Source organism: Streptomyces sp. NBC_01454 (genome assembly GCF_036227565.1).
Classification (GTDB): Bacteria; Actinomycetota; Actinomycetes; order Streptomycetales; family Streptomycetaceae; genus Streptomyces.
The window spans coordinates 2216717-2274387 of sequence record NZ_CP109460.1 but is presented as its reverse complement, the minus strand read 5'-3'; the positions used below and the strand labels follow the sequence as shown (position 1 = coordinate 2274387).

Here is a 57671-nt window from a genome sequence, read left to right as displayed (position 1 = left end):
CCGGGCACCGGCGAGGTCTTCGTCCAGCGCGTCGGAGACGGCGTCGTCGTGGATGCTGCGCAGCATCGAGGCGAAGATGTCGCCGTCCGCCTTGGTCCGCTGGAACCAGGCGTAGGTGCGGGCGTCCGGGGTGGCGTCGTAACCGGCGTCGATGAGCTGCGCGAAGAGCTCGTCCGGGCCGTACAGCCCGCCCCGGTAGGGGTCGAACGGCAGGTCCGGTACGGGCGGGAACACCAGCGCGCCCCCGGCACGTATCTTGGCGTCGGCAGCCGCCTCCATGGCGCAGCCGAGGAACACGGAGTCCGAGGTGTCCGTGCTGAGCAGCGCGAACGTACGGTCCGTCAGATCGACCGACTGGACGCGGTGTCCGGCGAGGCTGCCCGAGGCGAGGACCCGGTCGAACTCCTCCAGGGACTCGATCTCGCGGTCGCTGGGGTCGCGCTGGTCGTCGTGGGCGGGGGAACGGCGGGCGGCGGAGGCCGGTGAATTCGACTGCACGTGCGTCATCGTAGGACCGCGGTGACGGCCGCAGAGGGCCGAGGGGGCGGTCCGAGGGCCGCAGCACGCGTACGCCGTCGCCGCCCGACCGCGAACCTGCTCCGTTCCCGGCCGCCCCGAGCCGTCCCCGGCCCCGGTGGCCGGGTCCCTCAGTGCACCAGGGGAAGTGTGGCCATCTCCGCGACCGTCCACGTCAGGGGCGCCAGGACGACCACCAGAGCCAGGCCGCGCAGGGCCGCGGCGCGGTGGAGGACGGAGGCGGAGGCACCCAGCCGGCGGAGGGCGGCCGTGGTGTGGGCGCGGGCCGTGCGGGATTCCAGTGCGGCGGTGAGCGCGCTGGCGGTCACACAGGCGAGGACCACCGCCGCGCCGACCGCGGTGAGCGGCCCGAACGGGCGGGTGGGCGAGGCCTCGTAGACCTTCACGGCGGCGTACGCGGCGGAGGCGACCGCGCACAGGACACCCAGCGGGCGGCCCAGGCGGTGCGACTCCTCCTGGAGCACCCGCCCGGACAGCAGACGCAGCGCGCCCGGCCGCCCGGCGCACAGGAGCCGGCCGCACAGATGCACCAGCCCGGGACCGGCCAGCACCAGGCCGAAGGCGGACAGCGCCCAGCCGGCCAGTACGGCGGGCGGGCTGCCGATCAGCCGGCCGGGCAGCGGCAGCAGCCCGCCGGCGGCGTGCCGGCCGGGTCCGGCGTAGGCCTCGACCGCCAGGCCGGCCGCGGCCAGCGCGATGCCCCAGGGGAGACCGGAGGGCGGCGCGGTCCGCAGGCGGGCCGCGGGCTCGCGGGAGCCGTTCTCGTTACGGGGCCGCAGGGCGACGGCGGTGGCGGCCGCGGCGGTCAGCGGCACCGTCGCCAGCAGCAGCAGGGCGCCGCCGAGCGGCACCGGGTGGCCGGCGCCGAGCAGGTCGGAGTCGATGCCGAGCGAGGCGCCGCCGCCCGGGCCGCCCAGGTCGCCGCGGAGCCGCAGGAAGGCCAGCAGCGCGAGGAGCACACCGAGCAGACAGGTCAGCGCGGTGGAGGCGGTGGCGAGCAGGGTGAGGCGCAGCGGCCCCAGACCGGCCGCGGCCATCCCGCGCTGCAGACGGGCGGCGGGATCCGTCCGGGCGGTGGACACCGCGAACTGGGCGGTGGCCGCCAGCGGCGCCGCGCACCACAGCAGGCGCACCAGTGACTCCTCGGCCGCGGACGGGTGGCCGGCGGCGTGGCCGACCGTGGACAGCAGCAGGAACCCGGTGCCGGCCGCGGCGGCGGCGACGGACAGCCGGCGCAGCAGGACCAGGGGGTGCGAGCCGCGGGCTAGACGGAGAGCGAGCACGCTGCCCTGCTTTCCTCATCGGAGGAGCCGCTGGTGTCCGGGGCGGCGCTCGACCGGCGGCCGTCGAGCAGCGCCACCGTCCGGTCGGCGAGCGTGGCGACGTCCGGGTCGTGGGTCGCCAGGACCACGGTGATGTGGTGCGAGCGGGCCGCGGTGGTCAGGGTGCGCAGCACCTGGGTGCCGTCGGTGCGGTGCAGCGGGGCGGTCGGCTCGTCGGCGAACAGCACCTGGGGGGTGGTCGCGAGGGCGCGGGCGATGGCGACGCGCTGGCGCTGGGACTGGTCGAGCTTGGCGGGGCGGCGCCCGGCGCACATGCCGACGTCGAGGCGGTCGAGCCATTCGAGGGCGGTGTGCTTGGCGGAGCGGGTGCCGGTGCCGCGGAGCAGAAGGGGGAGGGCGGCGTTCTCCCAGGCGGTGAGCTCGTGCACGAGGTGCGGTTCGGTGTCGATCCAGCCGAACCGGTCCAGGCGCAGACGCTCACGGCTGGGGGAGGACAGGGTGTGTACGGGGGAGCTGTTGAACCAGACCTCGCCCTCGGTCGGGACGAGCTGGCCGGAGAGACATTTCAGGAGGGTGGTCTTGCCACTGCCGCGCGGGCCGGTGACGGCGAGGATCTCGCCTTCGCGGACGCCGACGGAGACTCCGGCGAGGGCGGAGGTGCCGCCGTGCGTGTGGTGCAGGCCGCGGGCCCAGAGAACGTCGTTGTCAGGCGGGGCCACCATCTGCGCACCTCTTGTTGTAGGCGTCGAGTCGTTCCCCCGACCGGGTGAACGACCATGGAGGGTATCGGTCCCTAGCACGGTAAGTACTGGTGACCCCCGGTATTCGTCGCTTGGCAGCACAACGGCCCAGATTCACTCGTATGGCTTGAAGTGAGTGAATCCGGGCCCTTGTGGGGTGTTCAGTTGTCCGCGCGCGCGGCGCGCGGTGCCGCGGAGGTCAGAGCTTGGTCCAGGCCTCGGTGAGGACCGTGCGCAGGATCTGCTCGATCTCGTCGAACACCGACTGGTCGGCGATCAGCGGCGGGGCGAGCTGGATGACCGGGTCGCCACGGTCGTCGGCGCGGCAGTAGAGGCCGTTGTCGTACAGCGCCTTGGAGAGGAAGCCGTACAGGACGCGCTCGGTCTCCTCGTCGTTGAAGGACTCCTTGGTGGCCTTGTCCTTGACGAGTTCGATGCCGTAGAAGAAGCCGTTGCCGCGGACGTCGCCGACGATCGGCAGGTCGTGCAGCTTCTCCAGGGTGTTCAGGAAGTTGGCCTCGTTGTCGAGGACGTGCTGGTTGAGACCCTCACGCGCGAAGATGTCGAGGTTGGCGACGCCGACGGCCGCGGAGACCGGGTGGCCGCCGAAGGTGTAGCCGTGCAGGAAGGTGTTGTCGCCCTTGTAGAACGGCTCGGCCAGGCGGTCGGAGATGATGCAGGCGCCGATCGGGGAGTAGCCCGAGGTCATGCCCTTGGCGCAGGTGATCATGTCCGGGACGTAGCCGAACTTGTCACAGGCGAACGTGGTGCCCAGGCGGCCGAAGGCGCAGATGACCTCGTCGGAGACGAGCAGCACGTCGTACTGGTCGCAGATCTCGCGGACCCGCTGGAAGTAGCCGGGCGGCGGCGGGAAGCAGCCGCCGGCGTTCTGCACCGGCTCCAGGAAGACCGCGGCGATGGTCTCGGGGCCCTCGAAGAGGATCTGCTGCTCGATCTGGTCGGCGGCCCAGCGGCCGAAAGCCTCGGGGTCGTCGCCGTGGATCGGGGCGCGGTAGATGTTGGTGTTGGGGACCTTGTGCGCGCCGGGGACCAGCGGCTCGAAGGGAGCCTTCAGGCCGGGCAGACCGGTGATCGACAGGGCGCCCTGCGGGGTGCCGTGGTAGGCGACCGCGCGGGATATGACCTTGTGCTTCATCGGCTTGCCGACGAGCTTGAAGTACTGCTTGGCCAGCTTCCAGGCGGTCTCGACCGCCTCACCGCCGCCCGTGGTGAAGAAGACTTTGTTGAGGTCGCCGGGGGCCTCGAGGGCGAGGCGCTCGGCGAGCTCCACGGCCTTGGGGTGGGCGTAGGACCACACGGGGAAGAAGGCCAGCTCCTGCGCCTGCTTGTAGGCGGTCTCGGCGAGCTCGACCCGGCCGTGGCCGGCGTTGACCACGAAGAGGCCGGCGAGGCCGTCGATGTAGCGCTTGCCCTTGTCGTCGTAGATGTTGGTGCCCTCGCCGCGCACGATCGTGGGCACGGGGGCGTTCTCGTACGACGACATGCGGGTGAAGTGCATCCACAGGTGGTCGTAGGCCGTCTTGGAGAGGTCGCCGCTCATTGCTATCTCGTTCCCCAGGTGTAGGTCTGCTTCCGGAGCTTGAGGTACACGAAGCTCTCGGTGGTCCGGACGCCGGGAAGCGTGCGGATCCGCTTGTTGATCATTTCCAGCAGGTGGTCGTCGTCCTCGCAGACGATCTCGATGAGGAGATCGAAGGAGCCCGCGGTCATGACGACGTATTCGACCTCTTCCATGGCCGTCAGTGCGTCCGCCACGGGGTCGAGGTCACCCTCGACGTTGATGCCGACCATTGCCTGCCGGCGGAAACCGACCGTGAGGGGGTCGGTCACCGCGACGATCTGCATCACGCCTTGGTCGAGCAGCTTCTGCACGCGCTGGCGTACCGCCGCCTCGGACAGGCCCACGGCCTTGCCGATCGCGGCGTACGGACGGCGCCCGTCCTCCTGGAGCTGCTCGATGATCGCCAGGGAGACGGAGTCGATCGACGGAGGGCCGGTTCTGTCAGGACTGTTACGAGTAGGCGCCACGACCTCACTGTGCACGAGCCTCGTCTGTCTTGCAACCCTGAACCGATGAAATTAGTCGTTTCGCGATCGAAATTGCACTGATTCCGTTGTTCCTGAGTGGCGGGTGTGTCGAAAACGTGGGTTCCATGGCTAGGCTGGAGCCACATCACCGGATATCTGACTGAAGGGGGCGCACAGTGACCACCGCACTGCGTCGTCTGCGCAACTACATCGACGGGGAGTTCCGGGACGCCGCCGACGGGCGGACCACGGAGGTGGTCAACCCCGCGACGGGCGAGGCGTACGCCACCGCCCCGCTCTCGGGCGCCGCCGACGTGGACGCGGCGATGGCCGCCGCCGAGGCCGCCTTCCCCGCGTGGCGCGATCTGATTCCCGCCGAGCGCCAGAAGGTCCTGCTCAAGATCGCCGACCGCTTCGAGGAGCGCGCCGAGGAGCTGATCGCCGCCGAGTCCGAGAACTGCGGCAAGCCGATCGCGCTCGTCCGCTCCGAGGAAATCCCGCCGATGGTGGACCAGATCCGCTTCTTCGCGGGTGCCGCCCGGATGCTGGAAGGCCGCGCGTCCGGCGAGTACATGGCGGGCTTCACCTCCATCATCCGCCGCGAGCCGGTCGGCGTCTGCGCCCAGGTGGCGCCGTGGAACTACCCGATGATGATGGCCGTGTGGAAGTTCGCCCCGGCGCTGGCCGCGGGCAACACCGTCGTCATCAAGCCGTCCGACACCACCCCCGCCTCGACGGTGCTGATCGCCGACATCATCGGCGGCGTGCTGGACGAACTCGGCCACTCCCGCGGCGTGTTCAACGTCCTGTGCGGTGACCGCGAGACCGGCCGGCTGATGGTCGAGCACAAGGTCCCGGCGATGGCCTCGATCACCGGCTCGGTGCGCGCCGGTATGCAGGTCGCCGAGTCCGCCTCCAAGGACCTCAAGCGCGTCCACCTGGAGCTGGGCGGCAAGGCGCCGGTCGTCGTCTTCGAGGACACCGACATCGCCAAGGCCGTCGAGGACATCTCCGTCGCCGGTTACTTCAACGCCGGCCAGGACTGTACGGCCGCGACCCGGGTGCTGGTCCACGAGTCCATCCACGACGAGTTCGTCGCCGCGCTGGCCAAGGCCGCCTCGGAGACCAAGACCGGCGCGGTCGACGACGAGGACGTGCTCTACGGCCCGCTGAACAACGCCAACCAGCTGCAGCAGGTCAAGGGCTTCATCGCGCGGCTGCCCGCGCACGCGAAGATCGAGGCGGGCGGCGAACAGGTCGGCGACAAGGGCTACTTCTTCGCCCCGACCGTCGTCTCGGGCCTCAAGCAGGACGACGAGATCGTCCAGCAGGAGGTCTTCGGCCCGGTCATCACCGTCCAGTCCTTCTCCGACGAGAAGCAGGCGGTCCAGTGGGCCAACGGCGTCGAGTACGCGCTGGCGTCCTCGGTGTGGACCAAGGACCACGCCCGCGCCATGCGGATGTCCAAGACCCTCGACTTCGGCTGCGTGTGGATCAACACCCACATCCCGCTGGTCGCCGAGATGCCGCACGGCGGATTCAAGAAGTCCGGTTACGGCAAGGACCTTTCGTCCTACGGCTTCGACGACTACACCCGCATCAAGCACGTGATGACCTCGCTGGACGGCTGAACCGCCGGGCGGATCCGGGGGGTTCGCGCCGTCGGACGGCCCGGAACGCTCGACACACCGTCGCGGGCGGAGGCCCGGCAGTGGACGCTCTGTCCCTTGCCGCCTCCGCCCGCGACGCGTGAGAGTGCTCGCCATGGCTGATCTTTCGCGGCGTGCGCTGCTCCGGGGTGTGGGCGGAATCGGGATGACCGGGGCGCTGGCCGCCGTGACCGGATGCGGGGTGCCGCCCGCGTACGTCGAGGCGGCGGACCGCACCGGCCCGGACCGTTCGGCGCGGGATCGCCGGCTGGTCTTCGCGAACTGGCCGCTGTACATCGACGTCGACGACCACGACAAGCAGCGCCGGCCCACCCTGGACACGTTCCGGCGGCGCACCGGGATCTCCGTGACGTACACCGAGGAGATCAACGACAACGACGAGTTCTTCGGCAAGATCGGCCCGGCGCTGATGAACCACCAGAGCACCGGCCGCGACCTGATCGTCATGAGCGACTGGATGTGCGCCCGCCTCGTCCGGCTGGGATGGGTGCAGGAGATGGACCGCGCCGCTCAGCCGCAGGTGGCCGAGCACCTCGATCCGCTGCTGCGCACCCCGCACTTCGACCCCGGCCGCCGGCACTCCGTGCCCTGGCAGTCCGGGATCACCGGCATCGCCTACAACCGCCGCAAGCTCGGCCGGGAGATCAGGCACACCTCGGATCTGTGGAAGGACGATCTGCGCGGCCGGGTCACGCTGCTGTCCGGGCTCGATGAATCGTTCGCGATGCTGATGCAGGGCGACGGTGTGGACATCACCCGCTGGACGGCCGGTGACTTCCACCGGATGACCGACCGGGTGCGCGGCCTGGTGCGCCGCGGCCACATCCGGCGGTTCACCGGCAACGACTACATCAAGGACCTCGCCTCCGGCGATGTGCTCGCCGCCCAGGCGTACTCGGGCGATGTGATCCAGCTGCGGGCCGACAACCCGGACATCGAGTTCGTGGTGCCGCAGGAGGGCGCCGAACTCTGGGCGGAGAGCATGCTGATCCCCAACCTCGCGGCACACAAGCGCTCCGCCGAGCGGCTGATCGACTACTACTACGAGCCGGCGGTGGCCGCGGAGCTGGCCGCCTGGGTCAACTACGTCTGCCCCGTGCCGGCCGCGCGCGAGGTCCTCGCGTCCTCCAAGGACAAGGAACGCGCCGCCCTCGCCGAGGATCCGCTGATCTTCCCCGACGACGCGATGCGCAAGCGGCTGGCCATCGCCCGCGACATCACCTCCACCGAGCGGACCCGGTTCGCCAAGGAGTGGAACGGGATCGTGGGCTTGTAGGGGGCCTCGTGGCAGGGGACACCGGGGCCCCGCCCGGGGCGTCCCGCCGGCCTCGGGTGCGCCCGCGGGACGCGGCGGCCGGGCGGGACGTCGCCGGCCTGGCTCAGGCGTGCCAGGACGTCGTGTACGCGTCGATCTCGGCCGACAGGCGGGCCTTGGCGGTGGTGTCCATGAAGGAGGCCTCGACGGCGTTCTTGGCCAGGCCCGCGACGCCGGTGGCGTCCAGCCCCAGCAGCCGGGCGGCGACGCCGTATTCGGTGTTGAGGTCCGTGCCGAACATCGGGGGGTCGTCGCTGTTGATGGTGACCGGCACGCCCGCGTCGACCATCTCCTTGAGCGGGTGCTCGTCCAGGGTGCGCACCGCGCGGGTGGCGATGTTGGAGGTGGGGCAGACCTCCAGCGGGATGCGGTGCTCGGCGAGATGGGCCAGCAGCGCGGGGTCCTGGGGGGCGCTGGTGCCGTGGCCGATGCGCTCGGCGCGCAGCTCGCGCAGCGCGTCCCAGATCGTGCCGGGGCCGGTGGTCTCGCCGGCGTGCGGCACGGAGTGCAGTCCGACCGCCAGGGCACGGTCGAAGTACGGCTTGAACTGCGGGCGCGACACCCCGATCTCCGGGCCGCCGAGGCCGAACGAGACCAGGCCCTCGGGCTGCAGGTCACAGGCGATCCGGGTGGTCTCCTCGGCGGCCGCCAGGCCCGCCTCGCCGGGGATGTCGAAGCACCAGCGCAGCACCACGCCCAGCTCCGACTCGGCCGTCTTGCGGGCGTCCTCGATCGCCTCGACGAACGCGGCGTCGGGGATGCCGCGGCTGGTCGAGCTGAAGGGCGTGACGGTCAGCTCGGCGTAGCGGATCTGCTGCCGGGCCATGTCCCGGGCGACCTCGTACGTCAGCAGCCGGACGTCCTCGGCATCGCGGATCAGGTCCACGACGGAGAGATAGACCTCGATGAAGTGCGCGAAGTCGCGGAAGGTGAAGTAGTCGGCCAGGGCGTCCGGGTCGGTGGGGACGGCGGAGTCGGGGTGGCGGGCCGCCAGCTCGGAGACGATCCGCGGGGACGCCGATCCGACGTGGTGGACGTGCAACTCCGCCTTGGGCAGGCCCGTGATGAAGGCATCGAGATCGGACAACGGTTCCTCCTGGTCAAAGGGTGTGCCGCGGTGCGCCGAACGGCCCGGCCATGCTATGCGGGACGCACCTGGCATGGCGCCGGGGTCTGCGCACCGGACCGCGGGAGCGCCGGTGTCAGGACGGCCCGTCCGCCTCGTCCCGCAGCCGCTGCCGGGCCGCCATCAGCGCGAAGCCCAGCAGATTCAGGCCCTGCCAGCGCGCCGGGTCGGCGGCCCGCTCGTCGTCGGCGGCCAGGCCGATGCCCCATATCCGGTCCACCGGACTGGCCTCGACCAGCACCCGGGACCCGGTGTTCAGCAGGTACGCGCGCAGGGCGGCGTCCTGCCCGAACTTGTGCACGCTGCCCTCGGTGACCAGGGCGAAGCGGTGGCGCTGCCAGATCTCCTCGTCGAAGCCGGCGACCGAACGCCCGGCGGCCTTGGCCTGCTGGGGGTGGTGCGCCGCGCGCGCACGCCGCTCGGCCTGCGCATCGCCGAACAGCCGGGCCTTGCCGGCCATCATCCAGTGCTCCGCGGTGGCGTAGCGGACCCCGTCGACGGTGAAGGGGGAGGGCCACCACTGGCTGAAACAGCTCGCGCCGAGGCTGCCGTCGCGCCGCGGGCCGTGTCCCCAGAAAAAGAGGTACCTCGCACGCTTCCCCGCGGCCACCGTCCGGCGCAGTTCGTCGGCCGAGCGCGGCCCGTCCGCGGCGCGCCCGGCCGCTTCCCCCGTGGTGATCCCCGTGTGGTCGTGCAGCATGCCGGGATTCTGTCAGCGGGCACCGACAACGTGTCGGGGCCGCTGCCGGGTAAAGAACAGAATTCGTCGTGTAACCAAAAGGCAACAACGGAATCACTTGTTGAGCCTGCGTTCCTCTGTCAGGATCGGCCATCGATTCCGGAAATAGCTACGCCAGGCAGTGCCGCTGAGCGGCCCCGGCGCCCGGCGGAGGAGAGCACCATGGATCAGCGATTCGATGCCACCGAGCGGTTCGCGGAGGGCGCGCAATTCATCGCGGGACGTCTTCGGAGCGGCAGTTCCGGCCGCACCCAGGACGTCGTGGACCCGGCGACGGGCGAGACGGTGTACTCCTACGAACTCGCCGGTGCGGCGGAGGTCGACGCGGCCGTCGAGGCCGCCCGGCGGGCGTTCGCGGACTGGGGCGGTGCCACGCCCGGCGAGCGCTCCGACACCCTGCACCGCTTCGCCGCCGCGCTCGCCGAGGACGCCGGCGACCTCGCCCGCGCCGAGTCGCTGAACTGCGGAAAGCCGCTCAAGCTCAGCGAGGAGTTCGACGTACCGGGCTCGATCGACAACGCCGCGTTCTTCGCGGGCGCCGCCCGCCATCTGGAGGGCAAGGCGGCCGGGGAGTACAGCCCCGACCACACCTCCGTGATCCGCCGCGAGCCCATCGGCGTCGTCGGCTCCATCGCACCGTGGAACTACCCGCTCCAGATGGCCGCCTGGAAGGTGCTGCCGGCCATCGCCGCGGGCAACACCATCGTCCTCAAGCCGGCCGAGATCACCCCCTTCACCTCGCTGCTGTTCGCGCAGGCCGCCCAGCGCGCGGGGCTGCCCGACGGGGTGCTCAACATCGTCTCCGGCGCCGGCCGGGACGCCGGTGAGCGGCTCGTGGGCCACCCCTCCGTCGCCATGACCTCCTTCACCGGCTCGACCGCCGTCGGCAAGCGGGTCGCCGAGATCGCCACCGGCACCGTCAAGCGGCTGCATCTCGAACTCGGCGGCAAGGCCCCCTTCCTCGTCTTCGACGACGCCGACCTGGAGGCCGCCGTGCACGGCGCGGTCGCCGGTGCCCTGATCAACACCGGCCAGGACTGCACCGCCGCCACCCGCGCCTATGTCCAGCGCCCCCTCTACGACGCCTTCGTCAGGGGCGTCGCCGACCTGATGGCGACCGTGCGGATCGGCGACCCCTTCGACCCGTCCACCGACCTGGGCCCGCTGATCTCGCACGCCCAGCGCGACCGGGTGGCCGGCTTCGTCGACCGGGCGCGGGCTTACGCCACCGTCGTCACCGGCGGCGAGGCCCCCGCCGGCACGAACGGGGAGCTGGCCAGGGGCGCGTACTACCGGCCGACCCTGGTCGCCGGTGCCGCGCAGGACAGCGAGATCGTGCAGTCCGAGCTCTTCGGCCCGGTGCTGGTCGTGCTGCCCTTCGACAGCGACGACGAGGGCATCGCACTGGCCAACGACACCCCCTACGGGCTGGCCGCCTCCGCCTGGAGCCGGGACGTCTACCGCACCGGCCGCGCCACCCGTGAGATCAACGCGGGCTGTGTCTGGGTCAACGACCACATCCCGATCATCAGCGAGATGCCGCACGGCGGTGCCAAGGCATCCGGCTTCGGCAAGGACATGTCGGCCTACTCCTTCGAGGAGTACACCCAGGTCAAGCACGTGATGTACGACAACACCGCGGTGGCGCGCAAGGACTGGCACCGCACGGTCTTCGGGGACCGCCCGTAAGGGATCTCTCCCCCCGGGCCCCCGGGCCCTCCCTGCGGCCAGCGCCGCGCGGCATCGTCACCACCGGCCGAGCGCCGGGTCCACCCCTGAAAGGGCACCGCGCATGGAGCATCACGAGCAGCCCGAACCCCTGTCCCCGGCCGAACTCACCGCCGTGCGCCGCAGCATGACCAACGGCCGGCTCGCCATGACCCGGCGCTCCCTGCTGCGCGCCGGCGGCGCCATGGCGGCCGCGGTCGGCGGGCTGGGCGCCCTGTCGGCGTGCGGGATCCCGCCCGCGGGCCGTACCGACGCCGGCCGCAGCGAGGACCACTCCGCGGCGGAGAAGCGCCTGAACTTCTCCAACTGGACCGAGTACATGGACGTCAGCAAGGACGGCAAGCACCGTCCGACGCTCGACCGCTTCACCCGGAGCACCGGCATCGCCGTCAACTACACCGAGGACATCAACGACAACGACGAGTTCTTCGGCAAGATCCAGGCGCAGCTGGCGGCCGGCCAGGACACCGGCCGCGATCTGATCGTGCTCACCGACTGGATGTGCGCCCGGATGATCTCCCTGGGCTGGATCCAGCAGCTGGACCCGGCCAATCTGCCGCACGCCTACGCCAACCTCTCGGCGCAGTACCGCGACCCGGCCTGGGACCCGGGCCGCGCGCACTCCTACGTCTGGCAGGGCATCCCGGCGATCATCGCGTACAACAAGAAGGCCACCGGCGGGAAGAAGGTCGACTCGATCAGCCAGCTGCTGGAGGACCCGCAGCTCAAGGGGCGGGTCGGCTTCCTCTCCGAGATGCGCGACAGCGTCGGGCTGACCCTGCTGGACATGGGCAAGCGGCCCGAGGACGTCACCGCGGACGACTACGACGCGGCCCTCGCCCGGCTCCAGAAGGGCGTCGACTCCAAGCAGATCCGCCGCTTCACCGGCAACGACTACACCAACGACCTGGACAAGGGCGACCTCGCCGCCTGTGTGGCCTGGGCCGGGGACGTCGTCCAGCTCCAGAACGACAACCCGGACATCGCCTACGCCGTCCCCACGTCCGGCTACATGGTGTCCACCGACAACCTCATGGTGCCGAACAAGGCACGCCACAAGCAGAACGCCGAACGGCTCATCGACTACTTCTACGAGCCGAAGGCGGCGGCCCGGCTCGCGGCGTACATCAACTACGCCTGCCCCGTCGACGGAGTACGCGAGGAACTCGCCAAGATCGACAAGAAGGCGGCGGCCAACCCGCTGATCCTGCCGGACAAGGAGATGGCCGCCCGCTCCCACTCCTTCCGGGCCCTGTCCGCCAAGGAGAACAAGGAGTTCGCCCAGAAGTTCTCCGATCTCACCGGCGCCTGACCACCCCGCCTCCGGGCCCGCCCGAGCCCCCTCGCCCTCGACCCACGGGACGACAGACATGACGAAGACCGCGACCCCCCAGAGCAGCGGCGGCGATGTCCGCCTCCAAGGGATAAGCAAGACCTACGGCTCCTTCACCGCCGTCCATCCGCTCGACCTCACCGTCCCCGCGGGCTCCTTCTTCGCGCTGCTGGGCGCCTCGGGCTGCGGCAAGACGACCACCCTGCGCATGATCGCCGGACTGGAGGAGCCGACCACCGGGACCGTCGAGCTGTCGGGCCAGGACGTCACCGCCCTGCCGCCCTACAAGCGCCAGGTCAACACCGTCTTCCAGAACTACGCCCTCTTCCCGCACCTGGACATCTACGAGAACGTCGCCTTCGGCCTGCGCCGCCGCGGCATCAAGTCCGTCAAGAAGCAGGTCGAGGAGATGCTCGACCTCGTCCAGCTCGGTCCGCTGGCACGCCGCAAGCCGCAGCAGCTCTCCGGCGGCCAGCAGCAGCGGGTCGCGGTCGCCCGGGCGCTGATCAACCACCCGCAGGTGCTGCTCCTCGACGAGCCGCTGGGCGCCCTCGACCTCAAGCTGCGCCGCCAGATGCAGCTGGAGCTCAAGCGCATCCAGACCGAGGTCGGCATCACCTTCGTGCACGTCACCCACGACCAGGAGGAGGCCATGACGATGGCCGACACCGTGGCCGTGATGAACGGCGGCCGGGTCGAACAGCTCGGCGCCCCCGCCGACCTCTACGAGAACCCCGGCACCACCTTCGTCGCCAACTTCCTGGGCACCTCCAACCTGATCGAGGCCGAGGTCGTCGAGGCCGGCGGCGAGGAGCTGGTCCTGCGGGCCGTGGACACCACCCTGCGACTGCCCGCCGCCCGGTGCAGCGCCTCGGCCCGCAAGGGCGAGAAGGTGCTGGCCGGCGTACGGCCCGAGAAGGTCGCCCTGACCCACGCCGACGACGCCGGGGACATCGCGGCCGACCACAACCGGCTCCCCGGCCGCATCAAGGACGCCAGCTTCATCGGGGTCTCCACCCAGTACGTCGTCGAGGTGCCCGGCCTGGGCGAACTCGCCGTCTACGAGCAGAACATCGAGCGCGACGGCCGCCTCGTGCCCGGCGCCGGCATCGTGCTGCACTGGAGCCGCGCCCATACCTTCGGTCTGGACGCCACCCAGGACATCCAGGCCGGCGCGGACCTCGACGAGGAGGCCGCGTGACCACCACCGCCACCCCCGCGCCACCGGACGGGCGGAGCGAGGCCGCGCCGCCGGCCCTCCGCAAGACCCCCGTCCGCAAGCGCCTGGTCCCCTACTGGCTGCTGCTGCCCGGCATCCTGTGGCTGATCGTCTTCTTCGCCGCGCCGCTGGTCTACCAGGCGTCGACCTCGATCCAGACCGGCTCCCTCGAAGCGGGCTTCAAGGTCACCTGGCACTTCGCCACCTACTGGGACGCGCTCGGCGAATACTGGCCGCAGTTCGTCCGCTCGATGGGCTACGCCGCCGTCGCCACCGTGCTCTGCCTGGTCCTGGGCTATCCGCTGGCCTACCTCATCGCCTTCAAGGCGGGCCGCTGGCGCAACGTCGTGATGATCCTGGTCATCGCCCCGTTCTTCACCAGCTTCCTGATCCGCACGCTCGCCTGGAAGACGATCCTGGCCGACGGCGGACCGGTCGTCGGGGTACTGAACTCGCTGCACGTCCTGGACGTCACCAGCTGGCTGGGCGTCACCGAGGGGCACCGGGTGCTGGCCACCCCGCTCGCGGTGGTCTGCGGACTGACCTACAACTTCCTGCCGTTCATGGTCCTGCCGCTCTACACCTCGCTGGAGCGCATCGACCCGCGCCTGCACGAGGCCGCCGGCGACCTCTATGCCCGCCCGTCGACCACCTTCCGCCGGGTGACCTTCCCGCTGTCGATGCCCGGTGTCGTCGCCGGCACCCTGCTGACCTTCATCCCGGCCGCCGGTGACTACATCAACGCCGAACTGCTGGGCTCCACCGACCAGAAGATGATCGGCAACGTCATCCAGTCCCAGTTCCTGCGGGTCCTGGACTACCCGACCGCGGCCGCGCTCTCCTTCATCCTCATGGCGGCCATCCTCGCCATGGTCACGTTCTACATCCGCAAGTCCGGGACGGAGGACCTGGTCTGATGGCCGTCCACGAGACCACGAAAGCCCCGGGGACCGGCGCCGCCCGCACCCCGAATCGCGGCCTGCGCTGGCTGCGCCGCAACATCGTCGTGATAGCGGGCCTCGCCACGCTGGGTTATCTGATCCTGCCCAACATCGTGGTGATGGTCTTCTCCTTCAACAAGCCCAACGGCCGCTTCAACTACCAGTGGCAGCACTTCTCCACGGACGCCTGGAGCGACCCGTGCGGCGTCGCCGACCTGTGCGGCTCGCTCGGACTGAGCCTGCAGCTGGCGCTGTGGGCCACCATCGGCGCGACCGTCCTCGGCACCATGATCGCGTTCGCGCTGGCCCGCTACCGCTTCCGCGCCCGGGCCGGTGTGAACACCCTGATCTTCCTGCCGATGGCGATGCCCGAGGTCGTCATGGCCGCCTCGCTGGCGACCCTCTTCCTCAACATGGGCATCCAGTTCGGCTTCTGGACGATCCTCATCGCCCACATCATGTTCTGTCTGAGCTTTGTGGTCACCGCCGTCAAGGCGCGGGTGATGAGCATGGACCCGCGGCTGGAACAGGCCGCCCAGGACCTCTATGCCTCACCCGTCCAGACCTTTCTGCGGGTGACGCTGCCGATCGCCGCCCCCGGCATCGCGGCCGGCGCGCTGCTGTCCTTCGCCCTGTCCTTCGACGACTTCATCATCACCAACTTCAACGCCGGCTCCACCGTGACCTTCCCGATGTTCGTCTGGGGATCGGCACAGCGGGGCACGCCCGTACAGATCAACGTCATCGGCACGGCGATGTTCCTGGTCGCCGTGGTGTGCGTACTCGCCGGCCAACTGGCCGGGAACCGCCGTAAGAGGAGCAAGAGGAGCTGAGAACCATGGCACGAGCTGCCATGCCGCATTCGTCCGGGGCGTCCCCCGTCCATGCACTCGCGGACGCCGCCCCCACCCCCTTCTGGCTCGACGACCCCGCCCGCCCGGACGCCCTGCCGGCCCTCGTCGGCGACGAGACCTGCGATCTGCTGGTCGTCGGCGGCGGCTACTCGGGACTGTGGACCGCGCTGATCGCCAAGGAGCGCGACCCCGAGCGCGATGTCGTCCTCGTCGAGGGCGCCGAGATCGGCTGGGCCGCCTCCGGGCGCAACGGCGGCTTCTGCGCCGCCTCCCTCACCCACGGCCTCGGCAACGGCCTGGCCCGCTGGCCCGGTGAACTCGCCACGCTCGAAAAGCTCGGCATCCGCAATCTCGACGCCATCGGGGACGCCGTCGCCCGCTACGGCATCGACTGCGACTTCGAGCGCACCGGCGAGATCGACATCGCCACCGAGCCCCACCAGGTCGCCGAACTCCAGGAGGCCGCCGAGGACGCCGCCGGGCTGGGCCTGGACCGGCACACCTTCCTCGACGAGGACGCCCTGCGTGCCGAGGTCGACTCACCGACCTTCCGCGCCGGACTGTGGGACCGCGACGGCGTCGCCATGCTCCACCCGGCCCGCCTCGCCTGGGGCCTGAAGCAGGCCTGTCTCGGCCTCGGCGTCCGCATCTACGAGCGCACCCGCGCCACCGCGCTCGCCGCGGACGGGACGGGTATGGCCGTCCGCACCCCCTACGGCCGGGTCTTCGCCCGCCATGTCGCGCTGGGCACCAACGCCTTCCCGTCCCTGGTCAAGCGGGTCCGCCCGTACATCGTCCCGGTCTACGACCACGCCCTGATGACGGAGCCGCTCTCCGACGAACAGCTCGCCGCCATCGGCTGGAAGAACCGCCAGGGCCTCTCGGACTCCAACAACCACTTCCACTACTTCCGCATCACCGCCGACCACCGCATCCTGTGGGGCGGCTACGACATCGTCTACCGCTACGGCGGCGGCCTGCGCGCCGAGTACGACCACCACCCGGCCACCTACGAGAAGCTCGCCCGGCACTTCTTCCGCTGCTTCCCGCAGCTGGAGGGGCTGCGCTTCACCCACAGCTGGGGCGGCGCCATCGACACCTGCTCGCGCTTCTCCGCCTTCTTCGGCACCGCGCACGCCGGCCGGGTCGCCTACGCCGCCGGGTACACCGGCCTCGGCGTGGGCGCCACCCGCTTCGGCGCCGAGGTGATGCTCGACCTGCTCGCCGGCGAGCGCACCGAGCGCACGGAGCTGGAGATGGTGCGCAGCAAGCCGCTGCCGTTCCCGCCGGAGCCGCTGCGCTGGGCCGGCATCGGCATCACCCAGTGGTCGATGACCCGCGCCGACACCCGGGCCGGACGCCGCAATCTGTGGCTGAAGGCCATGGACAAGGTGGGGCTGGGCTTCGACAGCTGACGCCCGGCCAGGGGGCGGCCGGCCGCGTGCCGTCCGCCCCCTCCCGGGGTCTACGGGAGCCCGGCAGGCCGTCCCGGTGTGCCCACCGCCCGGCGTCCGCCCGCCCACCGGTCGCACACCGCACACCACAGCGCGAGCAGCACCCCGGCCAGACACCAGCTGCCGAGCACGTCCAGCGGCCAGTGATAGCCCCGGCGGACCAGGCCGGTACCGATGCCCGCGTTGAGCAGCACGAGCACGGCGGCGACCGCCGGTCCGGCCGGGCGGTGGGCCGCCGTCCGCCGCCCGCCGCGGAACAGCAGCAGCGCGGCCAGGCCGTAGAGCACCGCCGCCGTGGCACCGTGGCCGGACGGATAGAAGCCCTCGTGCGCGGCCCCCGCCATCCGCGCCGGGCCCGGCCGGGCGAGCCACAGTTTGAGCGGGACCACCAGCGCGGGTACCGCGGCCGCCGTGAGGCCGGCCGCGAGCGCGGGCAGCCACCAGCGCGGGGGAGCGGCGCCGTCGGGCGCCCGGGGCCGGCCTTCGCGCCGGCCCCGCCACAGGGCCCACGCCACGGCCGCCGACAGCACCGGCAGCGCCACCGTCGTGTTGCCGAGGTCGGCGAAGAACTCCGCGGGCCCGGCGGGAAGGCCGCCGGAGGCCACGGCGCGGCCGAGCCGCTCGTCGAGCGCGCGCAGCGGGCCGTGGCCGGCCACCTGCCAGGTGAGCGCCGCGAACAGCAGCGCGCTGAACAGGCAGAGCGACAGCGGGGTCAGACGGCGGGAGCCTGGGCCGGAAGGGTCCGCGGGGCCCGGGAATCCAGGGGAGCCCGGAAAACGCTGAGCACGCTGTGAACGCGGAGAGCGCTGAGAACCCGAAAGACGCAGAAAAGAAGTCGGCCGCCTCGGAACAGGGGGGGTGGTTCCGAGGCGGCCGTGGTGACCGGTGTCCCGCGCGCCCCGGGGGGTATGGGGCGGGCGGACATCCGATCGGTGAGGATTCCCGGAGTTCCCTGTGCCAGGGGTTCCGGTGTTGTGCGCGAGGGCACGACCTGGCCGGAGCTGGGGAAGCGCCGGCCGGGCGTCGCCCGCAGTCCCCTGCGAGCGGGGTGTTTCTCTCATCTGCAGAAACCGTACGGCACCGGGACCGCGCCCGACAGCCGCATCACCCGCCCGCCATCGCCCCCGCACATCTTCTTCACGCCGTGCCTCCACCTCCGCACGTTCGCACAGAAATGAGCACAGAAATCAGCATAGAAATCAGCACAGAAATGGTCACGGGCAAGGGCGCAGGAGGGGCATGGAGCGGCGCGCCGGCAACGGGCGGCCGGGCGCACCACGGGCGGCGGCCCGGGGCTCGGCATCGTCCTGCCGTGCCCCGGGCCGCGCCGGGTGTGCTGCCGCGGACCCGTCCGCGTGCGGTCCGCCGCTCAGATCGCGGCGAAGGCGCCCTCGAGGATGTCCAGACCCTCGCCCAGCAGGTCCTCGCCGATGACCAGCGGCGGCAGGAAGCGCAGCACATTGCCGTACGTGCCGGTGGTCAGCACCAGCAGGCCCTCCTGGTGGCAGGCCTTGGCCAGCGCCGCGGTGGCCTCCGGATTCGGCTCCTTGGAGCCGGACTTGACCAACTCGATGGCGATCATCGCGCCGCGGCCGCGGACCTCGCCGACGATGTCGTACTTCTCCGCGATGGCGTTCAGCCGCGGCTTCATGATCTCGCCGATCCGGCGGGCCTTGGCGTTCAGGTCCTGTTCGCGCATGGTCTCGATCGAGCCCAGCGCCGCGGCGCAGGCCACGGGGTTGCCGCCGTAGGTGCCGCCCAGGCCGCCGGCGTGCGCGGCGTCCATGATCTCGGCGCGGCCGGTCACCGCCGCCAGCGGCAGACCGCCGGCGATGCCCTTGGCGGTGGTGATCAGGTCCGGGACGATGCCCTCGTCCTCACACGCGAACCACTGGCCGGTACGGCAGAAGCCGGACTGGATCTCGTCCGCGACGAAGACGATGCCGTTCTCCTTCGCGAAGGCGGCGATCGCGGGCAGGAAGCCCTTGGCCGGCTCGATGAAGCCACCCTCACCGAGCACCGGCTCGATGATGATCGCCGCGACGTTCTCCGCGCCGATCTGCTTGGTGATCTGCGAGATGGCCTGGTCCGCGGCCTCCTGTGCACAGTTCTCCGGGCCGGTCAGCCAGCGGTAGGGGTAGGCGACCGGGACGCGGTAGACCTCGGGCGCGAACGGCCCGAAGCCCTGCTTGTACGGCATGTTCTTGGACGTGAGCGCCATCGTGAGGTTCGTGCGTCCGTGGTAGCCGTGGTCGAAGACGACGACCGCCTGGCGCTTGGTGTGCACACGGGCGATCTTGACGGCGTTCTCGACGGCCTCCGCGCCGGAGTTGAACAGCGCCGACTTCTTCGCGTGGTCGCCCGGCGTCAGCTCGGCCAGCTGCTCACAGACCTCGATGTACGGCTCGTACGGCGCCACCATGGCGCAGGTGTGGGTGAAGGCCGCCAGCTGCGCGGTGGCCCGGCGGACGACCGCCTCCGCGCTGTTGCCGACCGAGGTCACCGCGATGCCGGAGCCGAAGTCGATCAGGGAGTTCCCGTCCACGTCCTCCAGGACGCCGCCGCCCGCACGCTTGACGAACACGGGCAGCACGGCGCCGACCCCGCCCGCCACCGTGGCCTGCTTGCGCGCCCACAGCTCCTGCGACTTCGGGCCGGGGATCGCGGTGACGACGCGACGCTCCTGGGGGAGGGCGGGGCCTCCGGACAGTTCGGTCATGGCAGTCTCCTGGGGGTGGAACGGGGGACGTACAAAGGTCTTGTTCTCGCAGGCTAGGGGCGGCCGGGCGGCTCCGGCATGTTCCGTTCGGGAGAAGTGCGCGTGTTGCGTTGTCCGCACCGGACATAGCGGCGGCCCCCGGCCAGTAGATTGAGCGGCGGCGCGCCCGGCGGCGGCAGACACCGGCGCGGGCATGACAATGGCAGCGCGGCCCGGTGACGCGGCCGCGGGCGCAAGGACGCAGCAGGCCACGGCTCAAGGGGGACAAGGGCACCGGATGGACACCGAGGGCACGCACGACGCACAGGACACCGCTCCCCAGCCGTCCGGCGGGGCGCACCGGCCCGAACCCGCGGTCCCGCGCCCCACGGCGCCGCCCACCCCGCCGGCCGCCGCCCCCCGCATCCCGCCGCCCCCCGCCGCCGCGCCCGCCGTGCCGGCCGCCCCGCCGGGCCCCGCGCCCGACGGCCCCACCGCCGACCCGCCGCTGCTCGGTTGGCTGCGCACGCCGCGCCCGGCCGCCGCACCCGGCGTCTGGACCTACGGACACCGGCCCCGGGCGGCGGCGGATCCCGACCGGACCCCCGCGCGGCAGCTGATCGGCGGAGCGGTGATCTCGTTCCTGTGCGGATGGCTGCTGTGGTCGCTGCTGTGGAACCAGTACCTCGGCAGCTACTGGCTCTGGCCGCTGCTGCTGCTGACGCCGGACTCCTGGCGGACGGCCGGCGGCGACAAGATGATCTTCGTCGGCGTCACCTATGTCTACTACGGCCTGGTGCTGGCGATTCTGGCCGTAGTCTTCGGCCGGCTCGGCCGCTGGCCCGAACTCGCCCGCCGCTTCCTGGGACCCGCCCTCGGCCGGCTACGCAAGCGCGCCCCCGCGCCCAGGCCGCAGCCCGCCGCCGACCGGGCCCAGTGGCCCGAACTGCGGGCGCACGGCGCCGCGGACGCGGCCGACAAGCTCGCCGCCGAGGCGCTCAGCGGGCGGATGAACGATGTGGACGTGGCCAGGATCGAGCGCGCCTGGCACTCGGTGCGGTCCGGCAAGAACTCCCTGGCCTCCTTCACCGACACCGTGCTCCGGCACGGCGCGGCGGCCTGTGCGCACCCCTCGGGCCGGCGCGACCTGGCCCGCCGGACCGCCCACCACGATCTGCTCGCCCACCAGGTCCGCATCGGCACCGCCGCCGACCACCCCCGCAACCCGTACCAGCACCGCCTGGCCGGATGCGCCCTGGAACCCGCCCTGTTGGGGACCTCGCTGCTGGCCGTCGGACCGGCCGGCAGCGGCAAGACCACCCGGGTCGTCACACCCGTCGTGGAGTCGATGTGTCTGCAGGCACTGGCCGGGCAGTGCGCGGTGGTCGCGGTCGGCCCGGCCGGCTCCGACCTCGGCGCCGACGACGCCTTCGATGTGGTGGTCAGGATCGGACGCCCCGACCCGGAGTGCGATCTCGACCTGTACGGCGGGACCACGGACCCCGACGAAGCGGCCGGCATCCTCGCCGAGGCGCTGGTCGGTGACCTCGCCGAGCAGCTGCCCGGCGGCGACAGCCGGCGCGCCGCGACCGCCCTGGCCCAGCTGCTCGGCCCCTTCGCGGCCGCTCATGACCGCTTCCCCACCGTGCCCGAGCTGCGCGAACTGCTGGACGGCGCGCCCGGGGCGATCGCCGCGCTGCGTACCGCCCTGGAGGACGCCGGAGCCCACACCCTGCTGCGCGAACTCGACGCACGGTCCCGCCAGTCGGAGCGCCACGGCGACCTCGGCGTGCTCCTCGCCGACCGCATCGCCCTCCTGGACCGGCCCGCCTTCGCCGGCTTCTTCGACCCGACCGGTGCCACCCGGCAGGTCTCGCTGCGCGCCCTCGACCATCCGCTGCGGGTCCGTATCGAACTGCCCGAACGCGGCCACGCGGAGGCCTCCCGGATCCTCGCCCGGCTGGTGCTCGCGCAGTTCACGGAGTGTGCGGTGGCGCGGGCGGACCGTTCGGTGTTCGCCTGTCTGGTGCTGGACGAGGCCGCGCACACCGTCACCGCCGAGGCGCTGCGCGGGCTGCAGCGGCTGCGGTCGGCGAATGCCGGGGCGGTGCTGACGCTGCGCTCGCTGGACGATGTGCCCGACGCGCTGCGCGGCACGCTGCTGGGGTCGGTCGGCTGCCGGATGGCGTTCGCGGGCGTGACGACCTGGGACGGTGCCCGGTTCGCCGAGGTGTGGGGCAAGGAGTGGGTGGAGACCCGTGATGTGACGGACCGTCAAATCATTGCCGAGGGCGCCGCGATGAAGGCGCTGCACCTCTTCCGCCACCTGGTCACCGGCAAGGCGCCCACCGCCAAGGCCGTCACCGTCCGCACCGTCGAGCGGGAACGCTGGTCCGCCTCCGACCTCGCCAATTCCCTGCCGCCCGGGCATGCCGTGCTGTCCGTGACGTCGGTGGCCGGGGAGCACACCGGGCCGGTGCTGGTGGATCTGCGGTCCTGACGGGCCGGGCGGAGGACGGGCGCCGGCCGGGGCATCCGGGGGCGGTCGGGGGCGCGCCGTCCGGCGGGTGGGGTGCGGGGTCGCGCTCCGGGAGGTGGCGGGAATGTCCGGCCCGTGGGTCCCCCGGATTCCTCCGCTGAGGCAGAATCGACACTGGCCGTTCATACAGGGCGGCGAAAAGAAGAGGGCGGCGGCCGGTCTTCCCGGGCCGGCCGGTGACCGGCTGCCGACCGGTCGTCCCCCGCAGTCGTCGAGGTCACGAAGGTCCCATGCCGCACACGCTCGCTTCTCTGGTCAACCACACCGCGCTCAAGCTGACCGTGCTCGCCGGCGAGGAGCAGCTGCACGTGCCGGTGCGCTGGGCGCACGCGAGCGAGCTGATCGATCCGGTGCCGTACATGGAAGGCGGCGAGCTGCTGCTGATCACCGCGCTGAAGCTGGACGCGGAGGACGCGGAGGCGACCCGCAGCTATGTGCGGCGCATCGCGCGGGCCGGGGTGGTCGGGCTGGGCTTCGCGGTCGGGGTGAACTACGAGGGGGTGCCGCAGGCGCTGGTCGAGGCGGCCAGGGAGCAGGGGCTGCCGCTGCTCGGGGTGCCCCGCAAGACCCCGTTCATCGCGATCAGCAAGGCGGTCTCGGCCGCCGTCGCCGCCGACCAGTACCGCGCGGTGACCGCGGGGTTCGAGGCGCAGCGGGAGCTGACCCGGGCGGCGCTCGGCGCCGAGGGCCCGGCCGAGCTCCTGGCCCGGCTCGCGGCCCATCTGGACGGCTGGGCCGCGCTCTACGACGCCTCGGGCGCGGTGGTGGCCGCCGCCCCCGACTGGGCGGCCCGGCGCGCGGCCCGGCTCGCCGAGGACGTCGGGCGGCTGCGCGAGCGGCCCGCGCCGGCCAGTTCCGTGGTCAGCGACACCGACGGCGACGACCGGGTCGAGCTGCAGTCGCTGGGCACCGGGCGGCGGGCCCGCGGGGTGCTGGCGGTCGGCACCGCCGCGCCGCTCGGCACGGCCGAGCGCTTCGCCGTGCACTCCGCGGTCGCGCTGCTCACCCTGACCACCGAGCGCTCCAGGGCGCTGCAGGACGCCGAGGCGCGGCTGGGCGCGGCGGTGCTGAAGATGCTGCTCGCGGGGGAACCGGACCATGCCCGGGCGGTGGCCGGGCGGCTCTACGGCGGACTGCTGGACGCGCCGTTCCGGGTGGTGGTCGCCGAGCCGGTGCCCGCCGAGGAACAGGCGCCGGCGGCCGGGGGCGCCGTCGTCCCCGGGGGCCTGGACGCGCTGGCCGACGCGATGGACTCCGCGGCCGCCCGGACCGGTGAGGCGCTGCTCGCCGTGCCGGACGGCGGCCGGCTGATCGTGCTGGTCGCGGACGGCGGCGCGGCCGCGGCCGCCTGTGCCGCCCACGCCGCCGAGGCCGAGTCCCGCGCCGAGTCCCGCGCCGGTGCGCGGCCGCGTGCGCGCGGCCGCGCCGGGCGGGGGCGGGCGCACGCGGCGGGACGGTGGCCGTCGGGCTGTCCGCGCCGACCGGGCCGATGGCCGCCGCCCACGCCTACCGCCAGGCCGAACAGGCGCTGTCGGTGGCCCGCCGCCGCGGCCGGGCGCTGGTCGAGCACGAGGACGTGGCGGCCGGATCCGTGCTGCCGCTGCTCGCCGACGACGCAGTCCGCGCCTTCGCGGACGGGCTGCTGCGGGCGCTGCGCGACCACGACGCGACCGGCCGCGGCGATCTGGTGGCCTCGCTGCGGGCCTGGCTCGCCCGGCACGGCCAGTGGGACGCGGCCGCCGCCGACCTGGGCGTCCACCGCCACACCCTGCGCTACCGGATGCGGCGCGTGGAGGAGATCCTGGGGCGCTCGCTGGACGACGCCGATGTGCGGATGGAGCTCTGGCTGGCGCTCAAGGCGACCTCGGCGCCCGAGGCCGGGTCCGGCCCGCCGCCCTCCCCGTGACGGCCCGCCCGCCCTCGGGGTGAGCCCCTCGGCCACCTACCGGGGGCCCGCCCGTCACGGCCCTCGGGCACGCACCACGGATCCGCCCCGTTCGGCCTGCCGGCCACGCCCCGCGCCCGCCCCGTACGCCCCCTCCACCGCGGAGAGACCGGCCCGCCGATTACTACGCTACGGACAAACGCCACGGCGCCGCCGTCCCCCTACCGTGGGTGCAGAGTCAAAACCGCAGAGGCGCTCGCTGAGCCATGCGCACCACCCACCACGTCTGAAGGGCCGGGTTCCACTGTGCCGATCCCCACTGATGCAGCCCCCACCGCCTTCTGGCTCGCCGGCCGCGAGGCCACCGGCGAGGCCACCTTCGATGTCACCTCCCCCTGGGACGGGCGTCTCGTCGGCACCGTGAGCGTCCCCACCGAGGAGCAGGTCGAGGAGGCCGTCGCCGCCTCCGTCGCCGTGCAGGACGAGCTGGCCGCGACCCCCGCGCACGTGCGGGCCGCCGCCCTGGACCATGTGCACCGCCGGCTGGTGGAGCGTACGGAGGAGATCGCCCGGCTGATCTCCGCGGAGAACGGCAAGCCCATGAAGTGGGCGCGCGGCGAGGTCGGCCGGGCCGTCTCCGTGTTCCGCTTCGCGGCCGAGGAGGCCCGCCGCTTCAACGGCGGCGAGGCGCAGCGGCTGGACACCGACGCGGGCGGCGCCGGCCGGCTCGCGCTGACCCGCCGCTTCCCGCGCGGCACGGTCCTGGGCATCGCCCCGTTCAACTTCCCGCTGAACCTCTGCGCCCACAAGATCGCCCCGGCCATCGCGGCCGGCGCCCCGATCATCCTCAAGCCGGCCCCGGCCACCCCGCTCTCCGGTCTGCTCCTCGGTGAGCTGCTGTCGGAGACCGACCTGCCGGCCGGCTCCTGGTCGATCCTCCCGGTGCCCAACGAGCGGATGGCGGCGCTGGTGCAGGACGAGCGGCTGCCGGTCGTCTCCTTCACCGGCTCGGAAAAGGTCGGCTACGCGATCCTGGACTCGGTGCCGCGCAAGCACTGCACCCTGGAGCTCGGCGGCAACGGCGCTGCCGTCGTCCTGCCGGACTTCTCCTCCGAGGCGGACCTGGACTGGGCGGCGCAGCGCATCGCCACCTTCTCCAACTACCAGGGCGGCCAGTCCTGCATCTCCGTGCAGCGGGTGATCGCCGACGCCTCCGTCTACGACCGGCTGGTGCCGAAGATCGTGGCGGCCGTCGAGGCGCAGGTCACCGGTGACCCCTCCGACGACGCGACCGAGGTCGGCCCGCTGGTGAGCGAGGACGCCGCCAAGCGCGTCGAGTCCTGGGTGGACGAGGCCGTGGAGCGCGGCGCGAAGCTGCTCGCGGGCGGCAAGCGCGACGGCGCCTCCTACGCGCCGACCGTGCTGGCCGAGGTGCCCGCCGGCGCGACGCTCGCCTGCGAAGAGGTCTTCGGCCCGGTGCTCACCATCACGAAGGCCGACGGCGTCGACGCGGCGTTCGCGGCCGTCAACGACTCCAAGTTCGGCCTGCAGGCGGGCGTGTTCACGCACGATGTGCAGACCGCGTTCCGCGCCCACCGGGCGCTGGAGGTCGGTGGCGTGATCATCGGCGATGTGCCGTCCTACCGCGCCGACCAGATGCCCTACGGCGGCGTCAAGCAGTCCGGCGTGGGCCGTGAGGGCGTGCGCTTCGCGATGGACGACTACACCTACGAGCGGGTCATGGTCCTCACCGGACTCGCGCTGTAACACCCGGCGCGGCGCGCTCCCGGCACCCCGTGCCCGGGAGCGCGCCGCGTCCGTGTCCGGGGCCCGCGGCGGTCTCCCGCATCTCCCCCGAAGGGCCGAGGGCCACGCGCCGCGCCGTACCGGCGACGCGGCGCAGGTCTCCCATGGCGCGCGGGCGCCCTTGCGCCCGTCTTCTCCTCGTACCTCCAGTGGTGCAACCCGTGCGGATCGGGTAACTCTCACAAGTAGCGCTGTCCAGCGGCCGACCGGCCGCCGGCGCTGAACTCCCGAACCCGCGGCGAGGTGAGCTCCTGATGACCGCTCCATCCATCCGCAACGTTTCCGAGCGCGAAGCACGCCAGGTCGCCGAGGCGGCCCGTGAGCAGGACTGGCGCAAGCCCAGCTTCGCCAAGGAACTGTTCCTGGGGCGCTTCCGGCTCGACCTCATCCATCCGCATCCCACCCCGGCGGTGGACGACGTGCGCCGCGGCGAGAAGTTCCTGGCCACGCTGCGCGAGTTCTGCGAGACGAAGATCGACAGCGCCCGGATCGAGCGCGAGGGAAAGATTCCGGACGAGACCATCAACGGGCTCAAGGAGCTCGGCGCGCTCGGCATGAAGATCGACGCGAAGTACGGCGGCCTCGGACTGACCCAGGTCTACTACAACCGGGCGCTGTCCCTGGTCGGCACCGCCAGCCCCGCCATCGGCGCGCTGCTCTCCGCGCATCAGTCCATCGGCGTCCCGCAGCCCCTGAAGCTGTTCGGCACCAAGGAGCAGAAGGAGACCTTCCTGCCGCGCCTGGCGCGCACGGACATCTCCGCGTTCCTGCTGACCGAGCCCGATGTCGGTTCGGACCCGGCCCGGCTGGCGACCATGGCCGTCCCGGACGGCGACGACTACGTCCTCGACGGCGTGAAGCTGTGGACCACCAACGGCGTGGTCGCCGACCTGCTGGTGGTCATGGCGCGGGTGCCCGCCTCCGAGGGCCACAAGGGCGGCATCACGGCCTTCGTCGTCGAGGCCGATTCCCCCGGCGTCACCGTCGAGCACCGCAACGCCTTCATGGGCCTGCGCGGCCTGGAGAACGGCGTCACCCGCTTCCACCAGGTGCGGGTCCCGGCCGCCCACCGCATCGGCCCCGAGGGCGCCGGCCTGAAGATCGCGCTGACCACCCTCAACACCGGGCGGCTGTCGCTGCCCGCGATGTGCGTCGGCTCCGGCAAGTGGTGCCTGAAGATCGCCCGTGAGTGGTCCGGGGCCCGCGAGCAGTGGGGCCGCCCGGTCGCCGAGCACGAGGCCGTCGGCGCCAAGATCTCCTTCATCGCCGCCACCACCTTCGCCCTCGAGGCGGTCGTCGACCTGTCCTCGCAGATGGCCGACGAGAACCGCAACGACATCCGCATCGAGGCCGCCCTCGCCAAGCTCTACGGCTCCGAGATGGGCTGGCTGATCGCCGACGAACTCGTCCAGATCCGCGGCGGACGCGGCTTCGAGACCGCCGACTCGCTCGCCGCCCGCGGCGAACGCGCCGTCCCCGCCGAGCAGCTGCTGCGCGACATGCGGATCAACCGGATCTTCGAGGGCTCCACGGAGATCATGCATCTGCTGATCGCCCGTGAGGCGGTGGACGCCCACCTGTCGGTCGCCGGCGACCTCATCGACCCCGACAAGACCCTCGCCGACAAGGGCCGGGCGGCGGCCAAGGCCGGCGGGTTCTACGCCCGCTGGCTGCCCAAGCTCGTCGCCGGACCCGGTCAACTCCCGCGCACCTACCAGGAGTTCGGGATGCTCGCCGGGCATCTGCGGTATGTCGAGCGGACCTCCCGCAAGCTCGCCCGGTCCACCTTCTACGCGATGTCCCGCTGGCAGGGCCGGATGGAGACCAAGCAGGGCTTCCTCGGCCGGATCGTCGACATCGGCGCGGAGCTGTTCGCCATGAGCGCCGCCTGTGTCCGCGCCGAGTACCTGCGGGAGACCGACGACCACGGCCGCGAGGCGCAGCAGCTGGCCGATGTCTTCTGCCGGCAGGCGCGGATCCGGATCGAGGAGCTGTTCGGCCGGCTGTGGACCAACACCGACGACCTCGACCGCAAGGTCGTCTCCGGGGTCCTCGGCGGCAGCTACACCTGGCTGGAGGACGGCATCGTCGACCCCAGCGGCGACGGCCCCTGGATCGGCGACGCCACCCCGGGCCCGAGCATGACGGACAACGTCCGGCGGCCCATCCGCTGACCCTCCCGCGGCGCGCGTCCCCGGGGCCGCTTCGGCAGTGATCCGCCGGAGCGGCCCCGGGGTGCGCCGGGCGCCCGGGGCCCGCGTGATCGCCGCGATGCGCCCTTGGTGTCCAGGGCACCCCGGCGACCGGCCACAATGGACCCCATGACGGACTCCCTCGCCCACCCGCATCTGCGCTTCGAGCCGGCCGCCGGCGATCCGGACGGCCCACGCGGGCCCCGTTCGCTGGTGATCCTCGGCTCGACCGGTTCGATCGGCACCCAGGCGATCGACATCGTGCTGCGCAACCCCGACCGCTTCCGGGTCACCGCGCTCTCCGCGGCCGGCGGCCGGGTCGAGCTGCTCGCCGAGCAGGCGCACCAGCTGCGGGTGACCGCCGTCGCCGTGGCCCGCGAGGACGCGGTGCCGGCGCTGCGCACGGCGCTGGCGGACCGCTACGGCGCGGGCGAGCCGCTGCCCGAGATCCTGGCCGGCCCCGACGCGGCCACCGACCTGGCCGCATCCCCCTGCCACACCGTCCTCAACGGCATCACCGGCTCCATCGGCCTCGCCCCGACGCTGGCGGCCCTGAAGGCCGGCCGGGTGCTGGCCCTCGCCAACAAGGAGTCGCTGATCGTCGGCGGCCCGCTGGTCAAGGCCGTCGCCGCGCCCGGCCAGATCATCCCCGTCGACTCCGAGCACTCCGCGCTCTTCCAGGCGCTGGCCGGCGGCAAGCGCGCCGAGGTCCGCAAGCTCGTGGTCACCGCCTCCGGCGGCCCGTTCCGCGGCCGGACGAAGCGGGAGCTGGCCGGTGTCACGCCCGAGCAGGCGCTGGCCCACCCCACCTGGTCGATGGGCCCGGTCGTCACCATCAACTCCGCGACCCTCGTCAACAAGGGTCTGGAGGTCATCGAGGCGCATCTGCTGTTCGACGTCCCCTTCGACCGCATCGAGGTCGTCGTCCATCCGCAGTCCTACATCCACTCGATGGTGGAGTTCACCGACGGCTCCACGCTCGCCCAGGCCAGCCCGCCCGACATGCGGATGCCGATCGCGCTGGGCATCGGCTGGCCCGAGCGGGTCCCCGACGCCGCACCGGGCGTGGACTGGACGAACGCCCAGAACTGGGAGTTCTTCCCGCTCGACGGGTCGGCCTTCCCCTCCGTCCCGCTGGCCTGCCACGTCGGCGCGCTGGGCGGCACCGCCCCGGCCGTCTTCAACGCGGCGAACGAGGAATGCGTGGAGGCATTCCTCAAGGGCGGGCTGCCGTTCACAGGGATTGTGGATACCGTCGCCGATGTGGTCGCCGCACACGGCACGCCCGCCCGGGGAACTTCCCTGACGGTCGCGGACGTCCTGGAGGCGGAGACCTGGGCGCGCGCCCGCGCCCGCGAACTGGCCGCCCGTGCGGCACGGACACCTTCGGAGGCTCGCGCATGACGACCTGGATGACCCTCCTCGGCATAGTCGTCTTCGTCGTCGGCCTGCTGTTCTCCATCGCCTGGCACGAGCTCGGCCATCTCTCGACGGCCAAGATGTTCGGTATCCGCGTGCCGCAGTACATGGTGGGCTTCGGGCCGACGCTCTTCTCCCGCAAGAAGGGCGACACCGAGTACGGCATCAAGGCCGTCCCGCTCGGCGGCTACATCCGCATGATCGGGATGTTCCCGCCCGGGGACGACGGAAAGCTCCAGGCCCGCTCCACCTCGCCGTTCCGCGGCATGATCGAGGATGCCCGCTCGGCGGCCTTCGAGGAGATGCAGCCCGGCGACGAGAAGCGGCTCTTCTACACCCGCAAGCCCTGGAAGCGCGTCATCGTGATGTTCGCCGGGCCGTTCATGAACCTGATCCTGGCGGTCGTGATCTTCATGAGCGTGCTGATGGGCTTCGGCATCAACACCCAGACGACCTCGGTCGGCTCCGTCTCGGACTGCGTCATCTCGGCGGCCGCCAAGACCGACAAGTGCCCGGCCGGCGCCAAGGACTCCCCGGCCAAGGCCGCGGGCCTGCGGGCCGGCGACAAGATCGTGTCGTTCAACGGCCACGCCGTCCCGGACTGGGGCGCCCTCCAGCAGCAGATCCGCGACACCACCGGGCCCGCCACGCTCGTCGTCGAGCGGCACGGCGCCCGTACGACCCTGCACGCCGACCTGATCGAGAACAAGGTCGCCAAGACCGACGGCCACGGCGGCTATGTGCCCGGCCAGTTCGTCAGCGCCGGATTCCTCGGCTTCACCCCGGCCAGCGGCGTGGTCCCGCAGACCTTCGGCCAGTCCGTCGACCGCATGGGCAACATGGTCGAGCAGGGCGTCTCCTCGCTGATAAACCTGCCCGCCAAGGTCCCGGACCTGTGGAACGCGGCCTTCAACGGCGGCGAGCGCAAGCAGGACTCCCCGATGGGCGTGGTCGGCGCGGCCCGGGTCGGCGGCGAGGTCTTCTCGCTGCACATCCCGCCGGAGCAGCGGGTGGCGACCATGCTCTTCCTGGTCGCCGGCTTCAACCTCTCGCTGTTCCTGTTCAACATGCTGCCGCTGCTGCCGCTGGACGGCGGACACATCGCCGGGGCCGTGTGGGAGTCGATCCGGCGGGCCTTCGCCAAGATCGTCCGGCGGCCCGACCCCGGCCCCTTCGACGTCGCCAAGCTGATGCCGGTCGCCTATGTCGTCGCCGGGATCTTCATCTGCTTCACCCTGCTGGTGCTCGTCGCCGACGTGGTGAATCCGGTGAAGCTGACCTGACGGCGCCGGCGCGCACCGGCGGGAGGCGGACGGCCGGGTACCTCTGTGGCGTTTGGAGGTGCCCGGCCGTCCCCTTTCGTGGTGCCCCAGGGAGCGGATGTGCCTCCCGCAAGCCCGGTGCCGTAACCTCGAAGGCCGGAGCCCGCCGATGCGGGGCCTTGATCCACACCTTGGGGTTGCTCGCCAGATGACTGCCATTTCACTGGGAATGCCGGACGTACCGACCAAGCTTGCCGACCGCCGGGTCAGCCGCAAGATCCAGGTCGGTACGGTCGCCGTGGGCGGAGACGCACCGGTCTCGGTGCAGTCGATGACGACCACACGCACGTCCGACATCGGCGCGACGCTGCAGCAGATCGCCGAGCTGACGGCCTCCGGCTGCCAGATCGTCCGGGTCGCCTGCCCGACGCAGGACGACGCCGACGCGCTGCCGGTGATCGCCCGGAAGTCCCAGATTCCGGTCATCGCAGACATTCATTTCCAGCCGAAGTACGTCTTCGCCGCGATCGACGCCGGCTGTGCCGCGGTCCGTGTCAACCCTGGCAACATCAAGCAGTTCGACGACAAGGTCAAGGAGATCGCCAAGGCGGCCTCCGACGCCGGCACGCCGATCCGGATCGGCGTCAACGCCGGCTCCCTGGACCGCCGCCTGCTGCAGAAGTACGGCAAGGCCACCCCCGAGGCGCTCGTCGAGTCCGCGCTGTGGGAGGCCTCCCTCTTCGAGGAGCACGGCTTCCGCGACATCAAGATCTCGGTCAAGCACAACGACCCGGTCGTGATGGTCAACGCCTACCGCCAGCTCGCCGCCCAGAGCGACTACCCCCTCCACCTCGGCGTCACGGAGGCCGGCCCCGCCTTCCAGGGCACCATCAAGTCCGCCGTCGCCTTCGGCGCGCTGCTCAGCGAGGGCATCGGCGACACCATCCGCGTCTCGCTGTCCGCGCCGCCCGCCGAAGAGGTCAAGGTCGGCATCTCCATCCTGGAGTCGCTCAACCTCCGCCAGCGCCGGCTGGAGATCGTCTCCTGCCCGTCCTGCGGCCGCGCCCAGGTCGATGTCTACAAGCTCGCCGACGAGGTCACCGCGGGCCTGGAGGGCATGGAGGTGCCGCTGCGCGTCGCCGTCATGGGCTGCGTCGTCAACGGCCCCGGCGAGGCCCGCGAGGCCGACCTCGGCGTCGCCTCCGGCAACGGCAAGGGCCAGATCTTCGTCAAGGGCGAGGTCATCAAGACCGTCCCCGAGTCGAAGATCGTCGAGACCCTCATCGAAGAGGCGCTGAAGATCGCCGCGCAGATGGAGGCGGACGGCGTCGCCTCCGGCGCCCCGGTCGTCTCCGCCGCGGGCTGAGCACCGCCCTCCCGCAGCCGCCGAGCCCCGCCGCCCGCACCGGGCCGCGGGGCTCCCGGCCGCCCGGGACAATCCGTCCCGCCGGGGCCGGGTGCTCCCCGCAGGCGCGAGGTAAAGTGCCAGGACCTGCTATCGCCTGGCCTCCCAGGCCCGTAACGGTGAGGCTGTCCGACACGTGCTGACGACCACTGCCATCAAGGTCCTCGAGCCCGGGGACCTCGACGACGCCCTCGCGGTCCTGGACCGCGATCCGGTCGCCAACGCCTTTGTCGCCGCCCGCGTACAGATCGCCGGTCTCGACCCCTGGCGGCTGGGCGGCGAGATGTGGGGCTGGTACGTCGGCGGCCGCCTGGAGTCGCTCTGCTACGCCGGAGCCAACCTCGTCCCGGTCTGCGCCACCTCCGAGGCCGTCCGCGGCTTCGCCGAACGCGCCCGCCGCCAGGGCCGCCGCTGCTCGTCCATCGTCGGCCCCGCGGCCCCCACCGCCGAACTGTGGTCGCTCCTGGAGCCGTACTGGGGACCGGCCCGCGAGATCCGCACCCGCCAGCCGCTGATGGTCACCACCGCACCGTCCGCCGAGATCGCAGCCGACCCGGACGTCCGGCGGATCCGCAAGGACGAGATGGACCTGATCATGCCCGCCTGCGTGGCCATGTTCACCGAAGAGGTCGGCATCTCCCCGATGGCGGGCGACGGCGGACTCCTCTACCAGGCCCGGGTCGCCGAACTCGTCGGCGCCGGGCGCTCGTTCGCCCGCATCGAGGGCGGCAAGGTCATCTTCAAGGCCGAGATCGGCGCCGCCACCCAGCGGGCCTGCCAGATCCAGGGCGTCTGGGTCGACCCCGCCCACCGCGGCAAGGGCCTGTCCGAGACCGGCATGGCCGCCGTGCTGCGCTACGCCCTGCGCGATGTCGCCCCGGTCGTCAGCCTCTACGTCAACGACTTCAACACCGCGGCCCGCGCCTCCTACCGCCGGGTGGGCTTCGAAGAGGTCGGCGCGTTCATGAGCGTTCTCTTCTGATCTCGGCGTACTGTTCCCGCCCGCCGCCTTGTACGCTCCGGGCATGGATGACGTCGCGGTCGGCCCGCTTGATCTCGCTGCCCGCGTCGATGACGCGCTGGCCGTCCAGGCGCTCGCCTTCGGCCTGAGCGACGAGGAGATCGCCGTCCGCCGGCACATCGTGCTGCGCCATCTCGGCTGCGCCGGTGCCCGCGCCCTCGGCGCCACCGCCCCCGACGGCCGGCTGCTCGGCTTCGTCTACGGCATGCCCAACGACCGCGCCCACTGGTGGTCCACGGTCGTCGAGCCCTACCTCCGCAGCGCGGCCCTCGACCACTGGCTCGACAACTCCTTCACCATCACCGAGCTGCACGTCCACCCCGCCCACCAGCACCGCGGCATCGGCCGCACCCTGATCACCCGCATCACCGACGACGCCCGCGAGCCACGCTCCATCCTCTCCGCCATCGACACCGAGAGCCCCGCCCGCCGCCTCTACCGCTCCCTCGGCTACCAGGACCTGGCCCGCCGCGTCCTCTTCCCCAGCGCCCCCACCCCCTACGCGGTCATGGGCGCGCGCTTGCCGCTGATGCGGCCTCGTTCCCACGTAGTCGGCTGACCCGCCGCGGGTGTGGTTCGCCGTTTTCCGCCCGCTGCGCGGTGCGCTCGCCGTTTCGCCTGCGGCGGGCTTTGGCGCTGCGCTGGCTGTTCGGCTGCGGGACCGGCCCTCCGGACTCCGTCCTGCGGTCCGGCCCCTCCCGTTGGGGGTGGAGGAAGACCGGTGGGGCGTGCCTCGTCGCCCGACTGCCCGCAGTCGAGGGCCGGGGTCCGCCCCCACCGGCCTCTTCCCACCCACTCACGGGAGGGGCCGCGCCGCAGGACGAAGTCCGGAGGAGCGGCACCGCAGCCGACCACCCACGCCCGCCGCAGGCGCTACGGCGAGACGCCACCACGGCACCGCAGCCGACCACCCACGCCCGCCGCAGGCGCTACGGCGAGACGCCACCACGGCACCGCAGCCGACCACCCACGCCCGCCGCAGGCGCAACCCAGCGCAACCCCCACGGCGGGACGGTCGAAAACGTGGGAAGGAAGCCCAAGCGCAGCGGTATCGCATTTCCGCGGGAGAGACCCCTACAGCTAACCTCCAGGGAGTCATCTTTCTTACGCAGGAGAATCTCCCATGGCCCACGCCGCACAGGTCCAGCGCATGTCCCGCTTGATGGTCAAGACACTGCGCGACGACCCGGCCGACGCCGAGACCGCCAGCCACAAGCTGCTCGTCCGCGCCGGGTACGTCCGCCGCTCCTCCGCCGGCATCTGGACGTGGCTGCCGCTGGGCAAGAAGGTCCTGGAGAACGTCTCCCGCATCGTGCGCGAGGAGATGGACGCCATCGGCGGCCAGGAGGTCCTGCTGCCGGCCCTGCTGCCCAAGGAGCCCTACCAGATCAGCGGCCGCTGGGAGGAGTACGGCGACCTGCTCTTCCGCCTCAAGGACCGCAAGGGCGCCGACTACCTTCTCGGTCCCACGCACGAAGAGATCTTCACCCTCACGGTCAAGGACCAGTGCACGTCCTACAAGGACCTGCCGGTGATCCTCTACCAGATCCAGACCAAGTACCGCGACGAGGCCCGTCCCCGCTCCGGTGTGCTGCGCGGCCGCGAGTTCCAGATGAAGGACTCGTACAGCTTCGACACCACCGACGAGGGCCTGGAGCAGTCCTACGCCCTGCACCGCGCGGCGTACCAGAAGATCTTCGAGCGGCTGGGCCTGGACTACCGCATCGTCTCCGCCGTCTCCGGCGCGATGGGCGGCTCCGCCTCCGAGGAGTTCCTGGCCCCGGCCGCGGCCGGTGAGGACACCTTCGTGGACTGCCCCTCGTGCGACTACGCCGCCAACACCGAGGCCGTCACCGTCAAGGTCGCCCCGGTCGACGGTGCCGCGCACGGCCCCGTCGAGGAGCTGGACACCCCCGACACCCCGACCATCGAGTCCCTCGCCGAGTTCCTCGGCGTGCCGGCCGCCGCGACCCTGAAGAACCTCCTGGTCAAGGTCGACGGCGAGATCGTCGCGGTGGGCGTCCCCGGTGACCGCGAGGTCGACCTCGGCAAGCTCGGCGAGCACCTCGCACCGGCCACCGTCGAGCTGGTCACCGCCGAGGACTTCACCGACCGGCCCGACCTGGTCCGCGGCTACGTCGGCCCGCAGGGCCTGGCCGGCAAGGCGTTCCGCTACCTCGCCGACCCGCGCGTCGCCCCCGGCACGGCCTGGGTCACCGGCGCCAACAGTGACGGCAAGCACGCCCGCAACGTCGTCGCCGGCCGGGACTTCGAGGTCGACGAGTACCTCGACGTGGTCGTCGTCGAGCCCGGTGACCCCTGCCCGCAGTGCGGCGCCGGCCTGCGTATCGACCGCGCCATCGAGATCGGCCACATCTTCCAGCTCGGCCGCAAGTACGCGGACGCCTTCGAGCTCGATGTGCTCGGCCAGAACGGCAAGCCCGCCCGGGTCACCATGGGCTCCTACGGCATCGGCGTCTCCCGCGCGGTGGCCGCCCTCGCCGAGCAGACGCACGACGAGAAGGGCCTGTGCTGGCCGCGCGAGGTCGCGCCGGCCGACGTGCACGTGGTCGCGGCCGGCAAGGCCAAGCAGACCGAGCTCGCGCTCGAGGTCGGCGAGCAGCTCGGCGCCGCGGGCCTGCGGGTGCTGGTCGACGACCGGGCCGGGGTCTCGCCGGGCGTGAAGTTCACCGACGCCGAGCTGCTGGGCGTGCCGGTCATCGTGGTCGCCGGCCGCCGCGCCGCCGAGGGCGTCGTCGAGGTCAAGGACCGCCGCACCGGCGAGCGCGAGGAGCTGACGGTCGAGGAGGCCGTCGCCCGCCTCGGCGCGTAAGGACCGTACGGCAGCGGGCCGGCCGGGGTACCCACCCCGGCCGGCCCGTTCGTCCGCCGGCTACAGCCAGGCCGCGAACTCCAGCAGCAGCTCGCCCCGCTGACGGGCGCCCGCGGCCACCTCCCGTACGCCGGTGTCCACCGCCCGGTACAGCGTCCAGTCGCGCAGCCGGTCGCGGTCCACCTCCAGGGAGTCGGCCAGCCGGGCCACCCGGCGACGGGCCACCGCGGCCGCGCCCGACCCGGCCATCAGGTCCTCGAACCGGTCCAGGACCAGTGCCGCGAGGTCGTACGCCCGCTCGCCGACCACCGGCGCCGGGCCCACCGCCAGCCAGGGCGCCCGCTCACCGGCCAGCACCTTGCCCTGCCGGAAGGCGCCGTGCAGCAGGAACTCCTCGTCGGACCCGGCCGGCAGGGCGCGCCGCAGCTCCAGCGCCTGCTCCACCAGCGGCCCGGCGGCCCGGGTCAGGGTCCCGGCCGTACGCAGCGCCTGCACGGCCTCGTCCGTGCGCCCGGCCAGCGTCTCGAAGGGGTGTCCCGCCGCGGCCGGCACCCACAGCCGCCGCACCGTACCGGCCGCCTCCAGCAGCGCCTTCGCCTCCGGCAGCGCCCGCAGCGACACCGCGCCCTGCAGCCGCTCCAGCAGCAGCGCACCGCCCGCGTCGTCGCAGCGCAGCAGCCGTGCCGCGCCGAAGCCGTCCCACACCTCCAGCGCCGCGCCCTCGTGTGCCGGGACCTGTCCCGGCACGGGCAGTTTCAGCGCCGCGGGCGTCCCGTCCTGCTGCCGTACGAGGGCGAGCAGACTGCTGCGGCCCCCGGGGGCCTGCACCCGTTCCAGCGTCAGCTGCCAGGCGTCCAGCCGCTGCTGGACCAGGGTCGGGAGCGCCGCGAGCCACTCGCGTACCGGACCGCTGGGATCGCCGCTCAGCGAACTCACCAACCGCTGCGGCGGTTCGATGGGTGCCGTTGTCATGCTGGAGCTGTCCCTTTCCTGGGCGGTGACCGCGCGGCGGCCGTCGTTCAGAGCGCACCCGCGGCGGCGCTCGCCGAGCCGGACGGAGCGGCGGCCGCGGCCCGCTCCGCAAGCCCAGGGAAGGCTACGCCGCTGCCGCGCCAGCGCACCGCCCGCACCGCCGCCTCCCGCAGGGCGGCAGCCGCCTCCCTGCGCCGGACGGTGCCGCCGGCCCGTACGAGGTCGGCGTAGACGGCGGCCAGCCGGTCCTCCAGCTCCGCCGCCAGCCGGACCGCGGCGGCCGCGTCCGGGACCGGGAAGGGCAGCTCATAGGCGGCGGCCGCGGCCTGCGGGGTGCCGCCCAGGTCGCGCACCACCCGGCGCAGGGAATCCCGGCGCGCGCGATGTCCGTCGTACGCCTCCTGCGCTTCGTTGCGCCGGTCGCCGGCGATCCGCCCGCCGACCACGCCGTAGCCGTACACCGCCGCGTGCTCGGCGGCCAGCGCCGCCTGCACCGCTGTCAGCTCACCCTGGCCGTCGTCGTCCCGCTGCCCGCTTCTGCCGTGCACCGCAGTGGCCCTCATCCGCACACCCCTTCGCTGGTCCTCGCTCCGCCGTGCCGCCCGGTGCCGGTGCCTGTCATCGGACGGGCTCCGCCAGCAGATACGCGTGTGCCGCTCCGGCCGCCGCCACCGAGGCGAGCAGCCGGGCCAGCTCCGGGGGCGCCGCGGCCAGCGCCTCGGTGCGGGTGCCGGCGAGGCGGCGCTCGGCGTCGGCGAGCACCCCGCGGGCGGCCCGCTCGTCCTGGGGGACCGGGGGAGCGGACGGCCGGGCGCCGCGCGGCGACGGCGCGGACGAGGACGCGCCGGCCTCGTGCGCCGGCCCGTCGGGGGCGGTGCGGTCCTCGCCGAACGCCTCGGCGTGCCGGGCGACTTCGGCGCGCAGCGGACGCAGCCGCGGCTCCAGCGACGGATGCGCGCGCAGCGTCGCGTCATAGCGCGCCAGCAGGGTGGTGCTGTCGCGGGCGGAGCGCTCGCGCAGCCGGTCGGCGGCGGAGGAGTGCTCGGCCCCGCCGGGGCCGTCGTCCTGCGAGCAGCCGGTGAGCAGCGCCACGCCCCCGAGGGCGGCGCCGGCCAACAGGGTCCTTCTGCGCGTGAGCGCCACTTTCGGCACGTTGCACTTCCCGGGGTCTTTCGTAGTGATCACCGCAGGCGAGAGTATCCGTGACCACCCACCGAATCGTCAGTACCCCGCCGGAACCGATAGGCTTTGACCCGACACACGACCCACCCACAACAGCACACGCGGCCGAGGAGTCACCCGGATGAGCACCACCCAGAGCGAGAGGCTGCGCGGACTGCTTGAACCGCTCGTCGCCGCGCGAGACCTGGATCTGGAAGAGATCGAGGTGACACCGGCGGGAAAACGGCGGGTGCTGAGGATCGTGGTCGATTCCGACGAGGGCGTCCAGCTGGACGAGTGTGCCGAGCTCAGCCGCGAGGCCTCCCAGGTCCTGGACGACTCCGACGCGATGGGCGGCGCCCCGTACACCCTTGAGGTGACCTCACCGGGCGCCGACCGGCCGCTGACCGAGCTGCGGCACTACCGCCGCGCCGTCGGCCGCCTCATCAAGGCCCAACTGACCGAGGCGGCAGGGGCCGGCGAGCTGGTGGCACGGATCACCGCCGTCGACGACTCCGGGCTGGACCTCGAAGTGCCGGGCGTCAAGGGCCGTAAGCCGACCGCCCGCCGGCTCTCCTTCGACGAGATCGCCAAGGCGCGCGTCGAGCTGGAGTTCAACCGCAAGTCCGGCAAGCGCGACGAGAAGACCGACGCGATCGACGAGATCGATGTCAGCGATGTGAACGACGTGAACGACGCGAACGACGCGAACGACGAGCACGACGAGAACAAGGAGGAGGCGTAGCCGTGGATATCGACATGAGTGCCCTGCGGGGCCTGGTGCGGGAGAAGGAGATCTCGTTCGACCTGCTGGTCGAGGCGATCGAGTCGGCCCTCCTCATTGCCTACCACCGCACCGAGGGCAGCCGCCGCCGGGCGCGGGTGGAGCTGGACCGCAACACCGGTCATGTGACGGTGTGGGCGAAGGAGGATCCGGAGGACCTGGAGGAGGGCGCCGAGCCCCGCGATTTCGACGACACCCCCTCCGGTTTCGGCCGGATCGCGGCGACCACCGCCAAGCAGGTCATCCTGCAGCGGCTGCGGGACGCCGAGGAGGAGATCACCTTCGGCGAGTTCGCCGGGCGTGAGGGCGACGTCATCACCGGTGTCGTCCAGCAGGGCAAGGACCCCAAGAACGTGCTGGTGGACATCGGCCCGATGGAGGCCATGCTGCCGGTGCAGGAGCAGGTCCCCGGTGAGGACTACGCGCACGGCACCCGGCTGCGCTCGTACGTCGTACGGGTGGCCAAGGGCGTCCGCGGCCCGTCGGTGACGCTGTCGCGCACCCACCCCAATCTGGTGAAGAAGCTCTTCGCCATGGAGGTCCCGGAGATCGCGGACGGCTCGGTGGAGATCTCCGCCATCGCCCGCGAGGCCGGCCACCGCACCAAGATCGCCGTACGGTCCACCCGCTCCGGCCTGAACGCCAAGGGTGCCTGCATCGGCCCGATGGGCGGCCGGGTGCGCGCCGTGATGGCCGAGCTGCACGGCGAGAAGATCGACATCGTGGACTGGTCGGACGACCCGGCCGAGCTGGTGGCGAACGCGCTGTCGCCCGCCCGGGTCAGCAAGGTCGAGGTCGTGGACCTGGCGGCACGCTCCGCCCGGGTCACCGTCCCCGACTACCAGCTGTCGCTGGCCATCGGCAAGGAAGGGCAGAACGCCCGGCTCGCCGCCCGCCTCACGGGCTGGCGGATCGACATCCGCCCCGACACCGAGCACGCAGCGCAGGACTGAGCACACGCGGTGTAGCCGGCGGGCGCCGCGGCCCCGGAAAATCGGTGGTGCCGCGGCGCCCCGCACGGAATTCTGAGCAGCCGTTCGGCCATTACCCCAGGGGGGTCGGGCCGCCACGGGGAGGTAGACTTAAGCAGTGTCTGGCCGGACGCATGCCCGCGCATGCCCTGAGCGCACGTGTCTGGGATGCCGGGAGCGAGCGGCCAAGGGCGATTTGCTGCGCATCGTGCAGATCGAGGGTCAGTGTGCCCCCGATCCTCGCGGTACGCTGCCCGGCCGGGGTGCGTACGTGCACCCGACACCGGTCTGCCTCGACCTGGCGGTTCGCCGCCGGGCGTTCAACCGGGCCTACCGGGCCCGGGGACCGTTCGACACCACGGAGCTTCGTCGGTTCATCGAGCGGACGCCCGTCGAGCAACCGCCGTTGCACTAAGGCACAGCAGCAAGAAACGCACAGCGCACGGAAAACCGTGCGGTCAGGTACCTCGCGAGTCGGAAGTAGGTCGAGATTGCGATGAGCACTCGATGAGTACGCGATGAGTACGCCCATGAAGTAGCGACGGTCCGGTGGACAACCCGGACCTAGAAGGAGCGAAGTGGCTAAGGTCCGGGTATACGAACTCGCCAAGGAGTTCGGCGTTGAGAGCAAGGTCGTCATGGCCAAGCTCCAAGAGCTTGGTGAATTCGTCCGTTCGGCGTCCTCGACGATCGAGGCGCCGGTTGTTCGCAAGCTGACCGACGCTTTCCAGGCAGGCAGCGGCAGCGGCCGCGCCGCCGGCAAGCCCGCGGCGCCGCGCAAGTCGGCCCCCGCGAAGCCGTCCGCGCCGTCCCCGGCGCAGGCCGGCACCTCCCCCGCCGCCAAGGCAGCCGGGGAACGTCCTGCTGCCCCGAAGCCGGGCAGCGCCCCCAAGCCGGGCCCCGCGGCTCCGGCTCCGGCGCCGGCCCCGGCGGCCGCCGCCGAGGCGCCGCAGGCCCCCGCAGAACCCAAGAGCACTCCCGCCGCCGGCCCCACCCCGGGCCCGCGCCCCGCCCCGGCGGCGCGCCCCGCGGCACCCAAGCCCGCTCCGGCCGCCCCCGCGCAGCCCGAGTTCCAGGCTCCGCCGTCCGCGCCGGCCGCTCCCGCCGCCGGCCAGTCGGCTCCCCGTCCCGGTGCCACCCCCGGCCCGCGTCCGGCTCGTCCGGCGTCCGGTCAGGGCGGCCAGGGCGGTCAGGGCCGCGGTAACGCTCCGCGTCCCGGTGGCGAGCGTCCGGCCCCGCGTCCCGGTGCCCGTCCGTCCGGCCCCCGTCCGGGCAACAACCCCTTCACCTCCGGTGGCTCCACGGGCATGGCCCGTCCGCAGGCCCCCCGTCCCGGTGGCGCCCCGCGTCCCGGCGGCCAGGGTGGTCCCGGCGGTCCGCGTCCGCAGGGCGGCGGCCAGGGCGGCCCCCGTCCCCAGGGCCAGGGCGGCGCGCGTCCGACCCCCGGTGGTATGCCCCGTCCGCAGGGTGCGGCTCCCGGCGGTGCCGGCGGCCCGCGTCCCGGTGGCGGCGGTAACCGTCCGAACCCGGGCATGATGCCGCAGCGTCCCGCGGCCGGCCCGCGTCCGGGTCCCGGTGGCGGCGGCGGTCGCGGTCCCGGCGGTGCCGGTCGTCCCGGTGGCGGCGGCGGTCGTCCCGGTGGCGGCGGCGGTTTCGCCGGTCGTCCCGGTGGCGGTGGCGGCGGCGGTCGTCCGGGTGGCGGCGGCGGTTTCGCCGGTCGTCCCGGTGGCGGCGGCCCCGGTGGTGGCGGCGGCTTCGGCGGTCGTCCCGGTTTCGCCGGTCGTCCCGGTGGCCCCGGTGGCCGTGGTGGCACGCAGGGTGCGTTCGGCCGTCCCGGCGGTCCGGCGCGTCGTGGCCGCAAGTCGAAGCGGCAGAGGCGTCAGGAGTACGAGGCCATGCAGGCCCCGTCGGTCGGCGGCATCATGCTGCCGCGCGGCAACGGCGCGACGGTTCGCCTGTCGCGTGGTGCCTCGCTGACGGACTTCGCCGAGAAGATCAACGCCAACCCGGCGTCGCTGGTCCAGGTCATGCTGAACCTGGGCGAGATGGTCACCGCGACCCAGTCGGTCTCCGACGAGACGCTGCAGCTGCTCGCCGACGAGATGAACTACGTCGTCGAGATCGTCAGCCCGGAGGAGGAGGACCGCGAGCTTCTCGAGTCCTTCGACATCGACTTCGGTGAGAACGAGGGCGGCGAGGACATGCTCGTCGCGCGTCCGCCGGTGGTGACCGTCATGGGTCACGTCGACCACGGTAAGACCCGGCTGCTCGACGCGATCCGCAAGACGAACGTCATCGCGGGCGAGGCCGGCGGCATCACCCAGCACATCGGTGCCTACCAGGTCGCGACCGAGGTCAACGAAGAAGAGCGGCGCATCACCTTCATCGACACCCCCGGTCACGAGGCGTTCACCGCCATGCGTGCCCGTGGTGCCAAGTCGACCGACATCGCGATCCTCGTGGTGGCGGCCAACGACGGTGTCATGCCGCAGACCATCGAGGCCCTCAACCACGCCAAGGCGGCCGAGGTGCCGATCGTGGTCGCGGTCAACAAGATCGATGTCGAGGGCGCCGACCCGACCAAGGTGCGCGGTCAGCTGACCGAGTACGGCCTGGTGGCCGAGGAGTACGGCGGCGACACCATGTTCGTCGACATCTCCGCCAAGCAGGGCGAGAACATCGACTCCCTGCTGGAGGCCGTGGTCCTCACCGCGGACGCCTCGCTCGACCTCCGCGCCAACGCGGAGATGGACGCGCAGGGTATTGCGATCGAGGCCCACCTCGACCGCGGTCGCGGCGCCGTCGCCACCGTCCTCGTCCAGCGCGGTACCCTCCGCGTCGGCGACACGATGGTCGCCGGTGACGCCTACGGCCGAGTCCGCGCGATGCTCGACGACAAGGGCAACAACGTCGAGGAAGCGGGTCCGTCGACCCCCGTCCTGGTCCTGGGTCTGACCAACGTCCCGGGTGCCGGCGACAACTTCCTGGTGGTCGACGAGGACCGTACGGCCCGTCAGATCGCCGAGAAGCGCGCGGCCCGCGAGCGCAACGCGGCCTTCGCCAAGCGCACCCGCCGGGTGTCCCTGGAGGACCTCGACAAGGTGCTCAAGGCCGGCCTGGTGCAGGACCTCAACATCATCATCAAGGGCGACGCGTCCGGTTCGGTGGAGGCTCTCGAGTCCTCGCTGCTCCAGCTCGACGTCGGCGAAGAGGTCGAGATCCGCATCCTGCACCGCGGTGTGGGTGCGGTCACCGAGTCGGACATCAACCTGGCGACCGGCTCCGACGCGATCGTCATCGGCTTCAACGTGCGCGCCGAAGGCCGTGCCACGCAGATGGCCGAGCGCGAGGGCGTCGACGTCCGGTACTACTCGGTCATCTACCAGGCGATCGAGGAGATCGAGGCGGCCCTCAAGGGCATGCTCAAGCCGGAGTACGAGGAGGTCGAGCTCGGTACCGCGGAGATCCGCGAGATCTTCCGCTCGTCCAAGCTCGGCAACATCGCCGGTGTGCTCATCCGCTCCGGCGAGGTCAAGCGCAACACCAAGGCGCGCCTCGTCCGCGACGGCAAGGTGGTCGCGGAGGACCTCAACATCCAGGGTCTGCGCCGCTTCAAGGACGACGTCACCGAGATCCGCGAAGGCTTCGAGGGCGGTATCAACCTCGGAAACTTCAACGACATCAAGATCGACGACGTCATCGCGACGTACGAGATGCGGGAGAAGCCGCGCGGCTGATCACGCACATCCCGGGGCCGGCCGGCGGAGTTCCTTTCCGCCGGCCGGCCCCGGCCGTTTGCGGGGGTGGGAGCCCGCGGACCGGACGGTTGCACTCACCCACCGGCCCCGGTGTTCCACGGAAAGTAATCACGTCGAGCGGTGTCCGATGTTGCGTGTACCGTTCTTGTGTTCTTGCCAAATATCGGCAGGGGTTACCGAATACGAGGCCTCACGGGTCGGCTTGACCCGCACCGCATGTACGTAGGGACGCTGTCCTTCGACCTGCTTCTCGGCGACGTACGGTCGCTGAAGGAGAAGCGCTCCGTCGTCCGCCCGATCGTCGCCGAGCTGCACCGCAAATTCGCGGTGAGCGTCGCGGAGGTCGGGGACCAGGATCTGCACCGCAGGGCCACCATCGGCCTGGCGGTGGTCTCCGGGGACGCGGGGCATCTCGCCGATGTCATGGACCGCTGTGAGCGCATGGTCGCCGCACGGCCCGAAGTGGAGCTGCTGTCGGTACACCGGCGGCTGCACGGCGACGACGACTGACCTGAGGGCCGGGCAGCTCGCCGCCGGTGGAAGCACAATTGTGGAAGAAAGAAGGAGACGGACCAGTGGCCGACAATGCGCGGGCGAAGAAGCTGGCGGACCTCATCCGGGAGGTGGTCGCCCAGAAGCTGCAGCGCGGCATCAAGGACCCGCGGCTCGGTTCGCACGTGACCATCACGGACACCCGGGTCACCGGCGACCTGCGGGAGGCTACGGTCTTCTACACGGTCTACGGTGACGACGAGGAGCGGGCCAGCGCCGCCGCCGGACTGGAGAGCGCCAAGGGCATCCTGCGCTCCGCGGTCGGCGCCGCGGCCGGCACGAAGTTCACGCCGACCCTGGCGTTCGTGGCGGACGCCCTGCCGGAGACCGCCAAGACGATCGAGGACCTGCTCGACAAGGCGCGGGCCTCGGACGCCAAGGTGCGCGAGGTGTCCTCGGGCGCCGAGTACGCCGGCGAGGCGGACCCGTACCGCAAGCCGGGCGAGGACGAGGACGACGAGGGCACCGCGGCAGAATGAAGCGTGAGAGCAACAAGCCCCGCGTGAAGGGCGAGCGCGGCGCGCTTTCCGGACGGGGTGGCGAGCGGCCGGCGGGCCTGGTCATCGTCGACAAGCCGGCTGGTTTCACCTCGCACGACGTGGTGGCGAAGATGCGCGGCATGGCGCGCACCCGCCGCGTCGGGCACGCCGGCACCCTCGACCCGATGGCGACGGGCGTGCTCGTCCTGGGCATCGAGCGGGCGACCAAGCTGCTGGGCCATCTCGCGCTGACGGAGAAGGAATACGTCGGCACGATCCGGCTCGGCCAGACGACGGTCACCGACGACGCCGAGGGCGAGATCACGGAGTCGAAGCCGGCGCACGGCCTCGCCCGCGAGGACATCGACGCCGGTGTCGCCCGGCTGTCCGGCGCGATCATGCAGGTCCCGTCGAAGGTCAGCGCCATCAAGATCGACGGCAAGCGGTCGTACTCGCGGGTCCGTGACGGCGAGGAGGTGGAGATCCCGGCCCGGCCGGTGACCGTCTCCTCGTTCGTGGTGCACTCCGCGCACGAGTCCGAGGCCGACGACGGCACCCCGGTGACCGATCTGCTGGTCTCCGTCGAGTGCTCGTCGGGTACCTACATCCGTGCCCTGGCCCGCGACCTGGGGGCCGGGCTCGGGGTCGGCGGCCATCTGACCGCGCTGCGCCGTACCCGCGTCGGCCCGTACAAGCTGGACCGGGCGCGCACCCTCGAACAGCTCCAGGCCGCCGTGGACGACACCGAGGGGGAGGGCCTGCCGGTCATGCCGCTCGGTGACGCGGCCGCCGCGGCGTTCACCCGCTGGGACGTGCCCGAGGCGCAGGCGCGGCTGCTGCTGAACGGCGCGCGGATCCCCATGCCGCGGTTCGAGAGCGACGGTCCGGTCGCGGCGTTCGGCCCGGACGGCCAGTTCCTGGCGCTGGTGGAGAACCAGGGCGGGAAGGCCAAGAGCCTGGCGGTGTTCGCGGTCTGACGCGGGCCGGGGCCCGGGCCCCGGGAGCCGTTCACCAAGGCCGGGTCCGCAGCGTATGAGGCGCTGCGGACCCGGCCTTCGTGTGTGTGTACGCGGGGGCGGCCGCCCCGGGGCGAGGGGTGGAACGCGGGCCGCCCGGGCACGTACGGGGTGCCGGCCCGCGCTCCACCCTCCCCCTCACTCCCTGTCTCTCCCGCGAGACCGGGCCCTTCACTCATTCGGTGAGGCGCTCGGAGTGAATCAAGGAGTGGAGGGGGGCGCGTTGGAACGGCTCCCTGTCATGACGATCACCGCCTGCTTACCGTTCGGACGGACTGAACGGGCGAGAGGATCGGCAATGGCACTGCTGGACGCCGATGTGGGCGCGGCACTGGTGCGCATCCGCGATCTGGCAGGTCGCACGCGTGGCACGGGGTTCCTCGCGGACCCTGACGGCACGGTGATCACCAGCCATGAAGCGGTGGACGGGGCGGCACAGCTGGTGCTGCAGCCCCTGGCGGACGGGGCGGGCGGCGGAGCGGCGGGCGGCGGCGGATGGACCTGCCTGGTGGCGGCCGACGCCGTGACACCGCTGCCGGAGGACGGGCTCGCCCTCGTCCGCACCGACGGCTTCGGGCCGCACCGGCTGCTGCCGCTGCCCATCGCCGCGGCCCGGCCCGCGCCAGGCACCGGCGCACGGCTCTGGGCGGGCGGCTGGCTGGACGGCACGGTCGTCGGACCGGGCTCCGGGGTGATGTACACGGCCGCCGCCCGCGTCCACCTCCTCGACGAGACGCTGGAGCTCCACCTCTGCGCGGGCGGCCGGGAGGCGCTGCGGCTGGGCGGCCCCGCGGTCGGCGGGCCGGTGCTCGACGCACGGACCGGCGCGGTGCTCGGCGTGCTCGGCACCGCGCTGCACTCCGGCCGCCGGGTCGGCGGCTACGCGATCCCGCTGCGCGCCGTCGCCGAGGCCGCACCGGGGGGCGTGCTGGCCGCGCTGCTGGAGCGCAACGCCGCCACCGTCCCCGCCTACGGCAGCGAGCTGAATCCGGCCGGCGCCCGGCAGCTGACCGAGGCGTCGGCGGGCGCCGCCGAACGGCCGCGGCGGTGGCGGGAGCCGGTCGAACGGCCGGAGGTGGCCGCGGAGTTCGCCCGCTTCGAGGGCAGCGGGGCGAGCGCGCGGGTGCTGGGCCTGGTGGGGGAGGCGGGGACCGGGCGGAGCACGGAGCTGGCCGCGCTGGCCGCCCGCCGGGCGCGGGGCCCGGTCCCGGCGCCGACCGTCCGGCTGCGCGGCGCGGAGCTGCGGGCCGGCGACGACGGGGTGCGCACGGCGGTGGAGCGCGCGCTGCGCTGCGCCGGCCGGATCGTCGCCGCCTCGGGCCGCACGGCCGGCGATCCCACCGACACCACCTCACAGGGCGTGGCCCGGGCGGCGGCCGCGGCCGGACGCGGGCTGCTGGTGCTCCTCGACGGCCCGGAGGAGATGCCGACGGCGTTGGAGCGGCGGCTGGCCGACTGGACCCGGGCGACGGCCGACTGGCTGGGCACGGCCGGAGTGCGGCTGGTGATCGCCTGCCGCCCCGAGTTCTGGGAGCGGGCCGGCGCGCTCTTCCCGCCCGGTCTGCTGCACGCGCCGCGCCATCCGCTGCCCGCGCTGCCCGCCTGCACGGGGCTGGGCGACCTCCCGGAGGAGGCCGCGGAGCGGGCCCGTGGCCGCTACCGCCTGCCACCGGGCCTGCCGGCCGCCGCCGACGCCCGCCATCCGCTGGCGCTGCGGCTGCTGGCGGAGGTCCTGTCGGCGCTCCCCAAGGGCGATCCGGCCGGCCTCGGCACCCCCGACCGTCATCAGATCTTCGAGGCCCATCTGGACCTGGTGTCTCTGCGCATCGCCGTCCGTCTGGCGGCCGCGCACCGGCCCGCGCCGCGCGGCACCGCCGTCCGCCGCCTGGCCGCCCAGGTCGCCGGACAGGTGCACGAGGCGGCCCGCCGCTGTCTGCGCCCCGGGCCGGGCGGGCTGGACCGGATGTCGTTCGAGGAGGTCTTTCCGCCGGAGGCCGGCTGGGCCGCCGCGGTGCTCGGCGAGGGGCTGCTGGTCCCGGCCGGCGGCGGATACCGCTTCGCCCACGAGGAATTCGCGGAGTGGCTGCAGGGCGCGCACGCCGACCCCGGGCTCCGGCCCGCCCCCGGCCGGCGCACCGGACCGGTCGTCCAGGCGCTGCTGCTGCTCGCCCGGCGCGAGGGCACGGTGCAACTGACCTTCCGGCTGGCGGAGTTGGTGCCGGCGGCGACCGCGGCCGGCCCCGGGGAGGGGGCCGCACAGGCCGTGGACGGCCGCCGATGGGCCGCCCGGCTGCTGACCGGGGTCCTGCTCCGGGTGCCCGACGCGCGGCCGTACACGGGCGTGCTGCGGCTGCTCGCCGACCGGATCACGGAACGGTCGCTGCGGGCCGGCGGCTTCGCGCACACCGGCCTGCCGGAGTTCGGCCCGTGGTTCTGGGAGCGGCTGGCGCTGCCGGACGCGGACCGGATGGATCTGCTGCGCCGTCTGCTGCCGGCGGACGGGCCGCCCGCGGCGGCCGGCCGGGCGCCGGGCAGGCTGTCGCGGGGCGCCGGGACGGGCGGGCCGGGGAGCGCGCCGGCCGCGCCCGGGCCGGTCACCGTGCCGCGCCCGGGCGGCCCCTTCGCCGAGCCCCCGCGGGTACGGGTCCACCCCGCCGACCACCCCGGGCCCGCCCGGGGCGGCGACGGCCCGGCGGATCCCGGGGGCGGTCCGCGCCCGCACCCCGCCGACGGCCCGTCCGCGGCGGCCGGGACCGGCGCACGCCCCACGCGGTTCCTCGACGCCGCGGCCGCACTGCTGCGGACGGACCCGGAGGGGATCCAGCCGCTGCTGTGCGCCTGGTTCGACGACACCCGCCCGCTCCGGCGCCCCGCCACGGACGGCGCCGACCCGGCCCGTCCCGCGCGCTCCCTGCCCCGGGAGATCACCGTCGCCGCCGCCGCGCAGGCACTGCTGCACACCCATCGCCGGCAGGCGCTCGACGCGCTCCTGGAGGCCCTGGTGGCCGCCGCGCACCCCCGGGGTGACGAGCTGATGGACGCCCTCGCCGAGGACGAGCCGGCGGCGGTGTGCCGGGCCGTGGACCGCTGGGCGCACGACGAGCGCCCCGAGCGCCGGGCCGCCGCCGCGTCGTACGGCCTGCGGGCCGCCCCGTACGCCACCGCCGCGGCCGACCGCGCCCTGCTGCGCTACGCCGCGCTGTGCCTCCTCGCCCGGCGTGCCGACGCCGCCCACCACGGCTCCGCGCTCGCCCTGCTGGTGGGCGATCCGGCCACCCGATCCCGCTTCCTGGACCGGGCGCTGGCCCGCTTCGTCGCGGGCGATCCCCAGCTGCCGCCCGCGACGTTCACGGCCGCCCTCACCGAGCACACCGCGGCGGTGCTGGACGCCTTCCGGGCCCGGCTGGTCGGCGGCGAGGGACCGCCGGTGGCCGACGCGCTGCTGCGCATGCTCGCCCGTATCGACGCGCCGGCCCTCGTCGCCCGCATCGCCGACCTCGTCCGCGACTGCGCCCGGCACTGCCCGGAGCGCGCGGCGCGGCCGGTCGCGGAGTTCATCGACCGCCGCCTCGAACGCGGACCAGCCGCCCGCGCCGCGCTGCGCCCGCTCGCCGTGGAGCTGCTGACCGGATATCCCGCAGCGGTCCGGTGCGCGCTCGCGGCGGTGGTGGCCGGCTCCGGCTCCGGCGCCTCGGCCCCGCTGCGCCGCGAGCTGCTCGACGCGCTGCTGGCGCAGGAGGCGTCCCTCCCGGTGGCCCCGGCGGAGCACGGCCGATACGGCGGAACGGCGCCGGACACCCGGGTGCTGGAGGCGCTGCTCCAGGCGGCCGCCGAGGGCGCGGAGCGGCGGCCGGCGGAACGCACCCGGGAGCTGGTGCACCGCACCGGGACGCTGCTGGTGCGCACCCCGCAGGGCGCGGCCCGCCTGGACCGGCGGCTGGTGGAACTGGGCGGGCGGGTGCCCGGCTTCGCCCGGCGGATGCAGGACTGGGTGGCGGACGAACCGGGGGAGTGGGCGGCGGTGGTTGGCCCCGGCGCCCGTGCCACGCTCACCGGATGCCACAGCTGAGCGCACGGACCGGCCGGGCGGAGCGGTGTGCGCGCCCCGGCCCGTGACACCCGGTGGCCTGCGGCGGATCCGGTCCGCGGGGCCGCCCGGAACCCCCCTTCGCGCGGAGCATCACCCGTGGCATGGCAGTCTTAGACCTGCGCCATGTCGAATTGGCGCAAGGGACGGACAGGGTTCGGGCGAGGAGCGGGCAGAGTGCAGCGCTGGCGTGGCTTGGAGGACATCCCCGAGGGCTGGGGGCGCAGCGTCGTCACCATCGGCTCGTACGACGGAGTGCACCGCGGCCACCAATTGATCATCGGCAAGGCCGTCGCGCGCGCCCGTGAGCTGGGGATTCCCGCGGTGGTCGTGACCTTCGACCCGCACCCCAGCGAGGTCGTGCGCCCCGGCACCCACCCGCCGCTGCTGGCGCCGCACCACCGGCGCGCGGAGCTGATGGCGGGGCTGGGGGTGGACGCGGTGCTGGTCCTGCCGTTCACCAAGGAGTTCTCGACGCTGGAGCCGGCCGACTTCGTGGCCAAGGTGCTGGTCGACAAGCTGCGCGCCCAGGTCGTCGTCGAGGGCCCCAACTTCCGCTTCGGGCACAAGGCGACGGGCAATGTCGCCACCCTCACCGAGCTCGGCACCACCTACGACTACACCGTCGAGGTCATCGACCTCTACGAGCGCGGCGCGGCGGGCGGCGGCGAGGCCTTCTCCTCCACGCTCACCCGCCGGCTGGTCGCCGACGGCGATGTGGCCGGCGCGCGGGAGGTCCTGGGACGGCCGCACCGCGTCGAGGGCATCGTCGTACGCGGCGCCCAGCGCGGCCGCGAACTGGGCTTCCCCACGGCCAATGTGGAGACCCTGCCGCACACCGCGATCCCCGCCGACGGCGTCTACGCGGGCCTGTTGCAGGTCGAGGGCGAGGCGATGCCCGCCGCCGTCTCTGTCGGCACCAACCCGCAGTTCGACGGGAAGACGCGCACCGTCGAGGCGTACGCCATCGACCGCGTCGGCCTGGATCTGTACGGCCTGCACGTCGCCGTGGACTTCCTCGCCTACATCCGTGGCCAGGAGAAGTTCGACACCCTCGACGGCCTGCTGGAGCGGATGGCCGTGGACGTGAAGCTGGCGCGGGGGCTGATCGCCGCGGCGGAGTAGCTCCGGGTGGGGGTTCGGGGGTTTCCGGGCGCCGTTTCCCTGCCGCTTTTCCCCGCGGGCTTTTTCCCCGCCGCCCACCCCCCTTCGGGGGGTGGGCGGGTGGAGAGCTGCGGAAGCGTCAACTCGGCTGGATCCGGCCGGAGTTCGGCCCGGAGTCGGTCACTCGTCCGGGGGATGACGTGATACGGGGCGGGGCCCGGCACCTCACAGGTGCCGGGCCCCGCCCCGTTCATGCGCGCTGCCCGCGCCTCACTGCGGAGGCGGCTGCTGCTGCCACCCCGGCCCGAGGCCGCCCTGCTGCTCGGGCTGCGGGGCGTCGGGAGCGGGCTGTTGCTGCTGCCAGTGCGCCGGCGGCTGGGCGGGCTGCTGGGTCCAGCCGCCCTGCTGCGGCGGGTAACCGGCCGGCGGCTGACCCTGCTGACCCGGCTGGCCCTGTTGCGGCTGGCTCTGCGGGGGCTGGCCCTGCTGGGCGTACTGCTGCTGGGCGTACGGGTCGTTGCCCGTCTGCTGCTGGGCGTACGGGTCGCCCATCTGCTGCTGCGGGTACATCCCCTGCGCCTGCTGTGCCCGCGCGAAATCCTCGGCCACCAGGGCGGAGAGGTGGAAATACGCCTCGCGGGTCTTGGGCCGCATCATGTCGAGGTCGACCTCGGCACCGGCGGCGAGATGCTCGTCGAACGGGACGACCACCACGCCGCGGCAACGGGTCTCGAAGTGCGACACGATGTCATCGATCTTGATCATCTTGCCGGTCTCGCGGACCCCGGAGATGACCGTGATACCGCGCTGCACCAGATCGGCGTAGCCGTGCGCGGACAGCCAGTCCAGGGTGGTGCTCGCACTGCTCGCACCGTCCACGGACGGGGTGGAGATGATGATCAACTGGTCGGCGAGGTCGAGCACTCCGCGCATCGCGCTGTAGAGCAGACCCGTACCCGAGTCGGTGAGGATGATCGGGTACTGCCGGCCGAGGACGTCGATCGCCCGCCGGTAGTCCTCGTCGTTGAACGTCGTCGAGACCGCGGGGTCCACGTCGTTGGCGAGGATCTCCAGACCCGAGGGGGCCTGCGAGGTGAACCGGCGGATGTCCATGTAGCTGTGCAGATGCGGGATCGCGTGCACCAGGTCACGGATGGTCGCACCGGTCTCGCGGCGCACCCGGCGCCCGAGCGTGCCGGCGTCCGGGTTGGCGTCGATCGCCAGGATCTTGTCCTGCCGCTCGGAGGCGAGGGTGGAGCCGAGGGCCGTGGTGGTCGTGGTCTTGCCGACACCGCCCTTGAGGCTGATCACCGCGATCCGGTAACAGGACATCACCGGCGTACGGATCAGCTCCAGCTTGCGCTGCCGCTCCGCCTCTTCCTTCTTCGCGCCCAGCTTGAACTTGGACGGCTGGGCGTTGGCGCCCGGCTTGCGCTTCTTGGGCTGGTTGCGCAGCAGCCGGTCGGAGGTCAGCTCCACGGCGGCGCTGTAACCGAGCGGCGCCCCGGGGGCGGCCCGCTGCTGCGGCTGCTGCTGACCCGGCTGCGAGTACGACGCGTAGTTCGCCGCCGCGTTCGGGTCGCCGGCCTGTTGCCCGGGGAGCGGCTGGTACGGGGTCTGCTGACCCTGCTGGGCTTGCTGACTCTGCTGGGCTTGCTGTGCCTGGGCTGCTTGCTGTGCCTGCGCGGCCTGTTGGGCCTGCGCGGCCTGTTGGGCCTGCTGGGCCTGGGCGGCCTGTGCCTGGGCCGCCTGAGCCTGTGCTTGCTGTGCCTGCTGGGCGGCCTGCTGCTGGGCGTAGGCCTGCTGCGCCTGCTGGCCCTGCTGCGGGTAGCCCTGCGCACCGGTCTGCGGGTAGCCGTACGCGGGCTGTTGCTGCTGGGCGGGCTGCTGCTGCGGCTGCTGACCCTGCTGGGGGTAGCCGTAGGCGGGCTGCGGATAGCCGTACGCCGGCTGTTGCTGCTGTGCGGGGGCGCCCTGCTGCTGTTGCGGGTAGCCGCCGTACTGCGCCTGTTGGCCCTGCGGGTGGCCGGCCTGCGGCTGCTGCGGTGCCTGCTGCGGCTGCTGAACGGGCGCCTGCGGCTGGCCCTGCTGGGGCTGTTGTGCCTGCTGGGCGGCCTGGGCCTGGGCCTGCGCCTGGGCCCGAGGGTCGGCCGGCTGGAACTCCGGCGGCAGCGGCGGCAGTGCGCCCTGCCCGGGGACGCCCTGCTGACGGCCGTCGGCCGCGGCGCCCCACGGTGCGCCCTGCTGGGGAACTCCCTGCTGGGGCACGGCATGCGGAGGCATCTGCTGCGGGGCCTGCTGCTGCGGCACACCCTGCTGCGGAACGGCCTGCGGCGGCATTCCCTGCTGAGGAACTGCCTGGTGCGGCACGCCCTGTTGCGGCTGCTGACTCTGCTCCGGCTGCCGGCCCGGTGCGGGCTGGGCGCCCTCTGCGGCGGCCTCGGGGCCGGGCCGGTCGGGCGCGGGCTGCACGGGGGCGGGCTGCGGCACGGCGGTGGCCTCGGGGGCCGGGACGCCGTCCTCGGCGGGGGCGGCGGACGCGGCCGTGGCCGTGGCTGTGAAGTCGGGATGCGGTGCCGGGTCGGCGGGCGCGGGCTCCGGCTCGGACGCGTCGGCGCCCTTGGGCTCGGTGTTGTCCGCCGTGTCGTCCTCGTCGTCGTCCCAGAGCGAGGCCGACGGGTCGCCGCCGGTGCCGGCGCGCCGATTGCCGGCGGCGGCACCGTCGTCCGCGGCCGGGGCGGGATCCGCGGGGGTCTGAGGCGCGGCCGGGGGAGTGGTGGCGGCCGGCGCCTCCGTGCCCGCGTCCTGCGGGCGCAGCGTCGGGAAGCCGGGCGGCGCGGCCTGAGCGGGCCCGGGCAGCGGCTGGCCCGTCGGCGGCCCGGGGGGCGGAGGGGTGGACGAAGACGCAGGAGGAGCCGCGGGGGAGGCCGCAGCACCCGCGCCGCCACCACTGGTGTCGTTGCTCGCATACCAGGCCGGCGCGGCGAAGTCGATCTTGAACTCACCGGTCAGGTCGAACTCGGACTGGTCGTCGTCAGGATCGTTTCCGTCCGGACGGAAAGCCTCCTGCTCGTTCACTGTGCCTCCTGGTGTACTGCAACGCACCTGAACGGCAGGACCGGATACAGGCGGATCGATCGGATGTAGCGGAAGTCGGAACACACCACCCGGGGTTGCGCCAACACTAGCTGTCCATCCCCGTATCGACTGCCGTCGTGCTGTGCTCCTGCGGCTCTCCCGCACAGCCTAATCAAGAGTCGGCGCACAGTGGCAGTCGATGTCATGTCGTCTTCGTGCCCTTTCGGCACACTGACGGGCGCACCCGAGGATGCGCCCGTCAGTCGTGCCCGCGGCCGGCCGTGTCCGCGCCGCACCGGGCGCGGACCCGGGCAACCGGCCCGCGGTGTCGGTCAGTCCCTCAGTCCATACGGCGCGGGCCGCCGAGCAGGTTGGTCTCCGCCTCCGTGGGCTGGGTCATGACGAACTGGTGGCCCTCGCGCGAGCACCACAGCATGGCGTTGTCGCTGAGCGTCGGCAGCACCGCGCCGACCTGCTCCGGCAGCCGCATGATTCGCGTCACAACCTCCGCCTCCTCGGGCGAAAGCCGCTGCAGACCGACCAGATCGGCGCGGCCGAGCATCTGCGGCGAGCGCGGCCCGAGGAACGGCAGCACGGTCAGTACCGACTGCCAGGGGCCCGGGGCGAGCTGATTGCGCGGCGGCCGTGCGCCCATGTCCCGGATGACCAGTACGGGGCTTGACACCGACGGGCCCTGGGGCGCGATCTGGCGTACGTCGTGGACCGACACACACTGCTGTCCGCCGCCCGCGGCCTGCGCCATCTGCCCCCAGGCCGGCGGCCGCGCCGTCTCGACCGCCACCCGGGCGCCGGTGGCGACCGTGCGCAGCGCCAGCACCTGCGCCATCCACATGCTGCCGACGAGGACGATCTCCAGCGGCACCGGACGCAGCAGGCTCAGCACGGCGGGCTGGTTCTGCGGGTCGATGCCGATGATCACGCCGTCGTCGCCGACCGGCAGGGTCAGTGAGGCGAGCGATTCGGGCGTCAGGACGTGCGGGCTGCGCCGCGGACCGCGCAGGCCGTAACCGGGCCGCAGCTTCGGGCCGTCCGGGCCCGCCTGCTCCTCCTCCGGACGCGGCTGGTGCGAGGGCCGGCGGCTGCCGTCGGTGGCCCCGACCGGATTGCGCCAGCCGGTGCCGTTGGTGTTGGCGCGGGGCTGATAGGTGGGAGAGGCCATCAGCGGGTACCTCCGAGGGGAAGCGTGGCCAGCAGGCCGGGCAGCTGTTCCCGGTCGAGCCGGACGAGCCCGACCTTCACGGAACCGGAACGACGTTCCAACTCGCTCTGTGCGGCGGTGAGTTCGTTCTCGCTGCGGGTGGAAAGACGGACGTAACCCGAGATGGCCGGGGCGCGGCCGCCGCCGTGCGTGGCGGTCAGCGCGAAGGTGCTGGCCATCGCCCTGGTGCTGGTCAGCAGCTGGGTGACGGCGGCCAACGGCGCGCCGCCCTCGCCCAGTTGGGGCCAGCGCCCGATCCAGTACGTGGAGTGCCAGCGGTCGTCGCAGCGCATGGCCCGGGTCGTCTCCTGGGTGCGGCGGGCCGCTCGGCCCTCGCGCCCCATCGCGCCGTTGGCCGCCCGCGGGCTGACGCACACCGCGGTACCGATCGCGGCCACGACCTCGCGCTCGTCGAGCACCCGTGCCCGCACCCCGTGCGCGGTCAGCCGGCTGACGAGCTGGTCGGCGGCGCGCAGCAGCGAACGCTTGGCGCCCTCCATCCCGCCGCCGCGGGCCTCGATCGCCTCCGCGCACAGCTCGGGGTCGAGCTTGAGCGCGATCCATGTCAGTTGGAGGGCCGGGGTCTGCGTCTGCGCCTGCAGGGGCGTGTACGAGCGGGCCGCGACGGCCTGTTCGGGCAGATGCGGGGCCGGGGCAGGCTGGGTGTACTGGACGAACTGCACGGACTCGAGGTGGATGTCCTCGATGTCGAGCGCGGTGTGCAGCACATCGAGGGGCAGCATGTGGCTGCCGCGCTGCGGCCGCAGCGGCTCGTCCCGGGCGTCCACCTGGACCAGGGCCGTCAGGAACGTGCCGTCACCGACGAAGCCGATGGCCCGCTGGTCGGCCTCGGTGGTGAACTCGTAGGTCTGCAGGGCCGGTTCGCACTCCACGACCGGGGCGAAGGCCGGGTCGGCGCCCTGGGTGGCCGCGAGCGCGGCGGCGCTGTTCTTGCCGCGGCGCTTCATCGCGCGCACGGTGGTGATCCATTCCGGCAGCGGAATCCGCCGCCGCCGGCCGAGCGCGAAAACGATGAGAACTGCCGCGATCACGATCGCCACGGTCAGGGCGGCCGGGTGGATCGTCCAGCCCACCAGCACCAGTGCCACGGCGAGTTCGATGATGGCCAGCTGCTGAACGCGAACGCCGCCGATGGTTCCGGCCTGTTGGCGCAGCCGCGGTGCCACCGGACCGGCCGGGCGGGCCGCAGAACCCGGGCCGCCATTTCCTCTGTTGCCCTGAGCTGTACCGTTTTGGTCAGCATTTCCCGCGTATTGCGGTGCAGCAGAAGGCTGTTGCTGCTGTTGCCGCCCATTGCGGCGTCGAGCCCTGGTGGCGCTGGACATCCCCCGGCCTGCTCCTCTACTGGTGGTGTGGCCTCTAGGCGTATCGGTCGCCACTGAGACTGGTGCGTCGGAAGGTGGCACCCGTACCGTACGGGTCGATCGACACACGGCATAGTAGAGGGCGCTACGGCGTGAGTGCCGGGGGCGGTCGCTGTGGATCCAACAGGCGGGGAGAGAAAGCAACAATGGCATCACGTCGGGACGAGCTGAATGCGTATTCGTTTGCTCGAAAGCGCACGAATGCGGCATTTCTGAAGCCGCTGCCGAACGGTTCGATCGAGAGTGCCCCCAAGCCGCTGAAGGCGGTGGTGCCGAGCATCGTGATGGGCGTCGTGGTGCTCGTGGGATTCGGTGCCTGCGGCATTCTCCGGCCTGTTGCCCCGCAGGGATGGGACACCGTGGGGTCCAATGTCATTGTCGGGTCCGACTCCACCACGCGATATGTCGTGCTGCCCAACACGGACTCCAGCGGAAATAGTCATAAGCTTCTGCACCCCGTCCTGAACCTCGCCTCGGCCCGACTTCTTCTCGACCCCGATAAGTTCCAGGTCGTTCAGGTCAAGGACTCCGAGCTCGACGGAAAGCTTCCGCACGGCCCGGCCGTCGGCATTCCGTATGCGCCCGACCGCCTTCCCGGCAAGGACGAGGTGGACAAGCCCAAGGTCTGGGCGGTGTGCGACCGTCCCGGCAGCGGCGAGAACAGCAAGCCCCAGCAGACGGTGTTCGTCCTCGGCGGCAAGGACAAGGACCTCGTCGAGGGCAAGGGCAAGCTCGACAACGACCAGGCGCTCTACATCGAGGACCCCAAGGGGAAGCGCTGGCTGGTCGACGAGAAGGGCATGGCCTTCGAGTTCGACGCCACCCTGGGCGGGAAGGTCGCGCCGGAGCAGGGCCCGGCGAAGGCCAACAGCGACCTCCAGCGCATCATCTTCGGCGACTCCGCCGAACCGCAGAAGGTCTCCCAGCAGTTCATGGACACCCTGATCAAGAGCCCGGTCCCGATCGCCATGCCCCGCATCTCCGGCGCGAGTCACAAGACCGCCGCCCTGGGGGTCCCGGACAGTGCCCGGACCATCGGCACGGTGCTGCAGGCGCG

At 72.7% G+C, this 57671-nt stretch carries 42 protein-coding genes and 1 pseudogene (2 of these 43 running past the window's edge); 28 read left to right on the top strand and 15 right to left on the bottom strand.

The genetic code is table 11. The features are described 5' to 3' along the window. The 5 genes from OIU81_RS09755 to OIU81_RS09735 form a co-directional block, all read right to left on the bottom strand. On the bottom strand, positions 1–507 hold the start of the coding sequence (locus tag OIU81_RS09755; RefSeq protein WP_443073955.1) for an LOG family protein. Its footprint begins 669 nt before the window's first position; 507 of the gene's 1176 nt are visible here — the first part of the coding sequence; the start codon lies at positions 505–507; its stop codon lies off the left edge, out of view. Between the two features lie 140 nt (positions 508–647). Then, positions 648–1820 (bottom strand): hypothetical protein, encoded by a 1173-nt coding sequence (locus OIU81_RS09750; protein WP_329145895.1) that lies wholly within the window; start codon positions 1818–1820, stop codon positions 648–650. Then, a complete protein-coding gene (locus OIU81_RS09745; RefSeq protein WP_329145893.1) occupies positions 1802–2542 on the bottom strand; it encodes an ABC transporter ATP-binding protein in 741 nt (246 codons plus the stop codon). The genes OIU81_RS09750 and OIU81_RS09745 overlap by 19 nt, the downstream gene beginning before the upstream one ends. A 217-nt stretch (positions 2543–2759) precedes the next feature. After that, a complete protein-coding gene (locus OIU81_RS09740; RefSeq protein WP_329145891.1) occupies positions 2760–4121 on the bottom strand; it encodes an aspartate aminotransferase family protein in 1362 nt (453 codons plus the stop codon). Between the two features lie 2 nt (positions 4122–4123). After that, positions 4124–4609: an Lrp/AsnC family transcriptional regulator gene (locus OIU81_RS09735; protein WP_329145889.1), complete on the bottom strand. Its 486-nt coding sequence runs from the start codon at positions 4607–4609 to the stop codon at positions 4124–4126. A 176-nt stretch (positions 4610–4785) separates the two neighbouring features. Here OIU81_RS09735 and OIU81_RS09730 point away from each other — a divergent pair, with 176 nt between their 5' ends. Together OIU81_RS09730 and OIU81_RS09725 are read left to right on the top strand one after the other, a co-directional pair. Then, the gene (locus OIU81_RS09730; RefSeq protein WP_329145887.1) at positions 4786–6240 is read left to right on the top strand and encodes a gamma-aminobutyraldehyde dehydrogenase; all 1455 of its coding nucleotides are present in this window, start codon (positions 4786–4788) and stop codon (positions 6238–6240) included. Positions 6241–6373: 133 nt separating this feature from the next. Beyond that, complete coding sequence (locus OIU81_RS09725; RefSeq protein ID WP_329145885.1) at positions 6374–7555, top strand: polyamine ABC transporter substrate-binding protein; 1182 nt, start codon at positions 6374–6376, stop codon at positions 7553–7555. A gap of 103 nt (positions 7556–7658) precedes the next feature. On the opposite strand, the gene OIU81_RS09720 is transcribed toward OIU81_RS09725, so the two are convergent. After that, complete coding sequence (locus OIU81_RS09720) at positions 7659–8681, bottom strand: adenosine deaminase (RefSeq protein ID WP_329145883.1); 1023 nt, start codon at positions 8679–8681, stop codon at positions 7659–7661. Positions 8682–8796: 115 nt separating this feature from the next. Beyond that, positions 8797–9420, bottom strand: a complete 624-nt coding sequence (locus tag OIU81_RS09715) for an NADAR family protein (protein ID WP_329145881.1) — start codon at positions 9418–9420, stop codon at positions 8797–8799. A gap of 201 nt (positions 9421–9621) precedes the next feature. Between OIU81_RS09715 and OIU81_RS09710 the strand changes: the two genes are divergently transcribed. From OIU81_RS09710 to OIU81_RS09685, 6 genes are all read left to right on the top strand, one after another. After that, positions 9622–11148 (top strand): gamma-aminobutyraldehyde dehydrogenase, encoded by a 1527-nt coding sequence (locus tag OIU81_RS09710; protein ID WP_329145879.1) that lies wholly within the window; start codon positions 9622–9624, stop codon positions 11146–11148. 103 nt (positions 11149–11251) lie between these two features. Further along, entirely contained in the window at positions 11252–12499 is a 1248-nt protein-coding gene (locus tag OIU81_RS09705) for an ABC transporter substrate-binding protein (protein ID WP_329145877.1), read from the top strand. 58 nt (positions 12500–12557) lie between these two features. Further along, positions 12558–13721: an ABC transporter ATP-binding protein gene (locus OIU81_RS09700; RefSeq protein ID WP_329145875.1), complete on the top strand. Its 1164-nt coding sequence runs from the start codon at positions 12558–12560 to the stop codon at positions 13719–13721. Further along, the gene (locus OIU81_RS09695) at positions 13718–14656 is read left to right on the top strand and encodes an ABC transporter permease (protein WP_329145873.1); all 939 of its coding nucleotides are present in this window, start codon (positions 13718–13720) and stop codon (positions 14654–14656) included. Before OIU81_RS09700 ends, OIU81_RS09695 begins: the two co-directional genes overlap by 4 nt. After that, on the top strand, positions 14656–15513 hold the full coding sequence (locus tag OIU81_RS09690) for an ABC transporter permease (RefSeq protein ID WP_329145871.1): 858 nt from the start codon (positions 14656–14658) through the stop codon (positions 15511–15513). The genes OIU81_RS09695 and OIU81_RS09690 overlap by 1 nt, the downstream gene beginning before the upstream one ends. Positions 15514–15533: 20 nt before the next feature. Next, positions 15534–16949, top strand: coding sequence for an NAD(P)/FAD-dependent oxidoreductase (locus OIU81_RS09685; protein ID WP_329154994.1), 1416 nt, complete (start codon positions 15534–15536; stop codon positions 16947–16949). Between the two features lie 50 nt (positions 16950–16999). Here OIU81_RS09685 and OIU81_RS42320 read toward each other — a convergent pair whose 3' ends face one another. Both OIU81_RS42320 and gabT read right to left on the bottom strand, forming a co-directional pair. Next, the gene (locus OIU81_RS42320; protein WP_443073954.1) at positions 17000–17644 is read right to left on the bottom strand and encodes a phosphatase PAP2 family protein; all 645 of its coding nucleotides are present in this window, start codon (positions 17642–17644) and stop codon (positions 17000–17002) included. Positions 17645–18357: 713 nt separating this feature from the next. After that, entirely contained in the window at positions 18358–19707 is a 1350-nt protein-coding gene (gabT, locus tag OIU81_RS09675; RefSeq protein ID WP_329145867.1) for a 4-aminobutyrate--2-oxoglutarate transaminase, read from the bottom strand. A 277-nt stretch (positions 19708–19984) separates the two neighbouring features. Here gabT and OIU81_RS09670 point away from each other — a divergent pair, with 277 nt between their 5' ends. The 10 genes and pseudogenes from OIU81_RS09670 (at position 19985) to OIU81_RS09625 (ending at position 36048) form a co-directional block, all read left to right on the top strand. Then, a complete protein-coding gene (locus OIU81_RS09670; protein ID WP_329145865.1) occupies positions 19985–22186 on the top strand; it encodes an ATP-binding protein in 2202 nt (733 codons plus the stop codon). Between the two features lie 269 nt (positions 22187–22455). Then, a pseudogene (locus OIU81_RS09665) lies at positions 22456–24131 on the top strand (PucR family transcriptional regulator). Positions 24132–24416: 285 nt separating this feature from the next. Next, a complete protein-coding gene (locus OIU81_RS09660) occupies positions 24417–25877 on the top strand; it encodes an aldehyde dehydrogenase family protein (RefSeq protein ID WP_329145861.1) in 1461 nt (486 codons plus the stop codon). A gap of 293 nt (positions 25878–26170) precedes the next feature. Continuing rightward, positions 26171–28090 carry an acyl-CoA dehydrogenase family protein gene (locus OIU81_RS09655; protein WP_329145859.1) on the top strand — a complete coding sequence of 640 codons (1920 nt, stop codon included), beginning with the start codon at positions 26171–26173 and terminating at the stop codon, positions 28088–28090. A 147-nt stretch (positions 28091–28237) separates the two neighbouring features. Then, positions 28238–29512, top strand: coding sequence for a 1-deoxy-D-xylulose-5-phosphate reductoisomerase (gene dxr / locus OIU81_RS09650; RefSeq protein WP_329145857.1), 1275 nt, complete (start codon positions 28238–28240; stop codon positions 29510–29512). After that, positions 29509–30810 carry a M50 family metallopeptidase gene (locus OIU81_RS09645; RefSeq protein ID WP_329145855.1) on the top strand — a complete coding sequence of 434 codons (1302 nt, stop codon included), beginning with the start codon at positions 29509–29511 and terminating at the stop codon, positions 30808–30810. Before dxr ends, OIU81_RS09645 begins: the two co-directional genes overlap by 4 nt. 187 nt (positions 30811–30997) lie before the next feature. Next, positions 30998–32155, top strand: coding sequence for a flavodoxin-dependent (E)-4-hydroxy-3-methylbut-2-enyl-diphosphate synthase (gene ispG / locus OIU81_RS09640; RefSeq protein ID WP_129249747.1), 1158 nt, complete (start codon positions 30998–31000; stop codon positions 32153–32155). Positions 32156–32330: 175 nt separating this feature from the next. Then, entirely contained in the window at positions 32331–33176 is an 846-nt protein-coding gene (locus OIU81_RS09635; protein ID WP_329145852.1) for a GNAT family N-acetyltransferase, read from the top strand. A gap of 43 nt (positions 33177–33219) precedes the next feature. Beyond that, positions 33220–33774, top strand: coding sequence for a GNAT family N-acetyltransferase (locus OIU81_RS09630; protein WP_329145850.1), 555 nt, complete (start codon positions 33220–33222; stop codon positions 33772–33774). Positions 33775–34338: 564 nt separating this feature from the next. After that, positions 34339–36048, top strand: coding sequence for a proline--tRNA ligase (locus OIU81_RS09625; RefSeq protein WP_329145848.1), 1710 nt, complete (start codon positions 34339–34341; stop codon positions 36046–36048). A 60-nt stretch (positions 36049–36108) separates the two neighbouring features. On the opposite strand, the gene OIU81_RS09620 is transcribed toward OIU81_RS09625, so the two are convergent. The 3 genes from OIU81_RS09620 to OIU81_RS09610 are packed head-to-tail and all read right to left on the bottom strand — an operon-like array spanning position 36109 to position 38163. Continuing rightward, positions 36109–37020, bottom strand: a complete 912-nt coding sequence (locus OIU81_RS09620; protein WP_329145846.1) for an aminoglycoside phosphotransferase family protein — start codon at positions 37018–37020, stop codon at positions 36109–36111. Positions 37021–37067: 47 nt separating this feature from the next. Next, entirely contained in the window at positions 37068–37583 is a 516-nt protein-coding gene (locus tag OIU81_RS09615; protein ID WP_329145844.1) for a ferritin-like domain-containing protein, read from the bottom strand. Between the two features lie 55 nt (positions 37584–37638). Next, positions 37639–38163 carry a hypothetical protein gene (locus OIU81_RS09610; RefSeq protein WP_329154992.1) on the bottom strand — a complete coding sequence of 175 codons (525 nt, stop codon included), beginning with the start codon at positions 38161–38163 and terminating at the stop codon, positions 37639–37641. Between the two features lie 160 nt (positions 38164–38323). Here OIU81_RS09610 and rimP point away from each other — a divergent pair, with 160 nt between their 5' ends. The 9 genes from rimP (at position 38324) to OIU81_RS09565 (ending at position 50953) form a co-directional block, all read left to right on the top strand. Beyond that, positions 38324–38926, top strand: a complete 603-nt coding sequence (gene rimP, locus OIU81_RS09605; RefSeq protein ID WP_329145842.1) for a ribosome maturation factor RimP — start codon at positions 38324–38326, stop codon at positions 38924–38926. 2 nt (positions 38927–38928) lie between these two features. Next, positions 38929–39918, top strand: a complete 990-nt coding sequence (gene nusA, locus OIU81_RS09600; protein ID WP_329145840.1) for a transcription termination factor NusA — start codon at positions 38929–38931, stop codon at positions 39916–39918. Between the two features lie 136 nt (positions 39919–40054). After that, positions 40055–40351: a YlxR family protein gene (locus tag OIU81_RS09595; protein WP_329145838.1), complete on the top strand. Its 297-nt coding sequence runs from the start codon at positions 40055–40057 to the stop codon at positions 40349–40351. A 163-nt stretch (positions 40352–40514) separates the two neighbouring features. After that, positions 40515–43673: a translation initiation factor IF-2 gene (gene infB / locus OIU81_RS09590; RefSeq protein ID WP_329145836.1), complete on the top strand. Its 3159-nt coding sequence runs from the start codon at positions 40515–40517 to the stop codon at positions 43671–43673. 237 nt (positions 43674–43910) lie between these two features. Next, positions 43911–44204: a DUF503 domain-containing protein gene (locus tag OIU81_RS09585; protein WP_329145833.1), complete on the top strand. Its 294-nt coding sequence runs from the start codon at positions 43911–43913 to the stop codon at positions 44202–44204. 65 nt (positions 44205–44269) lie between these two features. Beyond that, positions 44270–44725, top strand: a complete 456-nt coding sequence (rbfA, locus tag OIU81_RS09580) for a 30S ribosome-binding factor RbfA (RefSeq protein ID WP_189104756.1) — start codon at positions 44270–44272, stop codon at positions 44723–44725. Next, a complete protein-coding gene (gene truB, locus OIU81_RS09575; RefSeq protein WP_329145829.1) occupies positions 44722–45702 on the top strand; it encodes a tRNA pseudouridine(55) synthase TruB in 981 nt (326 codons plus the stop codon). The genes rbfA and truB overlap by 4 nt, the downstream gene beginning before the upstream one ends. Before the next feature lie 337 nt (positions 45703–46039). After that, positions 46040–49810, top strand: coding sequence for a hypothetical protein (locus OIU81_RS09570; RefSeq protein ID WP_329145827.1), 3771 nt, complete (start codon positions 46040–46042; stop codon positions 49808–49810). 195 nt (positions 49811–50005) lie between these two features. After that, on the top strand, positions 50006–50953 hold the full coding sequence (locus OIU81_RS09565) for a bifunctional riboflavin kinase/FAD synthetase (RefSeq protein ID WP_329145825.1): 948 nt from the start codon (positions 50006–50008) through the stop codon (positions 50951–50953). 249 nt (positions 50954–51202) lie between these two features. Here the strand turns inward: OIU81_RS09565 and OIU81_RS09560 are convergent, their stop codons facing one another. The 3 genes from OIU81_RS09560 to eccE all read right to left on the bottom strand — a co-directional run bounded on the left by OIU81_RS09560 (position 51203) and on the right by eccE (position 56416). Then, positions 51203–54010, bottom strand: a complete 2808-nt coding sequence (locus OIU81_RS09560; RefSeq protein WP_329145824.1) for an SCO5717 family growth-regulating ATPase — start codon at positions 54008–54010, stop codon at positions 51203–51205. A 340-nt stretch (positions 54011–54350) separates the two neighbouring features. Next, a complete protein-coding gene (locus OIU81_RS09555; protein ID WP_329145822.1) occupies positions 54351–55190 on the bottom strand; it encodes a hypothetical protein in 840 nt (279 codons plus the stop codon). Continuing rightward, a complete protein-coding gene (gene eccE, locus OIU81_RS09550; protein WP_329145820.1) occupies positions 55190–56416 on the bottom strand; it encodes a type VII secretion protein EccE in 1227 nt (408 codons plus the stop codon). Before eccE ends, OIU81_RS09555 begins: the two co-directional genes overlap by 1 nt. A 344-nt stretch (positions 56417–56760) precedes the next feature. Between eccE and OIU81_RS09545 the strand changes: the two genes are divergently transcribed. Continuing rightward, on the top strand, positions 56761–57671 hold the 5' portion of the coding sequence (locus OIU81_RS09545) for a type VII secretion protein EccB (protein WP_329145818.1). It continues 736 nt past the right edge of the window; the window shows 911 of its 1647 coding nt (coding positions 1–911); the start codon lies at positions 56761–56763; its stop codon lies beyond the right edge, outside the window.

Excerpts from the sequence above, each read along its gene's own strand:
- OIU81_RS09745 (WP_329145893.1), bottom strand. The coding sequence starts at position 2,542 with ATGGTGGCCCCGCCTGACAACGACGTTCTCTGGGCCCGCGGCCTGCAC.
- OIU81_RS09740 (WP_329145891.1), bottom strand. The coding sequence starts at position 4,121 with ATGAGCGGCGACCTCTCCAAGACGGCCTACGACCACCTGTGGATGCAC.
- OIU81_RS09725 (WP_329145885.1), top strand. The coding sequence starts at position 6,374 with ATGGCTGATCTTTCGCGGCGTGCGCTGCTCCGGGGTGTGGGCGGAATC.
- OIU81_RS09715 (WP_329145881.1), bottom strand. The coding sequence starts at position 9,420 with ATGCTGCACGACCACACGGGGATCACCACGGGGGAAGCGGCCGGGCGC.
- OIU81_RS09710 (WP_329145879.1), top strand. The coding sequence starts at position 9,622 with ATGGATCAGCGATTCGATGCCACCGAGCGGTTCGCGGAGGGCGCGCAA.
- OIU81_RS09705 (WP_329145877.1), top strand. The coding sequence starts at position 11,252 with ATGGAGCATCACGAGCAGCCCGAACCCCTGTCCCCGGCCGAACTCACC.
- OIU81_RS09700 (WP_329145875.1), top strand. The coding sequence starts at position 12,558 with ATGACGAAGACCGCGACCCCCCAGAGCAGCGGCGGCGATGTCCGCCTC.
- OIU81_RS09690 (WP_329145871.1), top strand. The coding sequence starts at position 14,656 with ATGGCCGTCCACGAGACCACGAAAGCCCCGGGGACCGGCGCCGCCCGC.
- OIU81_RS09685 (WP_329154994.1), top strand. The coding sequence starts at position 15,534 with ATGCCGCATTCGTCCGGGGCGTCCCCCGTCCATGCACTCGCGGACGCC.
- gabT (WP_329145867.1), bottom strand. The coding sequence starts at position 19,707 with ATGACCGAACTGTCCGGAGGCCCCGCCCTCCCCCAGGAGCGTCGCGTC.
- OIU81_RS09670 (WP_329145865.1), top strand. The coding sequence starts at position 19,985 with ATGGACACCGAGGGCACGCACGACGCACAGGACACCGCTCCCCAGCCG.
- OIU81_RS09655 (WP_329145859.1), top strand. The coding sequence starts at position 26,171 with ATGACCGCTCCATCCATCCGCAACGTTTCCGAGCGCGAAGCACGCCAG.
- dxr (WP_329145857.1), top strand. The coding sequence starts at position 28,238 with ATGACGGACTCCCTCGCCCACCCGCATCTGCGCTTCGAGCCGGCCGCC.
- OIU81_RS09645 (WP_329145855.1), top strand. The coding sequence starts at position 29,509 with ATGACGACCTGGATGACCCTCCTCGGCATAGTCGTCTTCGTCGTCGGC.
- ispG (WP_129249747.1), top strand. The coding sequence starts at position 30,998 with ATGACTGCCATTTCACTGGGAATGCCGGACGTACCGACCAAGCTTGCC.
- OIU81_RS09630 (WP_329145850.1), top strand. The coding sequence starts at position 33,220 with ATGGATGACGTCGCGGTCGGCCCGCTTGATCTCGCTGCCCGCGTCGAT.
- OIU81_RS09625 (WP_329145848.1), top strand. The coding sequence starts at position 34,339 with ATGGCCCACGCCGCACAGGTCCAGCGCATGTCCCGCTTGATGGTCAAG.
- OIU81_RS09620 (WP_329145846.1), bottom strand. The coding sequence starts at position 37,020 with ATGACAACGGCACCCATCGAACCGCCGCAGCGGTTGGTGAGTTCGCTG.
- OIU81_RS09615 (WP_329145844.1), bottom strand. The coding sequence starts at position 37,583 with ATGAGGGCCACTGCGGTGCACGGCAGAAGCGGGCAGCGGGACGACGAC.
- rimP (WP_329145842.1), top strand. The coding sequence starts at position 38,324 with ATGAGCACCACCCAGAGCGAGAGGCTGCGCGGACTGCTTGAACCGCTC.
- OIU81_RS09585 (WP_329145833.1), top strand. The coding sequence starts at position 43,911 with ATGTACGTAGGGACGCTGTCCTTCGACCTGCTTCTCGGCGACGTACGG.
- truB (WP_329145829.1), top strand. The coding sequence starts at position 44,722 with ATGAAGCGTGAGAGCAACAAGCCCCGCGTGAAGGGCGAGCGCGGCGCG.
- OIU81_RS09570 (WP_329145827.1), top strand. The coding sequence starts at position 46,040 with ATGGCACTGCTGGACGCCGATGTGGGCGCGGCACTGGTGCGCATCCGC.
- OIU81_RS09555 (WP_329145822.1), bottom strand. The coding sequence starts at position 55,190 with ATGGCCTCTCCCACCTATCAGCCCCGCGCCAACACCAACGGCACCGGC.